We start from the raw sequence: 57,671 nt of genomic DNA, 5'->3' as shown, positions 1-57,671 counted from the left end.
TCGGTGCTGTCGGGCAACCGCAACTTCGAGGGCCGCGTGCACCCCGAAGTGAAGATGAACTACCTGGCGAGCCCGCCGCTGGTGGTGGCCTATGCCATCGCCGGCACCACCGACATCGACCTGACCACCCAGCCGCTCGGCACCGGCAGCGACGGCCAGCCCGTGTTCCTGCGCGACATCTGGCCGAGCAACAAGGAAATCGGCGACGTCATCGCCGCCACCATTGGCCCGGAGATGTTCAAGCAGAACTACGCCGATGTGTTCAAGGGCGATACCCGCTGGAACACCATCGCCTCGCCGGATGGCAACCTGTACGCGTGGAGCGACGCCTCCACCTACATCAAGAACCCGCCCTACTTCGATGGCATGACCATGCAGACCGGCAGCATCGACGACGTGCACGGAGCACGCGTGATGGGCCTGTTCGGCGACTCGATCACCACCGACCACATTTCCCCGGCCGGCAACATCAAGAAGGACTCACCGGCGGGCCGCTTCCTGCAGGAGCGCGGCGTGCAGCCGGCCGACTTCAACAGCTACGGCAGCCGTCGCGGCAACGATGACGTGATGGTCCGCGGCACCTTCGCCAACATCCGCATCAAGAACCTGATGTTCGGTGGCGAGGAAGGCGGCAACACCCTGTACTACCCGGCCGGTGGTGGCCAGCCGGAGAAGCTGGCGATCTACGACGCGGCCATGAAGTACAAGGCCGACAAGGTGCCGCTGGTGGTGCTGGCCGGCAAGGAATACGGCACCGGCTCGTCGCGTGACTGGGCGGCCAAGGGCACCCTGCTGCTGGGGGTGAAGGCGGTCATCGCCGAGAGCTTCGAGCGCATCCACCGTTCCAACCTGGTCGGCATGGGCGTGCTGCCGCTGCAGTTCCGCAACGGCGAGAACGCGCAGTCTCTGGGCCTGGACGGCTCCGAGGTGATCGACATCACCGGCCTGCAGGACGGTGCCAGCAAGCGCGCCACGGTCACCGCCACCAGGGCTGATGGCACGAAGAAGACCTTCGAGGTGTCGGTGATGCTGCTGACCCCGAAGGAAGTCGAGTACTTCCGCCACGGTGGCCTGCTGCAGTACGTGCTGCGCCAGCTGGCCAGCAAGTAACGACAAAGGGCCGGATCCGCACGGATCCGGCCCTTTGCGTTTGCGATGCCCTTGTAGAGCCGAGCATGGGCTCGGCTCTACAGAAGCGCTCAGCGGCGCGGCGCATCCGGGTCGGTGCGCAGGGCCTTCAACAGGCCCCACATGTAGAACGCCAGGGTGAACGAGAACGGCAGGCCGCACAGCACCACCGCGGTCTGCATCGCGCTGAAATTGCCAGCCAGCAGCAGGCCGACGCTGGCCACAGTGATGCCGGCGGCCCAGAACACGCGCAGCCAGATCGGCGCGTCATGGCCATCTTCCACGCCATCGTCAACGCGACGCGTGCACAGGTTGGCGATCATCAGCGTGCCCGAGTCGACCGGGGTCAGGAACAGCACGAAGCCGATCACCACCGCAGCACCGGCCACGTACGGCGCCGCAGGCAGGTATTCCAGCAGCTTGAACAAGGTCATCGCTGCATCGTGCTGGGCCACGTCACCCAGGATCGCCTGGCCATGGTTGAGCACCAGGTCAATGGCGGTGTTGCCGAAGATCGACAGCCAGGCCAGGGTGAAGCCGAGCGGGATCAGCAGCACGCCCAAGATCACTTCGCGGATGGTGCGGCCACGCGAGATGCGCGCCACGAAAAGGCCGACGAACGGCGCCCAGGCGATCCACCACGCCCAGTAGAACAGCGTCCACGACCCCATCCACTCACGGCCCTTGGGGTCGTTGAGGTACATGTCGAAGCTCTTGCGCACGAACGCGCCGAGGTAGTCGCCGGTGTTCTGGATCAGGCCGTCGAACAGGTGCAGGGTCGGGCCGGTGACCAGCACGAACAGCAGCAGGCCGCACAGCAGGCGCACGTTGAGGTTGGACAGCCAGGCAATGCCTTTTTCCACGCCAGCGACCACGCCGATGGTGGCCACCACCATCATCACCAGCACGATCGCCACCAGCACCTGCGGCGTATCCGGGATGTGGAACAGGTAGACCAGGCCGGACTGTACCACCAGCGCGCCGATGCCGAGGTTGGTCACCATCGAGATCAGCGTGGCCAGGATGCCGAAGCCATCGACCATGTCGCCGATGCGGCCATGAATGCGCTCACCGAAGACCGGGTACAACGCAGAGCGCAGCGCCAGCGGCAGGTCCCGGCGATAGGCGAAATAGCCCAGTGCCACGCCGACCAGCGCATACAGCGCCCAGCCATGCAGGCCCCAGTGCAGGAAGGTCAGCACCATCGCCTCGCGGCCGGCGGCCACGGTGCCGCCGGGCTGTCCGGGCGGATTGAGGAAATGATCCAGCGGCTCGTAGGCGCCGTAGTACAGCAGCGCGATGCCGATGCCGGCCGAGAACAGCATCGAGACCCAGGCAACGTAGCCAAAGGCCGGTGACTCCTCGTTGTGGCCCAGGCGGATGCGGCCGTACGGCGAGAACGCCAGCCACAGCACGAAGCCCAGGCACAGCACGATCAGCAGCATGTACCACCAGCCGAACGCGGCCGAGACCTCGGCCTGCGCCCATTGCAGCCAGTGCTCGCTGCCTTCGGGATAGAGCACGGTGAGCAGCCCGAGGATGCCGATCGACACTGAGGAGCTGAGGAAGACAAAACGGTTCAAGCGCAGGGGCGAACGCTTGGGATGAGCCAGGGAAGACATGGGGTCGTCTCATCAAGTCCGAGGGAGCACATGGGCGGGGCCGGACCGGTAAACCGGGCCCATGGCGTGGGGCGCGAGCGCATCCTAGGGTTTATTGATTGAACGTTCAATCAATAAAAAGCATAATGGCGGGCAGCCCGATCCTTCGGGTCGCAAACCGTGGAGAGACAATGCCGAAGAAAGGCGTGGAACCGGTACGGCGCCAACAGCTGATCCGGGCCACTTTCCAGACCATCGACGAGATCGGCATGGCCGATGCGACCGTCGCCACCATCGCGAAGAAGGCGGGGTTGTCCAGTGGCATCGTCGCCCACTACTTCGGCGACAAGGACGGCCTGCTCAATGCTGCAATGCGGCAGATCCTCCGCGAACTGAAGGACGCCGTCGCCCGCTACCGCGCAGACGCCAGCGACAGCCCGCGCGAGCAGCTGCGCGCCATCGTCGATGGCAACTTCGACGACAGCCAGATCAACGGCACCGCGATGCGCGTCTGGCTCACCTTCTGGGCCGCCAGCATGCACCAGCCGGAACTGGCCCGGCTGCAGCGCGCCAACGACCAGCGCCTGTTCTCCAACCTGTGCCACCAGTTCAACCGCCTGCTGCCCCACCCGCAGGCCCGCCTGGCCGCCCGCGGCCTGGCCGCGATGATTGACGGCCTGTGGCTGCGCGGCAGCCTGGTCGGCGGCCAGTTCAATGCCGAGAAGTCCCGGCGCATCGCTTACGGCTATATCGACTTCCAGTTGCAGGCTGCCGCGCTATAAGCGCTTCAGCACCCGCCCCCTTCCAAGGAGTACGCCCCATGACCACCCTGCCCGTCCAACAGCTCTACATCCACGGCCAGCGCGTCGATGCCACCAGCGGCAAGACCTTCAAGACCATCAACCCGGCCACCGGCGAGGTGATCGCCGAGGTGCAGGTCGCCAGCCAGGCCGACGTCGAACGTGCCGTGCAGAGCGCAGCCGAAGGCCAGAAGGTGTGGGCCGCGATGACCGCCATGGAGCGTTCGCGCATCCTGCGCCGTGCCGTCGAGCTCCTGCGCGAGCGCAACGACGAACTGGCCCACCTGGAAACCCTGGACACCGGCAAGGCGCTGGCCGAAACCACCACCGTGGACATCGTCACCGGCGCCGACGTGGTCGAGTACTACGCCGGCCTGGCCACCGCCATCGAAGGTATCCAGCTGCCGCTGCGCGAATCGAGCTTCTTCTATACCCGACGCGAACCGCTGGGCGTGGTCGCCGGCATCGGTGCCTGGAACTACCCGATCCAGATCGCCATGTGGAAGTCGGCGCCGGCGCTGGCCGCGGGCAACGCGATGGTGTTCAAGCCGTCCGAAGTGACCCCGCTGACCGCGATCCGGCTGGCCGAAATCTACACCGAAGCCGGCGTTCCCGCCGGCGTGTTCAACGTGGTGCAGGGCCCGGGCCGCGAGATCGGCCAGTGGCTGACCGAGCACCCGGTGATCGAGAAGATCTCCTTCACCGGCGGCGTCGCCACCGGCAAGAAGGTCATGGCCAGCGCCGCGTCCTCGTCGCTGAAGGAAGTGACCATGGAACTGGGCGGCAAGTCGCCGCTGGTGATCTGCGATGACGCCGACCTCGACCGCGCCGCCGACATCGCGGTGATGGCCAACTTCTTCAGCTCCGGCCAGGTCTGCACCAACGGCACCCGCGTGTTCGTGCCGCGCAGCATGCTGGCCGCGTTCGAAGCCGCTGTTGTCGAGCGCGTCAAGCGCATCCGCATCGGCGACCCGATGGCCGCCGAGACCAACTTCGGCCCGCTGACCAGCTTCCCGCACATGGAAAATGTGCTGCGCTACATCGAGAGTGGCAAGGCCGAAGGTGCCCGCCTGCTGACTGGCGGCGGCCGTGCCACCGAAGGCGCGCTGGCCAACGGCGCCTACGTGCTGCCGACCGTGTTCTCCGACTGCCGCGATGACATGACCATCGTCAAGGAAGAGATCTTCGGGCCGGTGATGAGCATCCTCGCCTATGACGACGAAGACGAAGTGGTGCGTCGCGCCAACGACACCACCTTCGGCCTCGCCGCCGGCGTGGTCAGCAAGGACATCAGCCGCGCCCACCGCATCATCCATCGCCTGGAAGCCGGCATCTGCTGGATCAACACCTGGGGTGAATCGCCGGCCGAAATGCCGGTCGGTGGCTACAAGGAATCCGGCGTCGGCCGCGAGAACGGCATCTCCACCCTCGGCCACTACACCCGCATCAAGTCGGTGCAGGTCGAGCTGGGCGACTACGCCAGCGTGTTCTGACCGGCGCGCCCCGAGCACGCCCCATCGTCCGGCCACCGCGCCGATCCGACATTCCGCCGGGACGCCTGCATGCAGCGCGCCCCGGCCTGCAGGAGACACCCATGAGCACCCATAACGAGTACGACTACATCATCATCGGCGCCGGTTCGGCCGGCAACGTGCTGGCGACCCGCCTCACCGAAGATGCCGATGTCAGCGTGCTGCTGCTGGAAGCCGGTGGCCCGGACTACCGGCTCGACTTCCGTACCCAGATGCCGGCGGCGCTGGCCTTCCCGCTGCAGGGCAAGCGCTACAACTGGGCGTACAAGACCGATCCCGAGCCCTTCATGAACAACCGGCGCATGGACTGCGGCCGCGGCAAGGGCCTGGGCGGCTCGTCGCTGATCAACGGCATGTGCTACATCCGCGGCAACGCAATGGACTACGACAACTGGGCCAGCATGCCGGGCCTGGAAGACTGGACCTACCTGGACTGCCTGCCCTACTTCCGCAAGGCCGAAACCCGCGACATCGGCCCCAATGACTACCACGGCGGTGACGGCCCGCTGCGCGTGACCACGCCCAAGGCCGGCAACAACGAGCTGTTCGCTGCGATGGTCGAGGCCGGCGTGCAGGCCGGCTACCCGCGCACCGACGACCTCAACGGCTACCAGCAGGAAGGCTTCGGCCCGATGGACCGCACGGTGACCCCGAAGGGCCGTCGTTCCAGCACCGCCCGCGGCTACCTGGACCTGGCCAAGCCACGCCCGAACCTGACCATCGTCACCCACGCGCTGACCGACCGCATCCTGTTCTCGGGCAAGCGCGCGGTGGGCGTGCAGTGGCTGCACCACGACCAGCCGCAGCGTGCCACCGCCCGCCGCGAGGTGCTGCTGTGCGGCGGCGCCATCGCCTCGCCGCAGATCCTGCAGCGCTCCGGTGTCGGCCCGGCCGACCTGCTGCGCAGCCTCGACATCGACCTGGTGCACCACCTGCCGGGCGTCGGCGCCAACCTGCAGGATCACCTGGAGATGTACCTGCAATACGAATGCAAGAAGCCGGTGTCGCTGGCGCCGGCGCTGAAGCTGTACAACCAGCCGGCGATCGGTGCCGAGTGGCTGTTCCTGGGCACCGGCATCGGCGCCAGCAACCAGTTCGAGGCCGGCGGCTTCATCCGCAGCGACGCCGAGTTCGACTGGCCGAACCTGCAGTACCACTTCCTGCCGGTGGCGATCAACTACAACGGCTCCAACCCGATCAAGGCGCACAGCTTCCAGATGCACGTCGGCTCGATGCGCTCGCCCAGCCGTGGCCGCATCCATGTGCGCTCGAAGGACCCGCGCGAACATCCGAGCATCCTGTTCAACTACATGTCGCACGAGCAGGACTGGCGCGAATTCCGCGCGGCGATCCGCATCACCCGCGAGATCTTCGCACAGCCGGCGCTGGCCCCGTACAGCGGCCGCGAGATCTCGCCGGGCAGTGCACTGCAGACCGATGCACAGATCGATGCGTTCGTGCGCGAGCATGCCGAGACCGCCTACCACCCGTCGTGTTCGAACAAGATGGGCCATGCCGACGACCCGATGGCGGTGGTCGATGGTCAGGGTCGCGTGCACGGCCTGGAAGGCCTCCGCATCGTCGATGCGTCGATCATGCCGCAGGTGGTGACCGGCAACCTCAACGCGCCGACCATCATGATGGCCGAGAAGCTGGCCGACGTGATCCGCGGCCGCACCCCGCTGGCCCGCAGCACTGCGCCGTACTACAAGGCCAACGGCGCGCCGGTGCGCAAGCAGGGCTGACGCAAGCGGCCCGCCTGTGGGGCGCGGTCCGGCATCCGCCGGATCGCCTGTCCAGCGCAGATGCCGGCCAGCGGCCGGCACGACCCAGCAAAGAGGCCCTTCGGGGCCTCTTCGCGTTTTCCCTACGGCGGGGTATGCTGCAATGACCGGCCGTTGTCGATACGCTCAGGGCCGGAACCTAATACATCACGATTCCTGGAGGGGGAATATGAGTCTGGATCGTCCCTGGCTGCAGAGCTATCCGAAAGGTGTTCCCGCCGAGATCGACGTCAACGAGTTCCATTCGGTAGCTTCGGTCTTCGACGCTTCCGTCGCGAAATTCCGCGACCGTCCCGCCTACTCCAGCTTCGGCAAGGTCCTCACCTATGGCGAGACCGACGCGCTGGTCAATCAGTTCGCGGCCTACCTGCTGGGAGAGCTCAAGCTCAAGAAGGGTGACCGCGTCGCCCTGATGATGCCCAACTGCCTGCAGTACCCGGTGGCCACCTTCGGCGTGCTGCGCGCCGGCCTGACCGTGGTCAATGTCAATCCGTTGTACACCGCGCGCGAGCTCAAGCACCAGCTGATCGATGCCGGCGTGACCGCACTGGTGGTGGTCGACAACTTCGGCGACACCGTCGAGCAGGTCATCGCCGATACGCCGGTCAAGCACGTGATCACCACCGGCCTGGGCGACCTGCTTGGCGCCAAGGGCGTGATCGTCAACTTCGTGCTGAAGTACATCAAGAAGATGGTGCCCAACTACCATCTCAAGGGCGCGGTGCGGTTCCGCCAGGCGCTGAAGATCGGCAGCCGCCACAGCCTGCCCAAGGTCGAGATCGACCACGACGACATTGCATTCCTGCAATACACCGGCGGCACCACCGGCGTGGCCAAGGGCGCGATGCTGACCAACCGCAACCTGATCGCCAACATGCAGCAGGCCTCGGCCTGGATCAGTGCGTCGGGCATCGAGATGGGCAAGGAGTGGATCATCACCGCCCTGCCGCTGTACCACATCTTCGCACTGACCGCGAACGGGCTGGTCTTCATGAAGTTCGGTGGCTGCAACCACCTGATCACCAATCCGCGTGACATGAAGGGCTTCGTCAAGGAGCTCAAGTCGGTGCGCTTCACCGCCATCACCGGCGTCAACACGCTGTTCAATGGCCTGCTCAACACCCCCGGCTTCGACACCGTCGACTTTTCCTCGCTGAAGGTCACCCTGGGCGGCGGCATGGCGGTGCAACGCGCCGTGGCCGAGCGTTGGAAGAAGGTCACCGGGGTGACCCTGGTGGAGGCGTATGGCCTGACCGAGACCTCGCCGGCGGCCTGCATCAACCCGCTCACCCTGACCGAATACAACGGCTCGATCGGCTTGCCGATCCCGTCCACCGATGCCTGCATCAAGGACGACAACAGCGCCATCCTGCCGCTGGGCGAGGTCGGCGAGCTCTGCATCAAGGGCCCGCAGGTGATGAAGGGCTACTGGCAGCGCCCGGAGGAAACCGCCAAGGCGATCGATGCCGACGGCTGGCTGCATACCGGCGACATGGCGAAGATGGACGAACACGGCTTCTTCTACATCGTCGACCGCAAGAAGGACATGATCCTGGTGTCCGGCTTCAACGTGTACCCGAATGAAGTCGAGGACGTGATCGCGATGATGCCGGGCGTGCTGGAAGTGGCCGCGGTCGGCGTCCCGGACGACAAGTCCGGCGAGGTGGTGAAGGTGGTCATCGTGAAGAAGGATCCGAACCTGACCGCCGAAATGGTCAAGGAGCATGCCCGGGCCAACCTGACCGGCTACAAGCACCCCAAAATCGTTGAATTCCGAAAGGAGCTGCCGAAGACCAATGTCGGCAAGATCCTCCGTCGCGAACTCCGCGATACGCCCGCCCAGTAAGGGTTTGCGGCAATTTGAACGATGCAGGGCCCGGGGCGGAAACGTCCCGGGCCCTTTCGCATGCGAGGCCCCTGGGGCGGTGTAGCATCGCCGCGTGTGTGGACCGTTCGGCCCGCCGGCCACCCACCTGACACTGCGGGCCGCATGCCGAGGACCCTTCCATGAGTACCATCGAAAAGCTGCCTTCAAGCGGCTCACCGTTCGCCACCATCCGTACCGAAGACAGCGCCGACGGCGCTGCCCACTGGCTGTTCATGCACGCCGACGCCGCCACCGGGATCCGCCCCTGCTGCCGCAAGGACATGCTCGACGAAATGTGGAGCTACATGGCGGCCATCACCCGCAGCCCTGCCGAACGCCACAGCGGAACATTGCGGCATTTCGTGCTGGCCTCCGATGCCGTCGCCTACAACCTGGGCGGCGACCTGGACCTGTTCACCCGCCTGATCCGTGAAGGCAACCGGGACCTCCTGCTGAACTACGCCCAGCGCTGCGTGGAGGGCGTGCACCACCTGCACACCGGGTTCGGCGGCGACGTCCGTTCGATCGCGCTCATCCAGGGTGACGCCCTCGGCGGCGGCCTGGAAATGGCCCTGGCCTGCCACACCATCGTCGCCGAGGAAGGCAGCGGACTGGGCCTGCCGGAGGTGCTGTTCGGCCTGTTCCCGGGCATGGGTGCGTACTCCTTCCTGTGCCGGCGCGTGTCCCCCCACCTGGCCGAGAAGATCATCCTCGACGGCCGGGTCTACAGCGCCGAGGAGATGCACGCGATGGGCGTGGTCGACGTGCTGGTGAAGAAGGGCGAAGGCCGGGCGGCGGTGGAAGAACTGATCCGCCAGCAGCAGCGCACGCCGCAGTCCTATCTGGCGATGAACGCCGCACGCGCCATCGCCCAGCCGGTCAGCTACGACGAACTGCTGGAGATCACCAAGGTATGGGTCGATTCCGCCCTCGCACTCGGCGACCGTTCGCTGCGTACCATGGACCGCCTGATCAAGGCCCAGACCCGTCGCGCCAGCCTCGACGCGGCCTGATTCATCCCTCCCCCAGGATGGGTTCAAGCCCGGTTGGCCACCGGGCTTTTTTTATGCACCCTGCCGTGGTTCAACGCGCCTCGCCATCGTCGGCAGCGCCGCGCAGCCGGCGTTCGGCCCGTGCCTCCAGCGCGCGCCGGCCTTCCTTGATCGCCTCCTGCAGGATGCCCAGGCGCTGGCGCCATTCGGTCTTCAGCTGCCAGTCGGCCATCCGCATCAGCTCGCCGGCACGGTTGGACGCGCGCATCAGGCCGAGGTTGCTGGCCACGCCCTTGATCGCGTGGGATTGTTCGCGGAACACATCCCACTGCGTGGCCTCACCGGCCTGCTCGGCCTTGCCCATGCAGCCCGCCACGTCCTCCAGGCATTGGCGGATGAACTCACGTTCGAAGCCCTCGCCCATGCCCAGCGAGGCCAGCTCGTCCAGCACGCTGCTGTCGAGCACCCCATCCTGCAGCGCCATCGGTCGCACCACCGGTGCGGCCATGGTCTTCAGCTGGGCGTTGCTGGCGATCTCGGCCAGGGTATCGAGCAGGCGCACCGCCACCACGGGCTTGGCCAGGAACGCATGCGCCCCAGCCTGGGTACAGCGCTGGATCGCCTCGGGCGTGACATCGGCGCTGAGCACCAGCACCGGCGTGCGCGGACCGCCGCCGGCCTGCATCACCCGCAACTCCTTCAGCATGTCCAGCCCGCTCATGCCCGGCATGTGCAGGTCGACAATGACCGCGTCGAATTCACTGTCGGCCAGCGCATCCAGCACCGCCTCACCGCCATCCACGCACAGCACGCGATGCCCGGCCTTCTGCAGCAGGCGCTGCAGGACCATGCGGTTGGCCTCGTGGTCGTCGGCCACCAGGATCTGCATGCTGCGCACGCGGGCGCGATGGCGCAGGAACGGGTCGGCAAATGCGATCACGTTGCCGCCCGGCCCCACGTCGTCGTCGCCGGTCAGGCTCGGCACCGCACCCGGCACCTGCGGCTGCGGCGGCGCGAACGGCAGCTCGACCCAGAAGTGGCTGCCGCGCGGCGGGTTTTCCAGATAGCCGATGTCACCGTCCATCGCCTCGACCAGGCCCTTGGCGATGGTTGTGCCCAGCCCGGTGCCCTCATGGCGACGCGCCATGCTGACGTCAGCCTGCTCGAAGGCATCGAACAGCCGCGCACGCATGGCCGGGGCCACGCCGATGCCGGTGTCGAGGATGTCGAAGCGCAGCCGCACCGCGCCACTGGTATCGGCCTGCACCACGCTGACACGGATTTCGACCCGGCCGTGATCGGTGAACTTGACCGCGTTGCCGGCCAGGTTCAGCAGGATCTGCCGCAGGTGCCCGACGTCTCCGCGCACGCGTGGCGGCACACCATCGGCGACCTTCACCCGGTAATCCAGGCGCTTGGCCTTGGCCTGCGGCAACAGGATCAGCCCGATTGCCTGGATCACGTCGGCCACGGCGAAGTCTTCGGCCACCACGCGCAGCTTGCCGGCCTCGATGGCCGAGATGTCCAGCACTTCCTCCACCAGCGCCAGCAGGCTGCGCGACGACGCCTGGATGGTGTTGAGGCACTCGCGCTGCTCATCGTCCAGGCGCGTGGTCGCCAGCACTTCGGTCATGCCGTTGAGGCCGTTCAACGGCGTGCGGAACTCGTGGCTCATGTTGGCCAGGAAACGGCTCTTGGCCTCGCTGGCACGGCGCGCCTCGGCCATCGCTTCGGTCAGCTGCCGCAGCAGCGTCGAGAAGTACAGCGGCACCGCCGCCAGGCCGAGCCAGAGGCCGATGGCCAGACGGAAATTCTGTTGCCAGTAAGGCGTCAGCAGCACCGTGCAACCGAAGCTCACCATCGCCATCGCCACCGCCACGTACAGGTAGTGGTTGCCGAAGCGCATGCCGTTGCCGACCGTCACCCACATCACCACGATGTAGACCCAGGCCAGGGGCTCGCCCATCTGCACCATGCCGGCAGCGATCAGGCCATAGTCGGCGAGCATGCCCAGCACGCGGCGGGGATCGGAACGCGCCGGCCGCCACAGCAGCCAGCCGAACAACAGCAGCGACAGGCTCAGGCCGGTCAATACGATCGCCAGCACGCCCACGTACTGCGTGTGCGGCAGGTCGTGGCGCGGCGCCGGCAACAGCACGTAGATCAGGATCAGGCTGATCAGGACAATACGGACGATCTGCTGGCCGTGTTCGCTGTCCTGGCGCTGGGACAGGCGCAGCCGCAGCTGCGACAACAGCCGTTTCACGCGCCAAGCCCCGGGCGCGCGGACGCCATCGAATGCTCGGCGCAGATCTGGTCCAGCTGTTCGCGGCCGCGCAGCAGCGCGTCCACGCATCGGGGATCGAACAGCCGGCCACGCTGGGCGTAGAGATAAGCCAGGGTGGCTTCCATGGTCCATGCTTCCTTGTACGGACGGGGCGAAATCAGGGCGTCGAAGACATCGGCGACAGCCACGATGCGCGCTTCCAGCGGAATCGCATCGCCGACCAGCCCATCGGGATAGCCGCTGCCGTCGTAGCGCTCATGATGACGCAGTGCGATCAACGCGCCAACCTGGATGAAACGATTCTGGCTGCCGCTCAGCAGTTCATGGCCAATCCGCGGGTGCCGGCGCATGATCGCCAGCTCCTCCTCGTTGAGCTTGCCCTGCTTGAGCAGCACCGCATCGGGAATGGCGATCTTGCCCATGTCATGCAGCGGCGCAGCCATTTCGATCAGGCGCACCTCCTCCTCGGGCAGCCCGAGCTGTTCGGCAATCAGGCCGGCCACACGTGCCATGCGCTCCAGGTAGGCGCTGGTGCCGGCATCACGGAACTCGATCGCGCGCGCCAGCCGCGACAGCGTTTCGCGCTCCCGCTCTTCGACCTCATGCATGCTGGCCAGTAGGCGCTGCTCCAGCGACAGCGCCCGTTGCTTCACGTTCTCGGTCTGCTGGCGCAGCTGCAGCAGGTTGTAGCAGCGAGCACGCAGTTCGCGCGGGCGGATCGGCTTGACCAGGAAGTCGATGACGCCGGCTTCCAGTGCCGCCTGGCGGATCGGCTCGTCACCGACCACGGTGATCAGGATCACCGGAATGTCGCGGTGCTTGGGCAGTCGACGGAAACGACGGGCGAATTCCAGCCCGTCCATCTCCGGCATGCGGTAATCGAGCAGCAACAGGTCGACCGGATGGGCTTCGCACCAGGCCAATGCGGTCAGCGGATCGCCGAAGTCATACACGCTCAGTTCCGGCGCGATGTCTTCGATGACGTGACGCAGCATCGTCCGGGCGGAAGTCTGGTCATCAACGATGACGATATTCAACGCGTACTCTGCCTGGTTTTTCGACCACGCTGGATCATCAGCAGGCGAGGATACTCTGCCGCTGCGAACGCTCGCACCCTGCATCGGCCTGACTCCCGTGTCATGCGTCCCGATTCATGATCGTCATCACAATGTGAAGCGGACTCCCCACACCGTGCCCTCCCCTGACGCCGATCAAGCCATAACAGGCGTCAAGGTAGTGCAATTACGATACGCCGAGTGCGGGACGCGTCAATCGCGCCGTCTCGTTTCGGGACGGCGCGCACAATCGGGAGTCAAAAACGCGACTTACTGCTCCGGACGCATGTACGGGAACAGCAGCACGTCACGGATCGAGCTGCTGCCGGTCAGCAGCATCACCAGACGATCGACGCCGATGCCGAGGCCGCCGGTCGGGGCCATGCCGTACTCCAGCGCACGGATGTAGTCGGCGTCGTAGTGCATGGCCTCATCGTCGCCACCTTCCTTCGCGGCCACTTGGGCCTGGAAGCGCTGGGCCTGGTCTTCCGGGTCGTTCAACTCGGAGAAGCCATTGGCCAGCTCCTTGCCGTTGACGAACAGCTCGAAGCGGTCGGTGTAGCCCGGATCATTGTCGTTGGCACGGGCCAGCGGCGAGACTTCCACCGGATGGTCGGTGATGAAGGTCGGCTGGATCAGGGTGTGCTCGACGGTGGCCTCGAAGATCTCAAGCAGCAGCTTGCCCCAGCCGTAGGACGGCTTGACGCGGATGTTCAAGCGCTCGCAATGGCGCAGCAGCGCGTCACGGTCGGTGCAGTCGGCAACCGAGATTTCCGGGTTGTGGTGGCGCACGGCTTCGTCCATGCGCCAGCGGCGGAACGCCGGGCCCAGGTCGATCTTCGCGCCGTCCCACTCGACCTCGGTGCTGCCGTTGACCGTCCTGGCCACGTCACGGATCACGCCTTCGGTCAGGTCCATGATCTCGTTGTACGTGGCATAGGCCTCGTACAGCTCCATCATGGTGAATTCCGGATTGTGGCGGGTGCTGACGCCTTCGTTGCGGAAGTTGCGGTTGATCTCGTACACGCGCTCCAGGCCGCCCACGGTCAGTCGCTTGAGGTACAGCTCCGGCGCCACGCGCAGGTACAGGTCCAGGTCCAGCGCGTTGTGGTGGGTGGTGAACGGCTTGGCCGCCGCGCCGCCGGGGATGTAATGCATCATCGGCGTCTCGACTTCCAGGAAGTCGCGGTTGTCCAGCCACGCACGCATGGCGCGGATGATCTTCGAGCGCTTGATGAAGACCGCGCGCGATTCCGGGGTCACGATCAGATCGACGTAACGCTGGCGGTAGCGCTGCTCAACGTCGGCCAGGCCGTGCCACTTGTCCGGCAACGGACGCAGCGACTTGGTCAGCAGGCGGATCGACTCGGCCTTGACCGACAGCTCGCCGGTCCTGGTGCGGGTCAGGCCGCCTTCGACGGCGATGATGTCGCCCACGTCCCAGCCCTTGAACGCGGTGTAGGCATCGCCCAGCACGGCCCCCTGCAGGAACAGCTGGATGCGGCCGGACTCGTCCTGGATCTGCGCGAAGCTCGCCTTGCCCATGATGCGCTTGGCCATCAGGCGGCCGGCCATCTTCACCTGGCGGCCGTTGCCTTCCAGCGCCTCGGCGGTCCACTGTTCGGCATCGGCGAATTCGTCCTGCAGGCGGCCGGCGAAGTCCTCACGACGGAAATCGTTCGGGTACGCGATGCCCTGCCCACGCAGCGCTTTGAGTTTCTCACGGCGCTCGGCGATCAACTTGTTCTCGTCGACGGGGGGGGTATCGGTAGCTTCGCTCATGGATCTGCGGGAATCGTGTAGTGAGGGGGATCTTGCGCCCGGCGCGGCCGGCTCCACAGCATACCAAAACCGCCCTGCCCCGGCCTGGAGAGGGGTCAGATCCCTTTGCGCAGCAAAGGGATCTGACCCCATCAGCGGATCGGCGCCTACGCGTTCCCGGGGAACGCCTGCCGCAGCTCGTCCACCAGCACCCGCTGGTTCTCCGCGTAATCGACCGGTACCGACACCAGGTGCACCCCGCCCTCGTTGAACGCCGCCTGCAGGGTCGGGATGAACTGCTCGATGGCGGTCACCTCATGCCCCTTGCAGCCATAGGCCTCGGCGTACTTCACGAAATCCGGGTTGCTGAAGGTCATGCCGTAGTCGGTGAAGCCATCCACCGCCTGCTTCCAGCGGATCATGCCGTAGGCGCCGTCGTTGAGGATCAGCACCACCAGGTTCAGCCCCAGCCGGCGCGCTGTCTCCAGCTCCTGGCTGTTCATCATGAAACCACCATCGCCACACACCGCCAGCACCCGCCGCTGTGGGTACAGGATCGAGGCCATGATCGCCGATGGCAGGCCCGCGCCCATGGTCGCCAGCGCGTTGTCCAGCAGCAATGTGTTGGCCACCTGGGTACGGTAGTTGCGAGCGAACCAGATCTTGTACATGCCGTTGTCCAGCGCCACGATGCCGTCCGGCGGCATCACCTGGCGCACGTCGTGCACCAGCCGCTGCGGGGTGAACCCGGCCTCTTCGGCGCGGTCGGCCAAGTGCTCGAGGATGGTCGCGCGCAGCGGCAGCAGCGCAGCGGCATTCGGCACCGCGCCTTCGATGCGGTCGGCCAGCTGGGTCAGCGAGCGGCCGATATCGCCGATCACCTCCACCTGCGGGAAGTACACCTGTTCCACCGCCGCCTGCGAGTAGCCGATATGGATCACGGTCGGCCCGCCCGGGCGCATCACGAACGGCGGCTTTTCGGTGACCTCGTGGCCGATGGTCACGATCACGTCGGCCTGGTCGATCGCCATGTGCACGTAATCGCGCTCGGTGAGCGCTGCGGTACCCATGTACAGGCCCGAGCCGCCGGCCACCGCGCCCTTGCCCATCTGCGTGGTGAAGAACGGAATGCCGGCGCGCAGCACGAACGCCGACAGCGCCTCGCTGGACTGCGGCCGCGACGCCGCCGAAGCGATCATCAGCAGCGGTCGCTTTGCACTGCGGATGGTCTCTGCCGCCCGATCCAACGCTTCCGGGCTGGCGATGGGACGATCCACCGCGTGCGGTGGCACCAGCGCCACGCCCTCCACCTCATCGGCGGCGATGTCTTCGGGCAGCTCCAGCAGCACTGGGCCCGGGCGCTCTTCCTGGGCGACACGGAACGCCTCGCGGACGATGGTCGGGATCGTGCGCGCAGAGACGATCTGCCGCGCCTGCTTGGTCAGCGGCTTCATCGTGCCGACGATGTCGACGATCTGGAAGCGCGCCTGCTTGCTGGCGACGATGCCCTTCTGGCCAGTGATCATGATCACCGGCCACGCACCGAGCAGCGCATAGGCGGCGCCGGTGGTGAAGTTGAGCGCGCCCGGACCGAGCGTGGCCAGGCACACGCCGGGCTTGCCGGTCAGGCGGCCATAGGTGGCGGCCATGAACACCGCTGCCTGCTCGTGACGGGTGATGACCAGCTCGATGCTGGAATGACGAAGCGACTCGACCACGTCGAGGTTTTCCTCGCCGGGGATACCGAAAATGCGCTCGACGCCTTCGTTCTCAAGCGCGGCGACAAGCAGATCTGAACCCTTGGACATTGGAATGCCGTCCTTTTGGCTGGACTGATGGTGGATCGTTGCAGGAAGGAGGGAAGCTGCGCGTCAACGCTTGTCGAACCACACCGTCTGCGCGTTGACGAATTCGCGGATGCCGAAGTGCGAGAGCTCACGACCGAAGCCACTCTTTTTCACGCCGCCGATCGGCACGCGCGGGTCTGAAGCGGAGAAGCCGTTGACGAACACGCCGCCGCTCTGCAGCCGGCGCGCCAGCTGCATGGCCCGCGCGCGGTCGCCGGTCCACAGGTTGCCGCTCAGGCCGAACTCGCTCTGGTTGGCCAGTTCCACTGCATGGTCGGCATCGCGGGCGCGGCTGATCGAGGCCACCGGCCCGAAGGTCTCGGTATCGAAGGCCTGCATGCCCGGTTCCACGTCCGCCAACACGGTGGGCGCATAGAACGCGCCCGGGCGATCGAGCTGATGGCCACCGACGAGCAGCATCGCGCCTGCCTCCACCGAGGCGCGCACCTGCGCGTCCAACTGTTCCAGCAGGTCCTGGCGTGCCATCGGGCCGATGCGGTTGGCCGGGTCGCGGCCATCGCCGATGCTCAGTGCCTGCACCTTCTGGCAGAACTGCGCCACGAAACGGTCGTAGACCGCGTCTTCGACGATGATGCGCTTTCCGGCGATGCAGACCTGCCCGGTGTTCTGGAAGCGCGAGGCTACCGCCGCATCAACGGCGGCGTCCAGATCGGCGTCGGCCAGTACGATGAACGGATCCGAGCCCCCCAGCTCCAGCACCACCTTCTTCAGCGCCTGCCCGGCCTGGGCGGCGATGCTGCGGCCTGCGGCCACGCTGCCGGTCAGGGTCACTGCGGCGATGCGATCATCGGCGATCGCGCGGCTGGTGCCCTCGCGGCTGATGTTGGCGGCGATAAAGGTGCCTTCCGGCAGGCCGGCATCGCGCCAGGCCGCGTCGAGCAGCTGCGCGGTACCGACGATGTTCTCGGCCGGCTTCAGCAGGAAGCCGTTGCCGCCCATCAGGATCGGCACCGCCGCACGCATCACCTGCCAGTACGGGAAGTTCCACGGCATGATGCCCAGCACCACGCCCAGCGGCAGGTAGGACACGTAGGCCTTGTCGTCGGGCACCTGGGTCGGTTCGTCGCGCAGGAACTGCGCGCCGTGCTCGGCGTACCAGTCGCACAGCACGGCACACTTCTCGATCTCGGCCAGCGATTCGGCCTGTACCTTGCCCATCTCGGCGGTAGCCAGCGCGGCCAGCTTTTCGCGGTCACGCCGCAGTACGGCGGCCATCGCACGCAGTACGTCTGCGCGCTGTTCGAGGCTCTTGACGCTCCAGGCCGCAAAGCCGACCTGGCCGCGATCGAGGATTGTTTCCAGCTCGGCATCGGTGGCGAAGGGATGGCTGGCGATCTGCTGGCCGGTGGCCGGATCGCGGGAAATGGCGGTGGTGGGGGCAGCGGACATGCAGGGCTCCTGTTGTCTCGGCAACGGGCAGCGGCCCGTCTTCTGCACAGGAATGTGGACCCGATTGGCGGAGGCAACAAGGCGTCTGCTTATCCTGTGACCTGCACTTACCTGTGTGAATGGGGTTATCGGCAGGGCTGCGCCCTGCACCCGCAGAGGCTTCAAGCCAAGCCAAGCCAAGGCAACGGCAACGGCAACGGCAGAAGCTGGCATTCCGTGGGTTGGCGGGGTGGGTCCGGTTGAGGGGGACGCTGCAAGTACCCCTCCGGGGCCCGGCCCAGCCGCTGGCGGCTGTGCGTTCGGGCGCTTGCGAAGCAGTGCTTCGCAAGCAAAGCGCCCTTACCCATGTAAGCTCGGTCGCCGCTTGCTCGTGTGCGCAGGAAAGCGCACACGAGCAAGCGGCTGCCAAGCCTACACGGACGTACTTGCGGCGTCCCCGCACTCCGACACCGCCCCGCCAAACCACGGAACCTAGCTCTGGCTCTGGCTCTGGCTTTGGCCGTTGCATTGAGCAGGTGCAGGGCTGCAAGCCCTGCCGATCAACCTACTTCCGCGGCAGGTAGGTCACCAGTGACAGGTCGTGCCGGCTCTCCGGCACCAGCGCCACATACTGCAGGTCCAGCAACCCCCGCGTGGGATGGTTGAGCTTCTTCGCACCTTCATCGAACCGACGCACGTCGTGCTCCGGCCACCATTGGCGAAACTCTTCGCTGTGCACGGCGATGTCTTCCACCAGCGCCAGGAACGGGGCCTTGTCCGGGGCCTGCGCCATCGCCGCGCGGAAGCCCGCCAGCAGCCCGCGGGTCATTTCTTCCCAGTTGAGGATCAGCGTGCGATACGGCGGGTACAGGAACATCAGCCGCAGCGTGTTGCGCTCATGCGGCGCCAGGTGGCTGTAGTCGACGAAAAGATCGGCGATGGCCGGGTTCCAGGCCAGGATGTCGAAGCGGGTATTGCGTACGTAGGCCGGGATCGGCTGCATCGCCTCCACCAGCTGGCGCAGGCCGTCGGTCACGCTCTCGTCCGGCGATTCCAGCGGCACGCCGTAGCCGGACAGCGCGAACGCGTAGGCGCGCTCGTCGTCGCTCATGCGCAGCACCTGTGCCAGGCGCTCCAGCACTTCGGGCGAGGCGCGCACTTCACGGCCCTGCTCGATCCAGGTGTACCAGCTGACGCTGACCCCGATCGCCAGCGCCACTTCCTCGCGCTTCAGGCCCGGGGTGCGCCGGCGCCCGGCCGGGAGGCCGAGCGTGGCGGGGTCGACACGGGCGCGGCAGGCCTTGAGGAAGCCACCGAGTTCCTTGCGTTCACTTTCGCTGCGCATCATCGGCCCGTCCTACCCCTTGTAGCGTCGAGCCATGCTCGACGCGTCTGCTACTGCGCCAACAGCAGCCGAGCATGGGCTCGGCTCTACCGGAAGCGTGATCGGCTACCCTCGGCGTTGCGCACAAGGGTGACGAAATCCACGCAGGCGCGTCGATCAGGCATCGGCGCGCTTGGAGCCCACGGCCAAACCGGCCTTCAGGCTGGCCTCGACGAACTCGTCCAGGTCGCCGTCCAGCACCTTCTGCGTGTCCGAACGCTCGATGCCGGTACGCAGGTCCTTGATACGGCTCTGGTCCAGCACGTAGTTGCGGATCTGGCTGCCCCAGCCGATGTCGGACTTGGTGGCTTCCACCGCGTCCTTCTCGGCGTTGCGCTTCTGGATCTCCAGTTCATACAGCTTGGCGGCCAGCATCTTCATCGCGTTGTCGCGGTTCTGGTGCTGGCTGCGGCCGGTCTGGCAGGCCACAACGATGTTGGTCGGGATGTGGGTGATACGCACTGCCGACTCGGTCTTGTTCACGTGCTGGCCACCGGCACCGGACGAACGGTACACGTCGGTACGCAGGTCGGCCGGGTTGATGGTGATGTCGATGTTGTCATCGATTTCCGGCGACACGAACACCGAGGTGAAGCTGGTGTGGCGGCGGTTGTCCGAGTCGAACGGCGACTTGCGCACCAGGCGGTGCACGCCGGTCTCGGTCTTCAGCCAGCCGTAGGCGTAATCGCCTTCCACGCGCAGCGTGGCCGACTTGATGCCGGCGACGTCGCCACCGGAGACTTCCATCAGTTCGGTCTTCCAGCCGCGCGACTCGCACCAGCGCAGGTACATGCGCAGCAGGATCTCGGCCCAGTCCTGGGCTTCGGTGCCACCGGCACCGGCCTGGATGTCGACGAACGCGGCCGCATTGTCCATCTCGCCGGAGAACATGCGCTGGAACTCCAGCTTCTCCACGTGCGCCTGGTGCTTGTCGAGGTCGGCGACCACCGCCAGCGCGGTCTCCTCGTCCTGCTCGGACTCGGCCAGCTCCAGCAGTTCAGTGGCGTCGTTCAGGCCATCGAGCACCGAGGCGATGCCGCCCACGGTCTTTTCCAGGCTGGAACGCTCGCGGCCCAGGTTCTGGGCGTACTCGGCGTTGTTCCAGACGTCGGGGCTTTCCAGCTCCCGCGTTACTTCTTCAAGACGCTCTTTCTTGGCGTCGTAGTCAAAGATACCCCCGAAGCGACAGCACGCGATCGGTCAGATCGGTGATGCGCTGGCGGACAGGATTCAGTTCGATCATGTCGGCGGTTATGCATTCAAAAGATGACTAGTAATGATAGCGCAGGCCGGGGGTGCCCGGAATGAGGGCCTGGGCCTGCGCCGGGGCTCCAGCATGATGCACTGGCGCTGCATTCAGGCGGGCGATGTCCGCCTTGGCGCGGGGAGCCGGCCGGGCTGCGGCCGACCCCACACAGGGCCTCCTTGCCCCAGAGCGGCGTCGACGAGGGTCTTCCTTGCCCCCCCTCGGACGGCCACTTGGGGCAGTTGACTATTTAACCTCGAACTCGCCCACCAGCACGGTCTCGGCACGGTCCTTCAGTCGCATCGTCACCGTCTGATCCTTCTGCTTCGGCGTGCCCCAGTGGGTGGTCAGCCGCAGCATCAGGGTTGTCGCACCGGTCACCAGCTGCTGGCGGCTGCCAAAGTAGTTCGCCTCCACCTTGTACTTGCCCGGCTTGGCGTTGCGCAGCGAGAACTGCTCGGGGCCATAGCCGCCGGTAAAGTCCTGCGACATCTGCCCGCCCTGGTAGGTCAGCCGGTTACCGTAGTAAGCGCGCTCGCCGTTCGGGTCGGTTACCCACAGGTCCATGTCGCTGTTGTCGGCGTCCCACGACAGCACCACGCGGAGGTCCAGCGGCATCGCCTGCAACAGGCGCGGGTCGATGCCGGTGGTATCCAGCCGGGGCGTGCTGCTGGCCACCAGGTTGGTCAGCTCATCCAGTGCGATCAGGGCGATGCCATCGAAGCGGCTGTCCCACGGCCGCACCACCACCTGGTACAGCGGCGCCAGCGCCTGCTGTGGCTTGCCGGCCGCTGCCAGCGCCAGGCCCAGGTCGCGGAAGCTTTGCGGTTCTTCCTGGCCCATCGCCAGCACCTGCTCGAACACCGGCACCGCCAGTGCGGGAGCATCGGCCTGCATCAGTCGGTAACCGAGCACGCGCAGCAGGTGGCGGTTGTCCAGATCCATTTCGGCCAGGTTCGACAGCACCCGCAGTGCCAGCTCGCGCTGGCCCTGCTCCAGCAGCAGGTCGGCCACATCGAGGAAGAACGCGCTGCTGTCGGCGTGGGCATCGCGCTCGGCCAGATAGCGGTCATAGAGCTGCGACGGCGGCCCCTGGCGCAGGCGCCGGGCGATGGCCGAGTCCGGCTGCCAGGCCGCCAGCTGGATGCCGAGCTCGCCCTCGTTGGCGGCAGCGGGCGTAGTGACACGGCCACCAGTGACCGTGATTGAATCCAGGGCCTTGTTCGATGCAGGCGCTGAGCGACGTGCACGCGCGCTGCTGGCTTCCATGCGTTGCTCGGTCGCCGCCATCGGCGTGGGGGCGGGCGGAGCGGCGGGGGCAGGCGCGGCGAGCATCGCCATCGGGGCCGATTCCATCGCGTAGTCCGCCGAGGCCACTTCCAGTGCCCCGCCCTTCGCCTGCGGCGGCGCATCCTTCGGCCAGCTGCGGTTCCACCACTGCTGGCGCTCCTTCCAGCGGGCGGCCACTTCATCCAGGCGCTGGCGATCAGCAGCGGCGCGATCCCTGACCTGCACTGCAAACTTGGCGTCGTACTCCGCGCGCAGCGTGCCCGAAGGGCGGATCGCATAGCGCAGGTAGTCCTCCAGCGTCTCCAGCACGATCAGCGAGGTATCCGGCCCCACCAGGCCAAACTGTTGTGACAGGCGTTGCATCGCCTCGCGGTTGCCATGACGGTCGGCGGCCAGCTGCTGCAGACGCGCCTGCGCCCACAAACCGGCCAGCAGTTCACCGTCCTTGCTCTTCTGCGTGGCGGGCAACGCCTGCCATTCGCCGCCACCCACGCGCACCCGCATCGGCACGCCTTCGGCCGCCAGTCGTGCATGCAGCCACAACCAGCCCTGGGCTTCACTGCGACGATCGATCACCACGTCCTGCACGCCGCGCCCTGCATCGACCTGCACATCCAGCGGCGACGACAGCAGCTCACGGGCGGCCAATTCGACATCCTTCCCCAGCGCGACGAAGCGACCACCATGCGCTTCGCTCCAGCCACGCAGTCGCACGGCATCGGTGCGCGCACCGGCGCTGCTGACCGCAAACAGGCGTTGGTCCGGCGCCATCGCCGGCAGCTGTTCCGGCCCGTAGGTCAGCAGGCCATCGCTGACCAACAGGTATTCCTTCACCCTCTGCTCTGGTTGCCACTGCGCCAGCGCGCTGGCACCGTCCGGGCGTACGGCCTGCAGTGCCGCACGCAGCTCACTCCAGTTACCGGCGCGGATGCGGAAGCGACGCACCGGCTCGGCGCGATCGCGCAGCACGGTCAAGGCCACGGTGCCGTCACCCAGCGCGGCGAAATAGCGATCCAGCAGGGCGAACTCGCGCGTGCGTTCGCGCTGTCCCGCCGAACCGGAGCCGTCCCACAGCAGGCCGATTTCGCTCGGCAGTCTGCGCGGCGTGCTGCTGGCCGCCACCGGCAGCTGCGCCAGCAGGTAATGGCCGTCCTGCCAGGGCGCCACCTGCACCTGTGCCTGGCGTGCTGCCGGCAGGCTCCAGTGCAGCTGCTTCGGCAACTGCGCGCCCTTGCCCTGCCACTGCAGCTGGCCCGCGCTGATGCGGAATGGCGCCGTACCTACGGTGGTCGTGCCAGGTGCCTGCAGTTTCAGTTCAACCGAGGCTGCACCGGCAGCAAACTGCAGCGGCAGCGTCCACTGCCAGCCTTGGCCGGCGAAGGCCAACGGCTCGCGAATCACCAGCTGCACGCGTCGGCTGCCGCCGGCCGGCAGCGGGTAGATGCGCAGCCGGAACTGGTTGCCGGCGGTCTGTTCCAGCAGCCCCGGGTCGACGCCACGACGGGCGATCTCCTCGAACACCTGGCGGCCGCGGTCCTTGGGCACCGGCACCGCGTCACGCATCTCGCCGTTGATATCCAGCGCGAAGCCGCTGATCTGCTGGCCATCGGCCAGCGGGAACTGCAGCTCGCCCTCCAGTACCCGCCGGTTGGGGTTGTGGAATTCCAGCGTGATCCGGGTCTGGGCGATGCCGGCCTGGATCTCGCCCTCGATGCGGGCTTGTCGTAATTGAACCGGCTGCTCAGCCGCCGGTGCGATCAGCAGCGGGGTGGCGGCCTGCGGCCGGGAGATCGGCGGCGACTGCGCGCCAGCGGGCCAGGCCGCAAGGGCCAGCAACAACACAATGCAGCAACGGGCGAAGACCATGACCGGACTCCAGTGGGATCGTGGATCGTTGAACGCACCAGCAGCCGTAACGGGGTTGGGAGACCAAAAAAGGGGACGGAGGGGATTAAGTCGCAACTGGCAAACAAGGCACAAGCGACTTAATCCCCTCCGTCCCCTTTTTCTCAGGCGGGCAGGCAGTGCTCGACGATCAGCTGGATGGCGCTGCCGCCGCGATAGTCGTCGCAGGCGAGCCGATAGGCGAGATGCACGTGGCGACTCGGCGCGTTGCCGTGCCAGCCGCCGAAATGGATGGCGTTGATGGTGCCGGGTACGCCGGGCAGGCGCAGTTCCAGCTTCAGGTGACGCTCCTTCAGCACGCGCCAGTTGGCCACTTCGAAGCGGCCATCGAACAGTGGCTCGGGGAAACCCTGGCCCCACGGCCCGGCCAGGCGCAACGCATCGGCGTGGCGATGGTCCAGCTCGTCCGCCGCCAGCTCGCCGTCACTGAGCACCTGCTGCTGCAGTGCCGCCGGATCGAGCATCTCCAGCACCACCGCGACGAAGGCTGTCTTGAAGTCATCGACGTGGTCACGCCGCAGGCTGAGCCCAGCCGCCATGGCGTGGCCGCCGAAGCGTTCGATCAGGCCTGGGTGGCGCGCATCGACCAGCGCCAGGGCGTCACGGATGTGCAGCCCGGGAATCGAGCGCGCAGAGCCACGCAGGGTATCGGCGCCGGGCTCGGCCGGGGCGAAGGCGATCACCGGACGATGCAGGCGATCCTTCATCTTCGACGCGACCAGGCCGACCACGCCCGGATGCCAGTCGGCATCGAACAGGCAGGCCGCCACCGGTCGCCGACCGGCCATGTCCAGCACTACCCGGGTCAATGCCTGCTCGGCGTCATCGGTCATCGACTGCTGCACGGCGCGCCGTTCCGAATTGATCTGCTCCAGCGTCTGCGCGATCTCGCGCGCCTGGCGCGGGTCTTCGGTCAGCAGCAGCGCGATGCCCAGCGCCATGTCTTCCAGCCGGCCCGCGGCATTCAGGCGCGGGCCGAGCGCGAAGCCGATGTCGGTGGCGGTCAGCCGCGCGGCATCACGGCCGCTGGCTTCGATCAGCGCACGCAGGCCGACACAGCCCTGCCCCGCGCGCAGACGGCGCAGGCCTGCGCTGACCAGCGCACGGTTGTTCGGGTCCAGCGCTACCAGGTCCGCAACGGTGCCCACCGCCACCAGGTCCAGCAGCGTGGTCAGGTCCGGCCCCTTGCCATCGGCAAAAACGCCGGCCTCGCGCATCTGCCGACGCAGGGCCATCAGCACGTAGAAGATCACGCCGACGCCGGCCAGCGATTTGCTGGGGAACGCATCACCGTCGAGATTGGGATCGACGATGACATCGGCCGGCGGCAACTGCGGCCCGGGAAGGTGATGGTCGGTGACCAGCACCTGCCAGCCGCGCGCCTTGGCCGCGGTCACGCCCGCATGGCAGGCAATGCCGTGGTCGACGGTCACCAGCAGATCCGGCTGCAGCGCGGCCAGCTCTTCCACCAGCGACGGTGACAGGCCATAGCCGTGCACCATGCGGTTCGGCACCGCGTGGAAGACGTGTTGCGCGCCGAGCATGCGCAGGCCACGCACGCCGACCGCACAGGCGGTGGCGCCATCGCAATCGAAATCGCCGACCACCAGAATGCGCTTGTCGTTGGCGATGGCTTCGATCAGCAGGCCCACTGCATCATCGATACCGGTCAGCAGCTCGGGCGCGTGGAGGCTGCCCAGTTTCGGCAGCGCCAGCTCTGGCGTTCCCGCACCGCGGCTGGCATAGAGTCGCGCCAGCAATGGCAGCGTGCCCTCTGGCCAGCTGCCGGGCACGACCGCATCGCGGCGGCGGATCAGCGGTGTATCAGAGGGCGGCTGCGCAGCATCGGCGGCAAGGGACATCGGCATCGCCGGTTACAAAAGACCCGCACATCATAACGTGCACCGCTCCCCCGGTCGGCTGCCGCTGCTGACGAGGCCCCTTGGCTCTTCGGCCAGCAGCATTTGGATTTCACGACCGCATCTTCCATGCTTGCCTGCCCTGGAACGGACTTCCATCCATGACCCGCACCCTGCTGACCGCGCTGATGGCACTCACCGTGGCCTCGGCCGCCCACTCCGCGACGCCTGAGCCCAGGCCCGGGGTCGAATTCGAACACAACGACTGGTCGCTGGCCTGTGACAACACCCGCACCTGCCGCGCGGCTGGCTACAGCCCGCAAGCTGCGGGCAACCTGCTCAGCCTGATGCTGGAGCGCGCCGGCGGCCCGGGTACGAAGGTGCTCGCGCGGCTGCGCAATGGCGAGGATGGCGAAAGCCCGACGCCGACCGGGGCGCTGCGCCTGCACCTGAACGGCAAGGACCTGGGCCCGGTGCGCGACACCGGCGACGGGGACAAAGTGTTGTTGCAGCAGGCACAGACCGATGCACTGGTCGCCGTACTGCCGCGCGAGGCACGCATCGAGATCATCGACGGCGAGGGCAAGGCGTGGCCGATCTCCGACCGCGGTGCGGCGGCCGTACTACTGAAGATGGACGAGGCCCAGGGCCGGCTGGACACGCCGGGGGCGCTGGTGCGGCGTGGCGACAAGCCCGAAACGAGCGTACCTGCGGCGTTGCCGGTGCCAGTGATCATGCGCGGCACGCTGGTAGCACCGCGCGCCTCGGACGCGGCACTGGCGAACGCACCGGGCCTGCGCAAGGCACTGATCGCCAGCCTGCCGAAGCCGGATGAGTGCGCCCGCCTGAGCGAGGGCGGGACAGACGAGATCGAGATCCAGCGACTGGACGCCCAGCATGTGCTGGCAAGCACCAGCTGCTTCATGGGTGCCTACAACTTCAGCAGCGGCTACTGGGTAGTGCAGGACAGGGCGCCGTACCAGGCGAAGTTCGTGACCTCCAACGCGGAGGACTTTGATCGCGATGACGCGACGCTGCGCGGGCGCTTCCGTGGACGCGGCATCGGTGACTGCTTCTCCGGCCACGACTGGGCCTGGGATAGCGCGCGATTCGTGAAGAGCGGCGAGTTCACCACCGGGCAGTGCCGCGGCGTGGCGGGTGGTCATTGGCAGCTGCCGACGGTGGTCAGCGAGGTCCGTTGAGGCGCCGCTATCTGCGATAGTGCCGCCCGCTGGCCGGCAACCCCGGCAAACATCGGGGTCAACGCCGTTTTCCGATGGAAAACGGATCCGACCCCGGTCAGTCGTGCAGCTGGCGCGGCTTCTTCCAGAACTGCCAGCGCTGGCCACGGTCCAGCTGGAACTGCAGGCCGTCCTCGAAATCCAGCACCAGCCGCTGCAGTTCGCCACGCTTGAGCGCGGCCAGCAGCGGCCGGATCGCATCATTGCCGAGCTGCTGCAGAGAGCGCAGCTGGCGCAGGTCAACCAGTGCATCCACGGCCTGCTCGCCGTCCACGGCCACACCAGCCGCCAGGGCCAGGCCCTGCAGCAGCGCGTCGCGGCTGCGCACCTGCGCGTGCGGGGTGCTGACCGACACCGGCATCACGCCACCGCCCCAGAACCACAGCGAGTTGATCGGCTGCTGTCCCTGCGCGGCACGCTGCTGGTTCCAGGAATGGTTGTGCAGCAGCACCTGTGCCTCGGTCATCAGCGCCCGCCATCGACGGCCGCCCTGCCCTTCCGGCAGGTGCGAGAACAGGTCATCACCCAGCACCTCGTCGGGGCTGTCGAAGTCCGGCAGCTCGCTGTCGATCGGCAGCCGCAGGTACCAGCGCGAAGGATCGGGTGCGTCAAGCACAAAGCCGGCGTCGGCGAACAACGGCTGCAACACCGGCAGCAACGCCAGGCAATCGGCCAGCGTCGGCCGCAGCGTTTCGCCGTAGGCCATCATCCGCGCGCCGTGCATGTCCGGCACCATGCAGGCTGGATCGGCACGCAGCCAGCTGGCGCCGGCGGCATCGCCGACGTCGCGCTGGCGGGTCAACGCGGCCACCGGCCAGTGCGACGCGGCAACCGAGAAATGGCGTGTCAGCTGCGCGCGTTCGCCCGGCGCGACCTGCACCGTGGTGGCACGGCCGAGCGCACGTGCCACATCGTCCGGCAGCGCAGCCGCGGCAAAGCGGCTGCGTGCCGGCAACAGCAGGGTCGCCGTCGCCACGTGGTCAGTCCACGTAGCTGACGCTGACGATCTCGTACTCGCGTTGGCCGGCCGGGGCGTCGATCACGATCGAATCACCTTCCAGCTTGCCGATCATCGCACGCGCCACCGGCGAGGAAATCGCGATCAGGCCCTGCTTGATGTCCGCCTCCAGGTCACCGACGATCTGGTACTTCTTCTCTTCGTCGGTTTCCACGTCGGCCAGGGTCACGCTGGCGCCGAACACCACCTTGGAGCCGGCATTGAGCTTGCTCACGTCGATGATCTCGGCGTGCGACAGCTCGCCCTCCAGCTGCTTGATGCGGCCTTCGATGAAGCCCTGTTCTTCGCGCGCGGCGTGGTACTCGGCGTTCTCCTTCAGGTCGCCATGCTCACGTGCTTCGGCGATGGCGGCGATCACCTTCGGGCGCTTGACCGACTTCAGGTGATCCAGTTCGTCGCGCAGCTTCTGCGCGCCCTTCATCGTGATCGGGGCTCTCATGCATTCAACTCCTTGTGCAGCTCCTGCAGCGACCAGACGGGGCCGGTGCCGCGGAATTCCAGTGAATCCACCAGCGCCTTGGCGCCGGCAATGGTGGTCGAGTAGGTGACGCGATGCTGCAGCGCCTCGCGACGGATCGAGAACGAGTCGTTGATCGCCGAACGACCTTCGGTCGTGTTGACGATGTAGACGATCTCGCCGTTCTTGATCGAGTCGACGATGTGCGGACGGCCTTCCACCACCTTGTTGATGATCTCGCAGTCCATGCCGTGCTGCTGCAGCCACGCAGCGGTGCCACGGGTGGCAACCAGGCTGTAGCCACGCGCCAGCAGTGCCTTGGCCACCGGCAGCACGCGCTTCTTGTCCGGATCACGCACCGAAACGAAGGCCTTGCCGACCGGCGGCGCCTTGATGCCGCCGGCTTCCTGCGCACGCGCGAAGGCGGCGTTGAAGGTGCGGCCGACGCCCATCACCTCGCCGGTGGAGCGCATCTCCGGCCCCAGGATCGGATCGACGCCCTGGAACTTGGCGAACGGGAAGATCGCTTCCTTCACCGAGTAATAGTCCGGCACGATTTCCTTGGTTGCGCCCTGCTCGGCCAGGCTCTTGCCCGCCATGCAACGGGCAGCGATCTTCGCCAGCGGCATGCCGGTGGCCTTGGACACGAACGGCACGGTGCGCGAGGCACGCGGGTTCACTTCCAGCAGGTAGATGGTGTCGGCACCTTCGTCACTGGTCTGGATCGCGAACTGGGTATTCATCAGGCCGACCACGTTCAGGGCCTTGGCCAGCTCCACCACCTGGCGGCGCAGCTCGGCCTGGGTTTCAGCCGACAGCGAGTACGGCGGCAGCGAGCACGAGGAATCGCCCGAGTGCACGCCGGCTTCTTCGATGTGCTCCATCACGCCACCGATCAGGACGTTGCCATCCTTGTCGGCGATGATGTCGACATCGCACTCCACCGCGTTGTCGAGGAAGCGGTCCAGCAGCACCGGCGAATCGTTGGACACCTTCACCGCGTCGCGCACGTAGCGGGCCAGGTCGGCTTCGCCGTAGACGATTTCCATGGCACGGCCGCCCAGCACGTAGCTCGGGCGCACCACCAGCGGGTAGCCGATCTCGCGGGCCAGCAGCAGGGCCTCCTGATCATTGCGGGCGATGCGGTTCGGCGGCTGCTTCAGCCCCAGCCTGTCGACCAGCTGCTGGAAGCGCTCGCGGTCTTCGGCCAGGTCGATCGAGTCCGGGCTGGTGCCGATCACCGGCACGCCGTTGGCTTCCAGCGCGCGCGCCAGCTTCAGCGGGGTCTGGCCGCCGTACTGCACGATCACGCCCTTCGGCTGTTCCAGTTCGACGATCTCCAGCACGTCTTCCAGGGTCAGCGGCTCGAAGTACAGGCGGTCGGAGGTGTCGTAGTCGGTCGACACGGTTTCCGGGTTGCAGTTGACCATGATGGTTTCATAGCCATCCTCGCGCAGCGCCAGCGCCGCGTGCACGCAGCAGTAGTCGAACTCGATGCCCTGGCCGATGCGGTTCGGGCCACCGCCCAGGATCATGATCTTGTCGCGGTTGCTCGGCGCGGCCTCGCACTCGTCCTCGTAGGTCGAGTACAGGTAGGCGGTGCCGGTGGAGAACTCACCGGCACAGGAGTCCACGCGCTTGTAGACCGGGCGCACCTTGTGCGCACGACGCAGCGCGCGGATGGCGGCTACGTTGGTGCCGGTCAGCTGCGCCAGGCGCGCGTCGGAGAAGCCAGCGCGCTTCAGCTTGCGCAGGCGTGCGGCATCCAGCGCATCGATGCCACCGGCGGCGACTTCGCCTTCCGCCGCGATGATTTCCTCGATCTGGTCCAGGAACCAGTGATCGATGAATGACAGTGCGTAGATCTCTTCCACACTCATGCCGGCGCGGAACGCATCGGCCACATAGAACAGGCGCTCCGGGCCCGGCGCCTTCAGCTCGCGACGCAGGGTCTGCAGGTCGTCTTCGTTGCCCAGGTCCAGACCGGTCGGGTCGAAGCCGACCTTGCCGGTTTCCAGGCCACGCAGGGCCTTCTGCACCGACTCCTGGAAGGTGCGGCCCATCGCCATCACCTCGCCCACCGACTTCATCTGGGTGGTCAGGCGGGCATCGGCGGCCGGGAACTTCTCGAAGGCGAAGCGCGGGATCTTGGTGACGACGTAGTCGATGGACGGCTCGAACGAGGCCGGGGTCAGGCCGCCGGTGATTTCGTTCTTCAGTTCGTCCAGGGTGTAGCCCACGGCCAGCTTGGCGGCGACCTTGGCGATCGGGAAGCCGGTGGCCTTGGAAGCCAGCGCCGACGAACGCGACACGCGCGGGTTCATCTCGATGACGACCACGCGGCCGGTCTTCGGGTTGATGCCGAACTGCACGTTCGAGCCACCGGTATCGACGCCGATCTTGCGCAGCACGGCGATGGAGGCATCGCGCAGGCGCTGGTACTCCTTGTCGGTCAGGGTCTGCGCCGGCGCCACGGTGATCGAGTCACCGGTGTGCACGCCCATCGGGTCCAGGTTCTCGATCGAGCAGACGATGATGCAGTTGTCCGCGGTATCGCGGACCACTTCCATCTCGAATTCCTTCCAGCCCAGCACCGACTCTTCCACCAGCACTTCGGTGGTCGGCGACAGCTCCAGGCCGCGGCTGACGATCTCGACCAGCTCTTCGCGGTTGTAGGCGATGCCGCCACCGCTGCCGCCCAGGGTGAAGCTGGGGCGGATGATGGTCGGATAGCCGACGCGGGTCTGGATTTCCAGCGCTTCGTCCAGGGTGTGGGCGACGGCGGCGGTCGGGCACTCCAGGCCGATCTCACCCATGGCCACGCGGAACAGCTCGCGGTCTTCGGCCATGCGGATCGCTTCGCGCTTGGCACCGATCAGCTCGACGTTGTACTTCTCCAGCACGCCGTGGTCGGCCAGGTCCAGCGCGCAGTTCAGCGCGGTCTGGCCACCCATGGTCGGCAGCAGCGCATCGGGCTTTTCCTTGGCGATGATCTTCTCGACCGTCTGCCAGTTGATCGGCTCGATGTAGACGGCGTCGGCCATCTCCGGGTCGGTCATGATCGTGGCCGGGTTGCTGTTGACCAGCACCACGCGGTAACCCTCGTCACGCAGGGCCTTGCAGGCCTGGGCACCGGAGTAGTCGAACTCGCAGGCCTGGCCGATGACGATCGGGCCAGCACCGATGATGAGGATGGTCTTGAGGTCAGTGCGCTTGGGCATTTTCTTCTCTAAGTCAGTACAGCGTGACAAGGGGGAGTGATCGCACGCTGTCGATCAGGAATCTTGATCCGCAGCGCCGCGCCAGTGGCAGCAGCGATGCGGGGTTTACGGTCCATCGCGACGCCACCGGGGGGCCGGCGGCGTACTGATCACGCCTTGGCCTGCTCCATCAGCGCCACGAAACGGTCGAACAGCGGACCGACGTCGTGCGGGCCCGGCGATGCTTCCGGGTGGCCCTGGAACGAGAACGCCGGCACGTCGGTGCGGGCGACGCCCTGGTTGGTGCCGTCGAACAGCGAACGGTGGGTCACGCGCAGGGTCGGCGGCAGGGTTGCTTCGTCGATCGCGAAACCGTGGTTCTGCGAGGTGATCATCACCCGGCCGCTGTCCAGGTCCTGCACCGGGTGGTTGGCACCGTGGTGGCCGTGGCCCATCTTCATGGTCTGCGCGCCCGAGGCCAGGCCGAGCAGCTGGTGGCCCAGGCAGATGCCGAAGGTCGGGATCTTCACGTCGATGAAGGTCCTGATCGCTTCGATGGCGTAGTCGCACGGTTCCGGGTCACCCGGGCCGTTGGACAGGAACACGCCGTCCGGCTTCAGCGCCAGCACTTCGGCGGCCGGGGTCTGCGCCGGCACCACGGTCACTTCGCAACCGCGCTCGGCCAGCATGCGCAGGATGTTGGTCTTCACGCCGAAGTCGTAGGCCACGACCTTGAACCGGGCCGGCACGCTGACGAAGGCGTTGGCATCCAGGTCCAGCTGGCCCTCGGTCCAGGTGTAGGTCTTCTCGGTAGTGACGACCTTGGCCAGATCCATGCCCTTCAGCCCCGGGAACTTGCGGGCGGCTTCCAGTGCCTTTTCCACGTCGATGTCGCCGGCCATCAGCGCACCGTTCTGCGCGCCCTTCTCGCGCAGGATGCGGGTCAGCTTGCGGGTGTCGATGCCGGCGATGGCGACCACGCCACGCTGGATCAGCCAGTCCTGCAGCGACACCTGGCTGCGCCAGTTGCTGGGACGGCGCGGAACGTCGCGCACGATCAGGCCGGCCGACCACACCTTGGACGCTTCATCGTCCTGGTCGGTCATGCCGGTGTTGCCGATATGCGGATAGGTCAGCGTGACCATCTGCCGGGCGTAGGACGGGTCGGTCAACACTTCCTGATAGCCGGTCATGGCGGTGTTGAACACCACTTCACCGACGGACAGGCCGGGCGCGCCTACGGATTCGCCCTCGAATACGGTGCCGTCTTCGAGGACGAGGATTGCGGCTTGGGTCACGGGAATCTCACTTTGGCTACCGAGGGGGCTGCCGAAGTCACGCCTGCGCTTCACGGAAATCCGGTTGCAAAAAAGCGCGGACGTACGGTCTGGGACCGGTCCGGCTTTCGTGATTCGGCGAGTGCGAATTGTAGCGCTGCCGGGGCGCTCGCGCCAGCGGTTATCGCGCTTCATGAACAGGCGATTGCGCATTCATTTCGATCCGGCGGCGTATGCGGCGCCCGCTGGTAGCGCCGGGCCATGCCCGGCGGAACCGACACCGACGCCGGGCACGGCCCGGCGCTACCGGTTAACGCGGCCCGTCCAGCAGATCGCGCACCCGGTAGCTGCCCGGGGCTCGGCCCTGCAGCTGGCGGGCGGCGAACAGGGCGCCGCGGGCGAAGATGTCGCGGTTGGTGGCCCGGTGTACCAGCTCGATGCGCTCGCCCAGCCCGGTGAACTGCACCAGGTGCTCGCCGACGATGTCGCCGGCGCGCAGGCTGGCGTAATGCGGCTCCGCCCCGCCCCGCTTGGCGGCCGCGCCCAGGGTCAGTGCAGTGCCCGATGGCGCGTCCTTCTTCTGGGTGTGGTGCGATTCGACGATGTCGCAGTCCCAGCCAGCCAGCGCCTGTGCCGCGCGCTCGACCAGCTCGTCCAGTACCGCCACGCCCAGGCTGAAGTTCGAGGCCCAGACCAGCGGGATCTTCGCCGCTGCCGCATCCAACGCCTGGCGCTGCGTGCTGGAAATACCGGTGGTACCCGACACCAGCCCTGCCCCGCGATCCACGCACAGCGCCAGCAGCGGGTCGAAGCCCTCCGGCAGGCTGAAGTCAATGGCCACGTCGAACACCGGCGCACCGGGCAGTTCGCTGGCCGCGAAGAACGGCACACCGTCGATTACGCGCTGGGCCGGCGCGCGACCGGTCACGGCGGCCACGATCTGCAGGGTTTCGGAATGTTCGGCGGCCAGCCGCAGCAGGGCTTGGCCCATGCGCCCGGAGGCACCGTGAATGAGCAATCGCAGGGGAGTCTGGTTCATGCCTGCAGGCTAGCGGCAGCACGCCCGCTCCGGCAAGCGCCATCGCTGCGATGCTGCTTGCCTCTGCGGTGACGGGTTTGCCACTGGACGCGGCAACGCTCCCCTTCAAGTCTGTTGCCCTTCCCTCAGCCCGGGCAAAACCCATGAAATCCTCGACCGTCTTCAGCAAATGCGCCAGGAAGACCGGTTATGCCGGGACATCGACCACGCGCTACCGCTTGCTGGATGCCGCCCTGCTTGTCGTTAATCACCAGCGCGCCAGCGAAAGCCGGGGCTTCTATGTGAATGCTGGACTCTACTTTCCAGAGCTGCTCGCGTATCCCCTCGCGCCTGACGATCTTGAAACGGCTTTCCGGTACCGCTCCAGCATTCCCACGCCCCATGTCGACTGGCGGATCGAAGAAACGCCAGGCCTGCGCCGGACCTTCATCCAGCAGGACCTTGAAGATCTGCTGGAGGCCGGCAACCGCGACGCGTTGAAGGCCCTGCTGCTCGATGCCCTGGCCGACGTGGCGGGTTTCGCAGCAGCCCATGGAAACCGCGAATCGGTGCGGCGATTGAATCAGGACGGGAACTTCCGCGCGATCATCCGCAGAGAGGTCTGAACCCTGGAAAGCGTGCGGGTCGAAAGTTCGCACCCTCCGGACAGCCGCGGTCCAGCATGGCTGGACGCTACTTCTTGGTCGGCCCGCAGCTGTCGCACCCCCCACAGGCACCGCCACCACCGCTGGCCGGCGGCGCGATCTTCCGCCCCAGCGCCTGCAGCCAGGCCGCGCGACCCGGCTTCAGCAGGGCCAGCGCCAAGGCCCCGCGCAGCGTGCGCACGGTACCCGGGAACTGCTTCTTCAGTACCACCCAGGCACTGACCAGCACGGCCACCGCGATGATCAGGTACTGGATCAGCAGCCCGGTATCCATCAGCCGCCTCCCAGCGCCTTGGTCACCTGATAGGTGATCAGCGCGGCCACGTAAGCCGCGGCAAACAGGTAGAACGCGGCAAAGCCCATCTGCTTCCAGGAGTTGGTCTCGCGCTTGATGGTCGCCAGCGTCGAGATGCACATCGGGGCGTAGATGTACCAGACCAGCAGCGACAGGGCCGTGGCCAGCGACCAGCCATCGCTGATCAGCGGGGTCAGCGCCTGGCTGGCGGCATCGTCATCGGCGGCCGACAGCGCATACACGGTGGCCAGCGACGACACCGCCACCTCACGCGCGGCCAGGCCCGGAATCAGCGCGATGCAGATCTGCCAGTTGAAGCCCAGCGGTGCGAAGAACACCGCCATCGCATGGCCGATCCGGCCGGCGTAGCTGTAGTCGATGGCCGGCATCGTGGCATCCACTGGTGCCGCCGGGAACGACAGCAGCACCCACAGCAGGATGGTCAGCGCCAGGATGATGCCACCGACACGCTTGAGGAAGATCATGCCGCGCTCATACAGGCCCACCGCCAGGTCACGCACATGTGGCAGGCGGTACGACGGCAGTTCCAGCATCAGCGGATGCTCGCTCTTGTCGCGGCGCCACTTCTTCATGATCCACGACATCGCCAGCGCACTGAGGATGCCGGCGGCGTACAGGCCGAACAGGACCAGGCCCTGCTGGTTGAATACCCCCCACACCGTCTTCTGCGGAATGAACGCACCGATCAGCAGGGCGTACACCGGCAGGCGCGCCGAGCAGGTCATCAGCGGTGCGACCAGGATGGTGGCCAGGCGGTCACGCGGGTCCTGGATGCTGCGCGTGGACATGATGCCCGGCACCGCGCAGGCGAAGCTGGACAGCAGCGGGATGAACGAGCGGCCGGACAGGCCGGCGGCGGCCATCATGCGGTCGAGCAGGAACGCCGCACGCGGCAGGTAGCCGGATTCCTCCAGCACGAGGATGAAGAAGAACAGGATCAGGATCTGCGGCAGGAACACCACCACGCCACCGACGCCGGCGATGATGCCGTCGGTCAGCAGGCTGGCCAACGGCCCCTCCGGCAACACGCTGCCAACGAGAGCACCGAGCCAGGCGAAGCCAGCCTCGATGCCATCCATCAACGGCGTCGCCCAGGCATACACCGCCTGGAAGATCAGGAACATCACCACCGCAAGGCTGATCAGCCCGAACACCGGGTGCAGCAGCCAGCGGTCCAGCGCGTCGTCGATCTTCGCGGTCCGCGCCGGCATCCGCACGGCGACCGACAGGATCTCGCGCACCTTGGCGTGGTAGTCGATGCCACCTTCCGGGCCCGGCACCGGCGCATCCAGGTGCGGCACCATCGCATCGAGGCGCTCGACCAGGGCCTTGGCACCCTGCTTGCGCACCGCCACGGTCTCCACCACCGGTACGCCCAGCTCGCGCTCCAGCGCTGCCACGTCCACCTGGATGCCACGGCGCTGGGCCGCATCGACCATGTTCAGGGCGACCACCATCGGCTTGCCCAGCTCACGCAGCTCCAGCGCGAAGCGCAGGTGCAGGCGCAGGTTGGTGGCGTCGATCACGCACAGCAGCACGTCCGGCGCAGCTTCGCCCGGGTAGAAGCCCCGGCACAGGTCACGGGTGATCGCCTCGTCCAGGCTGGCCGGATGCAGGCTGTAGGCACCCGGCAGGTCGAGCACGGCGAATTCGCGGCCGGACGGCGCACGCAGGCGGCCTTCCTTGCGCTCTACCGTGACGCCGGTGTAGTTGGCGACCTTCTGCCGGCTGCCGGTCAGCTGGTTGAACAGCGCGGTCTTGCCGCTGTTGGGGTTGCCGACCAGCGCGATGCGCAGCGGTGAGGCGGAGACGGTGGCGGTCATGCGCGTCGTTCCTGACTGACGGCGTCGACTACGACGCGCTTGGCTTCACTGATCCGCAGCGCGAACCGGGTGAACCCGACCTGCACCAGCAGCGGCTCGCCCCCCACCGGGCCCTTGGCCACCAGGCGTACTTCCTCGCCATTCACGAAACCCAGCTCGCGCAGGCGACGGGCAATGGCATCGTTGGCATGCAGGTCCTGCACGGACTCGACCACGGCCGAGGTGTGCAGCGGCAGTTCGGACAGCGTCATCTAGCGTGTTCTCTGCTGGATGTAAATGGTTCTCGATTCTAACATTCCCGCGTCGCGTCATGGCCCATGACCAATGGCCCGCTATGATCCATACAGGTATGGAGTGACCCTGGAATCCCATGAACGATGCTTTGCAGATCGAGCGCCGTGGCGCTGTCCTCACCCTCTGGCTGAACCGGCCGGAGCTGCACAACGCCTTTGACGCCAGCCTGATCGCCCGGCTGACTGCCGCACTGGAAGCCGCCGGCGGCGATGATTCGGTCCGGGCCGTGGTGGTCGCCGGTCACGGCGCTTCCTTCTCGGCCGGTGCCGACATGCAGTGGATGCGCGGCATGGCCGCCGCCAGCGAGGCCGACAACCGCGAGGACTCGCTTGCCCTGGCGCGGCTGATGCGCACCCTGGACGAGCTGCCCAAGCCGACCCTGGCCCGGGTCCACGGCGCGGCCTTCGGTGGCGGCGTCGGCCTGGTTGCCTGCTGCGACATTGCCATCGCCAGCACTGCGGCCCGCTTCGGCCTGACCGAAAGCCGCCTGGGCCTGCTGCCCGCCGTCATCTCGCCCTACGTGATCGAGGCCATCGGCCCGCGCCAGGCCCGTCGCTGGTTCGCCACCGGCGAGCACTTCGATGCCGACACCGCGCTGCGCATCGGCCTGGTCCATCAACTGGTCGAACCCGAGCGCCTGGACGAGGCGCTGGAACGCCAGCTGGCCCTGCTCGACAAGGCCGGCCCGATCGCCTCGTCCACCGCCAAGCAGCTGGTGCGGCAGGTCCGCGACAGCCATGACCGCGACGCACTGGATCGCGATAATGCGGCCCTGATCGCGCGCCTGCGGGTCTCGGCCGAAGGCCAGGAAGGCCTGGGCGCCTTCCTCGACAAGCGCGCCCCCCACTGGGTCACGGAAGCCTGAACATGCTCGATCATCTTGGTTTGACCAGCGCCGACCTGGCGCGCAGCAGGACCTTCTTCCTGCAGGCACTGGCTCCGCTGCAGATCGGCGTGGTGATGGAAGTGAGCGCCGAACAGACCGGCGACCACGACCACGTCGGCTTCGGCAGCGACGGCAAGCCGTTCTTCTGGCTCGGCAATGGCGGCACCGCCAGTCACGGCGTACACGTGGCCTTCGCCTGCGCCAGCCGTGCGCAGGTGGATGCCTTCCATGCCGCCGCGCTCGCCGCCGGCGGCCGCGACAACGGCGCGCCGGGCCTGCGCCCGTGGTATCACCCGGATTACTACGCGGCCTTCGTGCTCGACCCGGACGGCAACAACATCGAAGCGGTCTGCCACCGCCCCGCCGATGGGGCAGCCGCATGAGCGATTACGTCCGCATCGTCGAGGTCGGTCCGCGTGACGGCCTGCAGAACGAAAAGCAGTCGGTGTCCACCGCCGACAAGATCGAACTGATCAACCGCCTGTCGGCCACCGGCCTGCGCAGCATCGAGGCGACCAGCTTCGTCAGCCCGAAGTGGATCCCGCAACTGGCCGACGCCGCCGAGGTCTATGCCGGCATCCAGCGCAGGCCGGGTGTCCACTACCCGGTGCTGGTACCGAACGAACAGGGCTACGACCGCGCCCGTGCGGTCGGCGTCGAGGAGGTGGCGGTGTTCACTGCCGCGTCCGAGGCGTTCAACCGCACCAATACCAATGCCGGCATCGACGAGTCGCTCGCCCGGTTCGAGCCCATCCTGCGCCGCGCCGCCGCCGATGGCGTGCGCGTGCGCGGCTACGTCTCCACCGTGCTCGGCTGCCCCTACCAGGGCGAGGTGCCGCTGGCCGACGTGGTGCGGGTAGCGCGCGCGCTGCACCAGATGGGCTGTTACGAAATCTCGCTGGGCGACACCATCGGCGTCGGCACCCCGCGCAAGGCACGGGCGATGCTGCAGGCGGTGGCGGCCGAGATTCCGATGGACGCATTGGCCGTGCACTTCCACGACACCTACGGCCAGGCCATCGCCAACATCGCCACCTGCCTGGAAGAAGGCGTGCGCGTGGTCGACAGTGCTGTCTCCGGCGCCGGTGGCTGCCCGTATGCGAAGGGCGCCAGCGGCAATGTGGCCAGCGAAGACGTGGTCTACCTGCTGCAGGGCCTGGGCCTGGACAGCGGCGTGGACCTGCCGGCACTGGCCGAAACCGGTCGCTGGCTGGCAGGCCTGCTCGGTCGCGCCACCGCCAGCCGCACCGGGCAGGCGCTGGCCGCCGCAGGTTGACCGCCGCACTGCGCCGCCCTGCTGCGGCGGCGCAGTGCACAACAGCGACGGTCGCAGCTTCCGTTAGAATCGGCGGTTCTCGAACCTGCAGGACCGTTCAATGCAGTTGTCTTCCGTACGTGCCGTGATCACTGGTGGCGTCTCCGGCCTCGGCCTGGCCGTGGCCCAGCACCTCGTCGCCCAGGGCGGCAAGGTGGCCCTGTTTGACCTCAACGACGCCAAGGGCGCCGCCGCCGTTGCCGGGCTGGGTGCCGACAACGCCCGCTATTTCAACGTCAACGTCAGCGATGAGGCCGCCGTGGCTGCAGCCATCGACCAGGCCCACGATTTCCTCGGCGGCCTGAACGTAGCGATGAACTGTGCCGGCATCCTCGGCGCCGGCCGCGTGCTGGGCAAGGACGGCCCGATGCCGCTGGCCGGCTTCCAGGGCACGGTGATGGTCAATCTGGTCGGCAGCTTCAATGTCGCCAAGGCCGCGGCCAACCGCATGCAGCACAACGAGGCCGGCATCGATGGCGAGCGCGGGGTGATCATCAACACCGCCAGCATCGCTGCCTATGAAGGCCAGATCGGCCAGGCCGCCTATGCCGCCAGCAAGGGCGGCGTGGTGTCGATGACGCTGCCGATGGCACGCGAACTGTCGCGCTTCGGCATCCGCGTCAATACGATTGCTCCCGGCGTGTTCTGGACGCCGATGGTGGACGGCATGCCCGAAGCCGTGCAGCAGTCGCTGGCCGCCTCGATTCCGTTCCCGTCGCGCCTGGGCAAGCCGGAAGACTTCGCCAGCCTGGTCGGCTTCATCCTCGGAAACACCTACCTCAACGGCGAGACCATCCGCCTGGACGGCGCTACCCGCCTCGCTCCGAAGTGATTCCCCACGGGCGCCGGGACGGCGCCCTCCCCCAACGACCTAGATCACCATGAAAGCCAACGACATCAAGAAGGGCAACGTCGTCGAGTACAACAACGGCGTGTACCAGATCCGCGACATCGAGCGCAGCTCGCCGCAGGGTCGCGGCGGCAACGTCCGCTTCCGCTTCATCATGTACAGCGTGCCGGGCGGCAACAAGCTCGACGCCAGCTTCGATGCCGACGACAACCTGGTCGAGGTCGAACTGCTGCGCCGCCAGTCCACCTATTCGTACAAGGACGGCGATGCCTTCGTGTTCCTGGATGACGAGGACTACACCCCGTACACCCTGGATGCGGACGTGATCGGCGATGACGCCGGTTACATCACCGACGGCCTGACCGGCATCTACGTGCAGGTGATCGACGAGCAGCCGGTGGCGATCCAGCTGCCGGCCTCCGTGGTGCTGGAAGTGATCGAGACGCCGCCGGAACTGAAGGGTGGCACCGCCACCAAGCGCCCGAAGCCGGCCAAGCTCAACACCGGCATCGAGATCATGGTGCCGGAGTACATCGTCAACGGCGAGCGCGTGCTGGTGAACACCGCCACCGGCGAATTCGCCGGCCGTGCCGACTAAGCATCCTGCGCCGATCGCCTGCCGATCACTGCCTGCGGCAAGTTCGCCGCAGGCAGCAAGCAGCGCATCGCTGACAGCAGTTGTGTAGAGCCGAGCCCGCGCTCGGCTGCAGTGCCTGTGCAGAGCACAACGCAGCCGAGCGTGGGCTCGGCTCTACAGAGGGCCTACGGCTGCTTCGCGCCGAAATTGCCGCAGCCGTGGTACTGGCGGGTACCGACGGTCAACATCACCTTCGCCTCGAATGCCTCGCCGCTCATGTCATCCTGGCAGGTAGTGCGCTGGAAGCTGAGCTTGACGTCGGTGCCGTCGGACGCCTTCCCGCTCCATCCATCAGCGCCCTGGGTTGGCTTGGCCACGTCAAAGCGGCGCTCGCCATAGTCAACTTCCACCTGCAGGCCCGGCATATCGCCATCGACGACTGCAAGCCATCCGGGTTCATTGCCGGTGGCACGGAACGCGGCATTGCCGGCGCTGCCATCGCCTTCGGTGGCTTCCACCGCATGGCACTCGCGATCCGGCTCGCCCTTCAGGCTAAGCAGGCCATCATCGCTGCCCTTGGTCCAGAAGCTGTTGCCAAGGCCATCGCTGTACTTGGCGCCGGATGCCGCGCGCTCGGAGGTCATGGCGAAGCGACGCTCGCCGATCACCAGCGTGGCAGCATCCTCGCCATTGAAGGTCGCGCCCACACTCAGATCACCACACTGGTAGGCGGTCTCGCTGCCGCCTTCCGTGTTGGCGCTCGGCTGCGGCGTGGCGGGCGAGGCGTCATTGCTGCCCGCCGCGGGTGCCTGGGCCGGCTGGCACGCGGCCAGGACCAACCCCAGGGAGGCTGCCAACAGACTGGGTACTACACGCATGGCTCGACTCCTTGTCGACACTACAGGAATGCTCGACCCTACCACCTCGGGGTGAGCGGGGCCTGAAAACGGCCTGACCGCACTCATGCGGCCAGCACCGCCATCGACAGCAGCTGCGCGCCACTGCCGCCGGAACTGCAGGTCCAGACCCGCAACAGGCGCAGCTTCAGTTCGCGCTCCCGGCCCTGCCGCCACACCGACATCCGCACGTCGCTGGACAGCAACGCCAGACGGCCACACAGCAGCGTTTCCACCGCGTGCAGCTGCAGACTTCGTACCTGCAGGTCTCCGGCCAGCCAATCGCCCAGCCACGGCAGATCGAGCATGCGGCCACCGTGGCCGTCCATCAGGAACAGGGCCGGCGATACCAGCGCGTTCAACGCATCGTGATTGTTCTCCAGCAGCGCTGCGCACAGGCGCTGTTCCAGCGCCAGCAACTGCTGCTCATGCAGATCTTCAACGATGTTCCGTTCCATCCACGGTTCCTCCCGGCATCGGCCGGCGCCTGCGCAGGCGCTGCGCGATCCACTGCCGCGCGCCCTGCACCACTACATAGAAGACCGGCACGAAGAACACCGCCAGCACGGTCGCACTGACCATGCCGCCGAACACACCGGTTCCAATCGCCTGCTGGGTTTCCTTCGACGCGCCCTGCGCCAGCATCAGCGGCACCACGCCCAGCGCGAACGCCAGCGAGGTCATCACGATCGGGCGCAGGCGCAGCCGCGCCGCCTCCAGCGCTGCTTCAACCAAACCGCGCCCCTGCTGCTGCAGCTGGCGCGCGAATTCGACGATGAGGATCGCGTTCTTCGCCGACAGCCCGATCACGGTGATCATGCCGACCTTGAAGAACACGTCGTTGGGCATGCCGCGCAACAGCACCGCGGCGACCGCGCCGAGCAGGCCCAGTGGCACCACCAGCAGTACCGCCAACGGAATCGACCAGCTCTCGTACAGCGCGGCAAGCACCAGGAACACCACCAGCATCGACAACAACAGCAGCCACGGCGCCTGCGCCCCCGACTCACGCTCCTGCAGCGACTGGCTGGTCCACTGCAGGGCGAAGCCGGGCGGGAGTTTTTCGGCCAGCCGCTCCATCTCCGCCATGGCCTGACCGGTCGACACGCCGGAGGCCGGGGCGCCGGACAGGTTCAGCGCCGGGAAGCCAAGATAGCGTTGCAGCTGCAACGGCGCTTCGGTCCAGTGCGGGGTGACCAGCTCGGACAACGCCACCATGCCGCCCTCGCTGTTGCGCACGTACAGCTTCAGCACGTCTTCCAGCTCCATCCGGTGCGGCGCATCGGCCTGCAGGATCACCTGCTGCAGCCGTCCCTTGTTGGGGAAGTCGTTGACGTACTGCGAGCCCATGGCTGCCGACAGCGTGCTGCTGATCTGCTCGAAGCCCACGCCCATTGCCTCGGCCTTGGCCCGGTCGATGTCCAGCCGCACGCTGGTGCCGGCCGGCAGGCCATCGGCATGCACCTCCGACAGCAGCGGGCTGGCTTCGGCCAGCTTCAGCAGCTGCTGCAGGGCCGCGCGCAGTTCGGCCTGGCCCTGCCCGGTACGCGCCTGCAGGGCCAGCGAGAAGCCGGAGGAACGACCCAGGCTGTCGATGGCCGGCGGCATCACGCTCATCACCTCACCCTCGGCAATCGTGGCCATCGCCTGCTGCGCGGCCTCCACCTCACCGGCCGCGGTTGCGCCTGCGCGCTCACCCCAGTCCTTCAGCATGGTGTAGGTCAGCGCCGCACTCGGGCCGGAACCGGAAAAGCTGTAGCCGAGGATCGACTGGTTGGAGCCGATGCCCGGACGCGAGGCCACGTGCCGTTCGTAGGCTTCGACCACGGCCAGCGTACGCTCGGCCGTCGCCTCGGCCGGCAGCTGGATCGAGGTCATGAAATAGCCCTGGTCTTCTTCCGGCAGGAAGGCGCCCGGCAGCCAGTGCAGGCCCAGCAGCAACGCCGCCACCAGTGCGGCGAACACGCCCATCACCCGCCCGCTCCGCTGCAGCACCGTCGCCACACCACGCTGGTAACGCCCGGTCATCCGCTCGAAGCCCCGGTTGAAGGCGCCGAACAGCCCGCCGCGACCGTGATGGCCGTGGTTGGCCTGGCGCAGCAGGGTCGCGCACAGCGCCGGCGTCAGGCTCAGGGCCAGCAGCGCCGAGAACAGGATCGACACCGCCATCGCCACGGTGAACTGGCGGTAGATCGCGCCCACCGAACCGCTGGCGAACGCCATCGGGATGAACACCGCGGTCAGCACCAGGGTAATGCCGATCACTGCGCCGGTCAGTTCACGCATCGCCTTGATGGTGGCCTCGCGCGGCGGCAGGCCCTCCTCGGCCATGATCCGTTCCACGCCCTCGACCACCACGATCGCGTCGTCGACGATGATGCCGATGGCCAGCACCATGCCGAACATGGTCAGCACGTTGATCGAGAAGCCCAGCGCCAGCATCACCGCGAACGTACCCAGCAGCGCGATCGGTGCGACCAGCGCCGGGATCAGCGTGTAACGCCAGTTCTGCAGGAACAGGTACATCACCGCGAACACCAGCAGCATCGCCTCCAGCAGGGTCTGCACTACCTTCTGGATCGAGATCTTCACGAACGGCGCGGTGTCGAACGGGATGCTCGCTTCCACCCCGCGTGGCAGCAGCGGCGCCAGCTCAGCCATGCGCTCACGCACCGCCGCGGCGGTACGCACCGCGTTCGCGCCCGGGCGCAGCTGCACGCCGGCGGCGGTGGCTGGATGGCCGTCCTCGCGGGTGCCCCAGGCATAGCTCTGCGCGCCCAGCTCAACGCGGGCGACATCACCCAGCACCACCCGTGAACCGTCGGCGCCGGCACGCAGTACGATCGCCGCGAACTGTTCCGGCGTGGACAACTGGCCGTCGGCACTGAGCGGCACGGTGATGCGCTGGCCTGGAACACCCGGCGAATCACCAATGCGTCCTGGCGAAATCTCCAGGTTCTGCTGCTCGATGGCGGCGGCCACATCGCCCATGGTCAAGCCGTAGCCGGTCAACCGGGTCGGGTCCAGCCACACGCGCATCGCCTGCTCGGCACCGAACAACTGCACGCGGCCGACGCCATCGATACGGCGCAGCTCTTCGATGATGTTGCGCGCCATGAAATCGCCCAGCGCGGCCTCGCTGACGCTGGCATCGGGCGAACGCAGGCCGACCAGCATCAGGAAGCCGGAATCAGCGGCCTCCACGGCCAGGCCGTTCTGGCGCACGCTGCGCGGCAGCCGCGGTTCGATCGCCTTGATCCGGTTCTGCACGTCCACCTGCGCCAGCTCCGGATTGGTGCCGGGCTTGAAGGTGGCAGTGATTGATGCTTCGCCGGACGTGTCCACCGACGACTCGAAGTACAGCAGGTGCTTGACGCTGGACAGCTCGCGCTCGATCAGGCCAACCACGGCGTCATTCAGCGTCTGCGGGCTGGCACCCGGGTAGCTGGCATAGATGCTGACGCTGGGCGGGGCGACTGCTGGATAGCGCTCCACCGCCAGCCGCGGGATCGCCAGCACGCCGGCCAGGATGATGAAGATCGCCAGCACCCAGGCGAACACCGGGCGATCGATGAAGAAACGTGCCATGTTGGATTTCCCTGGAGGGACCGGCCCCGGAAAGGCTCAGCCCTTGCTGCCGGCCTGCACTGCACCGGCGCTGGCGACCGGCAGCTGCCAGTCGCGCGCATCGACCACCACGCCTTCCTGCAGGCGCTCCTGGCCTTCGACCACCACCTTCTCGCCGGCCTTCAGGCCCGTGCGCACCAGCCACTGGTGATCGACACTGCCGTCCACTTCCAGCGTGCGGATCACCGCCTTGCCGTCGGCGCCGATCACCCAGGCATAGGCCTGGCCACCGGCGCTGCGCAGCACCGCCTGCTGTGGCACGGTCAATGCACTGGCGGGCGCGCCACGTGGCACCCTCGCGCGCACGTACATGCCGGGCAGCAGCTGCCGCTGCGGGTTGTCGACCAGGATGCGCAGGATGACATCACCGGTTCGCGCATCGACATTGATGCCGGAGAACAGCAGCTGGCCGCGTTCGGGCAGTGGCTTGCCGCTGGCACCGATGATCGTCACCGGCAGCTCGCCGCCACCGGCAGCACTGCGCTGCAGCGACTCCAGCTGCGCCGCCGGTTGGCGCACATCGACGTAGACCTGGTCGATCTGCTGCACCACCGCCATCGGCTCGGCATCGGCCGCGCCGACCAGCGCACCTTCGGTCACCAGCGCCTGGTCGATACGGCCAGCAATCGGCGCACTGACCGTCGCGTAACGCACATCGAGCTGGCGACGGGACAGGATCGCGCGCGCTTCGTTGACCGCGGCGCGGGCCTGTTCGTACTCGGCGCTGGCGTCGTCGCGATGCTGTTGGCTGACCACCTGCGCGGCGGCCAGCGCATGCAGGCGCTGCGACTGCACGCGGCTGCGGCCAAGCGCGGCCTCACTGCGCTGCAGGGCAGCCAGTGCCGAATCGACATCGGCCCGGAACGCGGCCGGGTCGATCTGGAACAGGGCCTGGCCGGCGCTCACTTCGGCCCCCTGGTCGAACAGCCGGCGCTGCACGATGCCGCCCACCTGCGCACGGATCTGCGCGGTGCGCACGGCGGCCACGCGGCCGGGCAGTTCGTCGTCACGCTGCACCACCTGCGGGCCGACGGTGACCACGCTGACACGCGGTGCGGCTTCGGGAGTGGCTTCGGGGGTGGAGCAGGCCGTCATGGCCAGGGCGAGGGCCGCGATCAACGCGACCGGTGTCCTGAAGGTTCTCATTGCTGTGCACAATGCCGCGCAGGCGGCGGATAGGTTCTGAAGCGCGCAGTGTGCGTGGCAATGATGGGGTTTCGATGGAGGAACTGTGGAGATACGATGGAGGCAAGCACCTTACGGCCCCGCCCCTGCATGCATGCCTCCCCCGCCCTCGCCGCCCTCGTCCTGATCGTCGAGGATGAGGCCGAGATCGCCGATATTCTCAGCGCCTACCTGGAACGCGAAGGACTGCGCACGCTGCGCGCGGCCGATGGCCATAGCGCACTGGACCTGCATCGCAGCGCCCGCCCCGACCTGGTCCTGCTCGATGTACAGCTGCCACGCCTGGATGGCTGGAGCGTGCTGACCCAGCTGCGCCAGCGTGGTGAGACGCCGGTGATCATGCTGACCGCGCTGGACCAGGACCTCGACAAGCTGACCGCGCTGCGCATGGGTGCCCACGACTACGTGGTCAAGCCGTTCAACCCGGCCGAGGTGGCGGCGCGCGTGCGCGCGGTGCTGCGGCGTACGCTGCGCGCCTCGCGCGTGGACGCGCCCACTGCGCTGCGCGTCGGCCCGCTGCTGATCGACTCGGCCACCCACGCCGTGCACGTGGAGGGCGAAGGCTATAGTCACGAAGTGCTGCTCACGCTCACCGAGTTCAAGCTGCTGCACTGCATGGCGCTGGCACCGACCCGCATCTTCAGCCGCAGCGAGCTGATGCACGAATGCCTGCCGGAAAGCGAAGCGCTGGAGCGCACTGTCGACAGCCATGTCAGCAAGCTGCGCCGCAAGCTGGACGAAGTGGGCATGGTCAATGTTCCGGCCAGTGTGCGCGGCGTCGGCTACCGGTTGATGGCTGACCGCTGATGGCCCGACTGCGCCGTTCCGGGCTCAGCCGCCACATCATCGTCTCGATGTCGCTGATGGTGATTGGCGTCATCGTGATGATGATCCTGTCGTCGTGGCTGCTGTACGCGGTGCTGGTCGAGTTCTTCCCCGGAAGTACCGAAGAGCCGGAAAGCTGGCTGCCGACCGGACCGGAGCTGGCATGGATGGTGGGCGTGATCCTGACCGGCCTGGCGCTGGCCATCGCCGCCTCGTTCCGCCTCGCCCACCGCATCCTGTCGCCGTTGAATTCGCTGGTGGACAGCGTGCGTGCGCTCGCCAGCGGTGACCTTGGGGCGCGCGCCAGCGTCGAGGAGAATTCGCCGGGCGAAGTGGCAACGCTGGTTGAGGACTTCAACGCGATGGCGCGCCGCCTGCAGCACATGGAGAGCGAGCGCGCGATGTGGCATGCGGCCATCGCACATGAGCTGCGTACTCCGGTGACGATCCTGCGCGGCCGCCTGCAGGGACTGGCTGAGGGCGTGTTCCAGCCGGACGAGTCGCAGTTCCGCAGCCTGCTCGCCCAGGTCGAAGGGCTGTCGCGACTGATCGAAGATCTGCGCGTGCTGAGCCTGTCCGACAATGCGCGGCTGGACGTGCGTCGCGCACGCACCGACGTGGTGGCCGAGGTGCATTCGGTGATGACGCTGGTCGACCCGCAGTTCCGCGCTGCGGGCTTCGTGCTGGAACTGGAAACCAGCCGCGAGGAACACAACGCGCACTGTGATCCCACGCGCCTGCGCCAGGCGCTGCTGGCGCTGCTGGAAAACGCGCGTCGCTATGCCAGCCCAGGCAAGGTGCGGATCGCCGTGCATGACACGCCGGGCCATGTGCAGGTGGCCATCGAGGATGAAGGCCCGGGCATCGATCCCGGACTGCATGCCGACATCTTCACTCCGTTCATGCGCGCCGACGGCTCACGTTCGCGCCAGGGCGGTGGCAGCGGGCTTGGCCTGGCGGTGGTCAAGGCCATCGCCGATGCACATGGTGGCCGTGCCTGCTGCACGCCCGGCAGCTGCGGCGGCAGCCGTTTCGTCATCGAACTGCCGCGCCAGTAGCCGGACCAGCGGCCTGCGTGCGCAGGTGTGCTCCCAGCGCGGCCAGATTGGCGTCGATCGCATCCATTTCCTCACGCTGCTGCGCCGGCAACTGCTGGCGAAGCTGCACACGCAATGCCTGCCATGCCGGTACCGCCTGCGCACTGGCAGTGGCCACGGCCGCAGACAGCAGTACCTGCTCGTCGCCCAGCGGCAACCCATAGCCGCCGTCCTGCAGCAGCGTCCCCGGGCGCAACCACTGCCCACTCTGCGCCAGCAGGCCGCGCAGGCTGCGGGTTTCCGCGCTGTTGGCAGCAGCCAGCAGCTGCCGCTTGAGCACATCGCGTGCCCGCAGCTCGGCACGCCGCTGCGCGGCCTGTTCCAGCAACAGCAGGCCGGCACTGGCGCGCAGGTCGCCCTTCAGCAGCCACGGTGCCCGTTGTTCTGCCGGCAGCTTCAACCAGCCGCGCACATCGCGCGCGGGCAAGCTCAGCTGGGTCGCCGCCACTGTGAACAACTGCTGGTAGTGGTCGCGCGCGGAAGCGAAGTAATAGCCCTGTGACTGCGCGGCGTTGCGGTCCGTGAGTACCCGCTCGTCGAGCATGCCCAGCCGCGCCAGCCGGCGCTTGAGGCCGCGCGGGCTCAGCTGGGCCAGCCCGGCCTCGCCCAGCCGCGGCACGCCGGCCTGCAGCAGCTTGGCGGTCTCCACCGCACAGTTGTTGCTGACGAAGTAATAGCGCCCGTCATAGCTCCAGTGCACCTGGGCGGTACGCTCGAGCAGGCTGGCGATCTCATCGCGCTGCAGCCGCAATGGCAGCGACTGCAGGCCGCGCAGTTCGACCTTGGTGTACTCGTCCACCACCTGCTGCAGCGGCAGCACGAACAGCCGCGACGGGTAGCCGCCGGTCAAGCCGCGCCAGTTGGATATCTGTACGTCGCCCACGAACGCGCGGAAGGACAGCACGCGATGGTATTCAAGATCCAGCCGGCAGTCCGGTCCCGGCGCGCGCCCGGGCCTGCAGATCACCAATCGCAGCATGCTGTGGCCCCAGCGGCTCATCGGCTGTGCGCTGCCTTCGGCGAACAGGTAATCCACGGCGTAGACACGCGCGGGGTCGAGCTGCAGCAGCGATGCCGCCCCCTCTTCCGATTCGGCCTGCAGCAAGGGCAACGCGGTCGCGCAGTGCGACTGCGGCAGCGATGGCGGCGTTCCGAAATGGGCCTGGTACCACTGCGCCAGTGCCGGGCGCCGGCAGGCGAACTCGCTGTCGAGCACGAAATGCTCGGCGTTCACTGCCAGGTACTCGGCCGGGTCCTTCAGTTCATACGCATCGGGACTGCGGTCACGGAAGTCGTTGTCGCCACGGCCCAGATGCCAGGGCTTGCGCTGCCATCCTGCCAGATCACGCCAGCGCACACTGCGTGACCAGTTCGCCCCCGTACGGTCACCAACATGGGTCAGTTCGTGTACCAGCGCGCTGCGGCGTGCGCGACGGGCGCCCGGCGCACTGTCGCCCAGCAGACTCCGGCGCAACGCGATATGGCCAGCGAAGGTGCGGCCATGCACATCGGCCGGCAGGTCATCCGTCCAGCGCACCCGTACCTGCGCCGGCAACGCAGCCAGCAGGCCGTCCGGCAATAGTGACTGCACGTCGGCCAGGGTCTGCGTCGCCACCTGCTGCTGTGCAGGGCTTAACCCTGCCGGGTCCAGCTGCAGGCGATCAGCTGCGTGCGCGACGTGGGCGATCAGCAGTAGAGCCACGCCATGCGTGGCTGCGCTCCACCGCCCAATTCTCTGTAGAGCCGAGCCATGCTCGGCTGCTGTTGCGATCCGCATGCGCCAGGCATTCAGCCGAGCATGGCTCGGCTCTACAGAACGCGATGTCGCCGGGGTCATGCAGCCCGGATCAACGGGCCAGCAGCGCGCGGGCCAGTTCCAGGTCGCTCTGCTGCTGTGCGGCGGCACTCTGCTCACGCAGGTGGACCAGCGCGGCCTGCAGGCGGGCGCCACGGATCTGGCCGTCGCTGGCGACGAACGCCGCAGCGTCGTCGCGCGCCGCCAGCACCACCTTGTCATCACCCGAGCTGCTGCCCGAGGAGCCGGAGGAAGCACCGGTGGCCGAACCGGCCGAGGTGCCGGCAAAGCTGGAAGCGAAGCCGGCCAGCGGCAGGGACAGCAGGGCGAGCAGCAGAAGCGGACGGGTCATCGTTCGAAGCCGGTTGTAAGGATGCGTGGAGCGTAACGGGTGCGTGAAGGATTTGCCCGGCTCAGGCGTCGAACAGCTTGCCGGGATTCAGCCGCGCTTGGGGATCGAACGCGCGTTTGACCGCCTTCATCAGCGCGATTTCGGCCGGGCCGCGGGTGCTGTCCAGGTAGCCCTTCTTGACCAGGCCGATACCATGCTCAGCCGAGATGCTGCCATCGAAACGCGCAAGCACCTGCGCCAGCAGCTTGGTGACGTGCTCGCACTGCGCCACGAAATCCGCGTCACTGGTGTCGTCGGGCTTGAGCACGTTGATGTGCAGGTTGCCGTCGCCGATGTGGCCGAACCAGACCACGTCGAAGTGCGGATAGGCTTGCCCGATCAGCGCCTGGGTCTCGGCCAGGAACGCCGGCATCGCCGAGATCCGTACCGAGACGTCGTTCTTGTAGGGTTTGTAGCGCGCCAGCGATTCGGTGATGCCTTCGCGCAGGCGCCACAGCTGTGCGGCCTGGGCGTCGCTGGCACTGATCACCCCGTCGCTGACCCAACCGTTGCCCATGCAGTCCTCGAAGGCCGCCATCGCCGCCGCTTCCTGCGCTTCGTCGTTGGCGGCGAACTCGGTGACCACGTAGTACGGGTGCACCTCGTCGAACGGCGCCTGCGCACCGTGCGCCAGCACATGTTCCAGCGCGCGGTCGGTGAAGAACTCGAAGGCCTGCAGTTGCAGGCGCGCGCGGAACGCGGCGAACACCTGCATCAGCACTTCGAAGCTGGGTACGGCCAGCAGCATCACGTTGCTGGCCGGCGGCGGATCGGTCAGCTTCACCGTCGCCTCGACGATCACCCCCAACGTACCTTCCGAACCAATCAGCAGCTGGCGGAAGTCATAGCCGCTGGAGTTCTTGATCAGGCCCTTGTTGAGCTCGAGCAGTTCGCCACTGGCGGTGACCACCTTCAGCCCGGCGATCCACTCGCGGGTGTTGCCGTAGCGGATCACACGGATGCCGCCGGCATTGGTGGCGATGTTGCCGCCGATCGTGCACGACCCGCGTGCAGCGAAATCCACCGGATAGATCAGGCCGTGGTCCAGCGCGGCGTTGTGCACGGCCTCCAGCGGCATGCCGGCCTGCACCACCAGGGTGCGATCGACCGCATCGTAGTCCAGCGCCTTGTTCATCCTCTCCAGGCTGAGCACCAGCTCGCCGTTGGCCGCCACCGCGCCACCCGAGAGGCCGGTGCGGCCGCCCGACGGCACCACCGCCACGCCCTCGGCGGCACTCCAGCGCATCACCGCCTGTACCTCCTCGACCGTGGCCGGCAGTGCGATCGCCAGCGGCGCCGGCGTCCAGCGCCGGGTCCAGTCGCGCCCGTAATGCTCCAGGTCGGCCGGGTCGGTCTTCAGCTTCAGGCCGGGACAGGCCTGCTGCAGCGAGGCAATGCGGGAATCGGTCATGACGGTCCAGCGCGAGGCGTGAAGAACGGGCAAGCGTGCCAGCGGCACGCGCCAGCGTCCAGCCCCGCAGCCGGGCCGATAGCTACGGATGCAACCAATTGCGCACTGCACCATGGGGGCTTCGATCTGGCATAGTGGTCAGCCCCTGTCCCACTGGCCGTGTTGCCTCATGTCGCCGAAGAAGACCTCGTTCCCGAAGCAGGATATCCGCGTGCTGTTGCTGGAGGGGGTCAGCCAGACCGCCGTGGAGGTATTCAGCGCCGCCGGTTACAGCCAGATCGAAGCGCACACCAAGGCGCTGCCCGAGGACGAATTGAAGGCGCGCATCGCCGAGGCACATATTGTCGGCATCCGTTCGCGCACCCAGCTCAGCGCCGAGGTGCTGGCCGAGGCCAAGCGTCTGATCGCGGTGGGCTGCTTCTGCATCGGCACCAACCAGGTCGACCTGGATGCGGCCGAACTGGCCGGCATCCCGGTGTTCAATGCGCCCTATTCCAACACACGCAGCGTGGCCGAGCTGGTGATCGCCGAGGCGATCATGCTGACCCGCGGCATCCCGCAGAAGAACGCCGAATGCCATCGCGGCGGCTGGTCGAAGTCAGCCAGCGGCAGCCATGAAGTGCGCGGCAAGACGCTGGGCATCATCGGTTATGGCCACATCGGCACCCAGGTCGGCGTGCTGGCCGAATCGCTGGGCATGCAGGTGATCTTCCACGACGTGGAAACCAAGCTGGCACTGGGTAATGCCCGTGCAGCGGCCAGCCTGGACGACCTGCTGGCACGCGCCGACATCGTCACCCTGCACGTGCCGGAGACGCCGGCCACGCAGTGGATGATCGGCAGCACCGAGCTGGCGAAGATGCGCAAGGGCGCGCACCTGATCAACGCCGCGCGCGGCACCGTGGTCGACATCGATGCGCTGGACGCGGCGCTGGCCAGCGGCCACGTCGGTGGTGCCGCGCTGGACGTGTTCCCGGTTGAACCGAAGGGCAACGGCGATATCTTCGAGTCGCCGCTGACCCGCCACGACAACGTGATCCTGACCCCGCACGTGGGCGGCAGCACGCTGGAAGCGCAGGATAACATCGGCGTGGAAGTGGCGGCCAAGCTGGTGCGCTACAGCGACAACGGCAGCACCCTGTCGGCGGTCAACTTCCCGGAAGTGACCCTGCCCGAACACGAAGACAGCCTGCGCCTGCTGCACATCCACCAGAACGTGCCGGGCGTGCTGTCCAAGGTCAACGAGATCTTCTCGCGCCACAACGTCAACATCGACGGCCAGTTCCTGCGCACCGACCCGAAGGTGGGTTACGTGGTGATCGACATCACCGCCAGCGAGGCACAGGCCGCCGCCGTCCGCGACGAACTGGCCGCCATTCCAGGGACGTTGCGTACGCGCCTCCTGTATTGACGCGCGTCCCGCCTTGCACGTGTAGAGCCGAGCCCTTGCTCGGCTGCGGTTCCGGCCTGCATCGAGCCGAGCATCGGCTCGGCTCTACAGGTTGCTAGCGCGCCAACCACCGGCGCGCCATGCGCTGCATGGATTCATCCGATTCGGGGTCGGCCGCGACTTCGGTCACCGGCCGCCAGGCCAGGTCCAGCGATTCCTCGCTGAGCACGAAGGCCTCTCCCCCCAGCGCCCGGATCACGAAACGCACGTCGTAGTGCCAGTGCCCCGGCACGTCCTTGCGCTCGGGAATCCAGTGCTTGTCCAGATCGAAGATGGCCGGGTCTTCCAGCACCAGGCCGCTCAGGCCGGACTCCTCCTCGGCTTCCTTCAGCGCCACCTGCGCCAGATCACGGTCGCCGTCGGCGTGACCGCCCAGCTGCAGCCAGCGCTGCAGCTTTCGGTGATGGGTGAGCAGCAGGCGCTGGCCGTCGGCACTGACCAGCCAGCAGCTGGCGGTGAAATGCCCGGCCAGCCGTTCGCGACGGAACGGATCTTCTGGATCGTCCAGCAATGTGCCGAATTCGGCAGCCAGTGCGTCGTGGGCGGGCTCGCGGCGGGCATAGTCACGCAACAGGCCACGCAGGCGATCGTCAAGCACGGCAAGGGTTTCGGCGGTCTGGCGCATGAATGGGGGCGGTTCGGAAAAATACTGCTCATTATCGCCGTTCATTGTTGCGATTGCGCTTGTGCGTTGGCTTCAGCTTTGGCTAAGGTACAGCGGGCCGTTCGCGCGGCCTTCACCATTCAAGGTTGCCGGCAACGTATCGGCGGCCCACCCCATCCGATCACTAGGAAGTACTGCATGCTGAAAGCTCTGTTGAGGGTCAAGCCGGTCCAGCCGGCCGGGCACGTCGATGCCGGCGAACCCATCGAAGGCAGCCTGGACGGCGAAGCCACGCTGAAACGGACCCTCACGGCTAAACACCTCATCCTGCTTGGCGTGGGTGCGGTGATCGGCGCTGGTATCTTCGTGCTGACCGGCCAGGCCGCGGCCAACCACGCCGGCCCGGCGGTGATGCTGTCGTTCGTGCTGGCCGGTTTCGCCTGTGCCCTGGCGGGCCTGTGCTACGCCGAGTTCGCGGCGATGATGCCGGTCTCCGGCAGTGCCTACTCCTATTCGTATGCCACCCTCGGCGAAGGCATGGCCTGGTTCATCGGCTGGTGCCTGGTGCTGGAGTACCTGTTCGCCTCGGCGTCGGTCGCGGTGGGCTGGTCGGCCTACCTGATCAGCTTCATCACCACCACGCTGCACATGCCCTTCCCGGACCTGCTCAGCGCCGCACCCATCGCCTGGACCGGCAGCGAGTTCGTCTCTTCCGGCAAACTGTTCAACCTGCCGGCGGTGCTGATCGTGGCGGCGGTGTCCGGCCTGCTGTACGTGGGCGTGACCCAGTCGGCGTTCGTCAACGCCATCATCGTGGCGATCAAGGTCACCGTCATCTGCCTGTTCATCGGCATCGGCGCGGCCCACATCGATCCGGCCAACTGGCAGCCCTTCATTCCGGAAAACACCGGCGTGCCGGGTGAGTTCGGCTGGAGCGGCATCTTCCGCGCGGCCACCATCGTGTTCTTCGCCTACATTGGTTTCGATGCGGTCTCCACCGCCGCCGGCGAAACCAAGGACCCGCAGCGCAACATGCCGATCGGCCTGCTCGGCTCGCTGGCCGTGTGCACCATCGTCTATATCATCGTCTGCGCGGTGCTGACCGGCATGATGCCGTACCACCTGCTGGGCACCGACAAGCCGGTGGCGACCGCGCTGGAGCCCTACCCGACCCTGTCCTGGCTGAAGACCCTGGTCGAGATCGGCGCCATCGCCGGCCTGTCCTCGGTGGTGCTGGTGATGATGATGGGCCAGACCCGCATCGCCTATACCATCTCCCGCGACGGCCTGCTGCCGAAGTTCTTCGGCAAGGTCCACGCTCGTTTCCGCACCCCCTATTGGGCCACGATCGTGGTCGGGGTGATCGCCGCCGCACTGGCCGGCCTGGTGCCGCTGAACGTGCTGGGCGAACTGGTGTCGATGGGCACCCTGCTGGCCTTCGCCACGGTCTGCATCGGCGTGCTGGTGCTGCGCTATACCAAGCCGGAGATCCACCGCCCGTTCCGCGTGCCAGCGGTGTGGATCATCTGCCCGCTTGGCGCTGCGGCCTGCCTGTTCCTGTTCTGGCAGGCGTTCGTGGTGCACTGGCACCTGTTCGTCGGCTGGACCGTGCTGGGCATGCTGATCTATCTCGGCTATGGCATGCGCAACAGCAAGCTGGCCAAGTCACCCTGATCCGCCTACGGGCCGGCCCTGTGCCGGCCCGTCCGTTTTCCCCGCGCGCCGCTCATGGCGCGCTTCGACAAGACCACCACACATGTTCAAGCAACTGTGGGCCACCAAGCACCCGCATGCCGCCCATGAAGACGCCAACGGCCTGAGCCTGCGCCGCCACCTCGGCCCCTGGGGCCTGACCGCCCTCGGCATCGGTGCCGTGATTGGCGGCGGCATCTTCGTCATCACCGGCCAGGCCGCCGCCAACCACGCCGGCCCCGCGATCATGCTGTCGTTCGTGCTGGCCGCCATCTGCTGCGCCTTCTGCGCGCTGGCCTACGCCGAGTTCGCCTCGATGGTGCCGGTCTCCGGCAGCGCCTATACCTATACCTACGCCACCTTCGGCGAACTGTCGGCCTGGTTCATCGGCTGGATGCTGGTGCTCGAGTACGGCGTCTCTGCGTCGGCGGTGGCGGTCAGCTGGACCGGCTATTTCCTCAGCCTGCTCAGCCAGTTCGACATTCATCTACCAGCGGCGCTGGTCAGTGCGCCACTCGATGCACAGCTGCGCCCCACCGGCGCGATCGCCAACCTGCCAGCCGCTGCGCTGGTACTGCTGCTGACCTGGCTGTGCTACGTCGGCATCAGCAAGTCATCGGCGATGAACATGGCGATGGTCGTGCTGAAGACCGGCCTGATCCTGCTGGTCATCGTGGTCGGCTGGAAGTATGTGGACACCAGCAACTGGACCCCGTTCATTCCCGCCAACGAAGGCCCCGGCAAGTACGGCATGGAAGGCGTGCTGCGTGGCGCGGCGATGGTGTTCTTCGCCTACATCGGCTTCGAGGCGGTGTCGGTGGCGGCGCAGGAATCGAAGAATCCGCAGCGCGACATGCCGATCGGCATGATGCTGTCGCTGGTGGTCTGCACCGTGCTCTACATCGCGATGGCGGCGGTGATGACCGGTCTGGTGCCATTCCAGCTGCTGGGCACCGATGAGCCGGTGGTGACCGCAGTCGCGGCGCATCCGCAGCTGGGCTGGCTGCGCTGGGTGGTCGAGGTCGGCGCGTTGGTCGGCCTGTCCTCGGTGGTACTGGTGATGATCATCGGCCAGCCGCGCATCTTCATGATCATGGGCCGCGACGGCCTGCTGCCACCGGTATTCACCAGGATCCACCCGAAGTACCGCACCCCGCACATCAACACGGTGATCACCGGCATCGGCATCGCGCTGCTGGCGGCGCTGTTCCCGCTGGACATCCTTGGCGAGCTGACCTCGATGGGCACGCTGATCGCGTTCGCGGCGGTGTGTGCCGGCGTGCTGATCCTGCGCCGCACCCAGCCGGACCTGCCGCGCCCGTTCCGCATGCCGATGGCGTGGCTGGTCTGCAGCCTGGGCGTGCTGAGCTGCCTGGCCCTGCTGTCGGCGATGACGATGCACAACTGGATGCTGATGGGCGTCTGGACCTTCGTCGGTTTCGTGATCTATTTCTGCTACGGCTTCAGGCACAGCCGTCTGCGGGGTAAGTGAGGTTTTCTGCATTGCAGGGCCTGCGGCCCTGCACCCGCCTTTGAAGCCGGAGCAACGGCAGCAGCAACAGCTGGGCTGAGGGCTTGGCGGGGAGGCATGGGTTCGCGGGGGACGCCGTGAATCCATCCCTGCAGGCTTGGCCGCGGCATCCATGCCGCGGACACCCCCGCGAACCCATGCCTCCCCGCCCCTGACAGTATCCCGGTGCGTCCGGTGGATCCACGCCATGCGTGGATGAAACGTTCTCATGAACGAATGTTCCGGAATGAATGATTCTGTAGAGCGGAGCCATGCTCCGCTCCGAGCAAGCGCAGCGAAGCGACCCGCTTTCGCTTTTCCTTCTTCACTCCGTGGCCGGCCGCACGCCGGAACCTGTCCGAGGCGGGGCGGGTGGGCCGTGCAGGGGCGTGTGATCTGGCCCCCCGTCAGCGGACGCCAAGAAGCGATACTTTGATCGCACTTGGAGGTCCCTTATGTCCCGTATCACCCGTCGTAGCTACACCGATGAGTTCAAGCACCAAGCCGTGGAGTTGGCCGAGTCG

The 57,671-nt window shown here is 67.0% G+C and carries 44 protein-coding genes (1 of these 44 running past the window's edge); 18 read left to right on the top strand and 26 right to left on the bottom strand.

Translation table 11 applies throughout. The annotated features are described in order from the left end of the window. A protein-coding gene (gene acnA / locus AC5P5V_RS15265) for an aconitate hydratase AcnA (RefSeq protein WP_061479286.1) crosses the window boundary here: on the top strand, window positions 1–1,110 show its 3' portion. The gene continues 1,644 nt to the left of window position 1, outside the view; only the last 1,110 of its 2,754 coding nucleotides appear in the window; the start codon falls outside the window, past its left edge; it ends in the stop codon at window positions 1,108–1,110. Between the two features lie 89 nt (window positions 1,111–1,199). Here the strand turns inward: acnA and AC5P5V_RS15260 are convergent, their stop codons facing one another. After that, the gene (locus AC5P5V_RS15260; protein WP_061479285.1) at window positions 1,200–2,750 is read right to left on the bottom strand and encodes a BCCT family transporter; all 1,551 of its coding nucleotides are present in this window, start codon (window positions 2,748–2,750) and stop codon (window positions 1,200–1,202) included. A gap of 170 nt (window positions 2,751–2,920) precedes the next feature. Here AC5P5V_RS15260 and betI point away from each other — a divergent pair, with 170 nt between their 5' ends. The 5 genes from betI to AC5P5V_RS15235 all read left to right on the top strand — a co-directional run bounded on the left by betI (window position 2,921) and on the right by AC5P5V_RS15235 (window position 9,725). Beyond that, window positions 2,921–3,511, top strand: coding sequence for a transcriptional regulator BetI (gene betI, locus AC5P5V_RS15255; protein WP_134968461.1), 591 nt, complete (start codon window positions 2,921–2,923; stop codon window positions 3,509–3,511). Between the two features lie 38 nt (window positions 3,512–3,549). Continuing rightward, window positions 3,550–5,022, top strand: a complete 1,473-nt coding sequence (betB, locus tag AC5P5V_RS15250; RefSeq protein ID WP_061479283.1) for a betaine-aldehyde dehydrogenase — start codon at window positions 3,550–3,552, stop codon at window positions 5,020–5,022. A gap of 101 nt (window positions 5,023–5,123) precedes the next feature. After that, window positions 5,124–6,806, top strand: a complete 1,683-nt coding sequence (gene betA, locus AC5P5V_RS15245) for a choline dehydrogenase (protein WP_061479282.1) — start codon at window positions 5,124–5,126, stop codon at window positions 6,804–6,806. A 208-nt stretch (window positions 6,807–7,014) separates the two neighbouring features. Further along, on the top strand, window positions 7,015–8,691 hold the full coding sequence (locus AC5P5V_RS15240) for a long-chain fatty acid--CoA ligase (RefSeq protein WP_134968460.1): 1,677 nt from the start codon (window positions 7,015–7,017) through the stop codon (window positions 8,689–8,691). Window positions 8,692–8,852: 161 nt separating this feature from the next. Beyond that, window positions 8,853–9,725 (top strand): crotonase/enoyl-CoA hydratase family protein, encoded by an 873-nt coding sequence (locus tag AC5P5V_RS15235; RefSeq protein ID WP_061479280.1) that lies wholly within the window; start codon window positions 8,853–8,855, stop codon window positions 9,723–9,725. 70 nt (window positions 9,726–9,795) lie between these two features. On the opposite strand, the gene AC5P5V_RS15230 is transcribed toward AC5P5V_RS15235, so the two are convergent. From AC5P5V_RS15230 to recJ, 9 genes are all read right to left on the bottom strand, one after another. Next, complete coding sequence (locus AC5P5V_RS15230; protein WP_231352703.1) at window positions 9,796–11,970, bottom strand: response regulator; 2,175 nt, start codon at window positions 11,968–11,970, stop codon at window positions 9,796–9,798. Then, entirely contained in the window at window positions 11,967–13,112 is a 1,146-nt protein-coding gene (gene rpfG / locus AC5P5V_RS15225; protein ID WP_049435901.1) for a cyclic di-GMP phosphodiesterase response regulator RpfG, read from the bottom strand. Before rpfG ends, AC5P5V_RS15230 begins: the two co-directional genes overlap by 4 nt. A gap of 204 nt (window positions 13,113–13,316) precedes the next feature. Then, window positions 13,317–14,828 (bottom strand): lysine--tRNA ligase, encoded by a 1,512-nt coding sequence (gene lysS / locus AC5P5V_RS15220; RefSeq protein WP_061479278.1) that lies wholly within the window; start codon window positions 14,826–14,828, stop codon window positions 13,317–13,319. 146 nt (window positions 14,829–14,974) lie between these two features. Next, window positions 14,975–16,615 (bottom strand): acetolactate synthase large subunit, encoded by a 1,641-nt coding sequence (locus AC5P5V_RS15215; protein ID WP_134968512.1) that lies wholly within the window; start codon window positions 16,613–16,615, stop codon window positions 14,975–14,977. Between the two features lie 63 nt (window positions 16,616–16,678). Beyond that, window positions 16,679–18,064: an NAD-dependent succinate-semialdehyde dehydrogenase gene (locus AC5P5V_RS15210; protein ID WP_134968513.1), complete on the bottom strand. Its 1,386-nt coding sequence runs from the start codon at window positions 18,062–18,064 to the stop codon at window positions 16,679–16,681. Between the two features lie 544 nt (window positions 18,065–18,608). After that, a complete protein-coding gene (locus tag AC5P5V_RS15205) occupies window positions 18,609–19,391 on the bottom strand; it encodes a helix-turn-helix transcriptional regulator (RefSeq protein ID WP_134969457.1) in 783 nt (260 codons plus the stop codon). A gap of 153 nt (window positions 19,392–19,544) precedes the next feature. Next, a protein-coding gene (prfB, locus tag AC5P5V_RS15200; protein ID WP_111008336.1) for a peptide chain release factor 2 occupies window positions 19,545–20,670 on the bottom strand; the annotation gives its coding sequence in 2 pieces (ribosomal slippage) (window positions 19,545–20,594 and window positions 20,596–20,670; 1,125 coding nt in all). Between the two features lie 249 nt (window positions 20,671–20,919). Further along, a complete protein-coding gene (locus tag AC5P5V_RS15195; RefSeq protein ID WP_231352702.1) occupies window positions 20,920–23,829 on the bottom strand; it encodes a DUF2135 domain-containing protein in 2,910 nt (969 codons plus the stop codon). Window positions 23,830–23,972: 143 nt separating this feature from the next. Beyond that, window positions 23,973–25,730, bottom strand: a complete 1,758-nt coding sequence (gene recJ, locus AC5P5V_RS15190) for a single-stranded-DNA-specific exonuclease RecJ (protein WP_231352701.1) — start codon at window positions 25,728–25,730, stop codon at window positions 23,973–23,975. Window positions 25,731–25,888: 158 nt separating this feature from the next. Here recJ and AC5P5V_RS15185 point away from each other — a divergent pair, with 158 nt between their 5' ends. After that, window positions 25,889–26,929 carry a DUF1176 domain-containing protein gene (locus AC5P5V_RS15185; RefSeq protein WP_134968884.1) on the top strand — a complete coding sequence of 347 codons (1,041 nt, stop codon included), beginning with the start codon at window positions 25,889–25,891 and terminating at the stop codon, window positions 26,927–26,929. 97 nt (window positions 26,930–27,026) lie between these two features. Here AC5P5V_RS15185 and AC5P5V_RS15180 read toward each other — a convergent pair whose 3' ends face one another. The 5 genes from AC5P5V_RS15180 to dapB form a co-directional block, all read right to left on the bottom strand. Next, window positions 27,027–27,944, bottom strand: a complete 918-nt coding sequence (locus tag AC5P5V_RS15180; protein ID WP_134968885.1) for a phosphoglycerate mutase — start codon at window positions 27,942–27,944, stop codon at window positions 27,027–27,029. A 4-nt stretch (window positions 27,945–27,948) separates the two neighbouring features. Further along, complete coding sequence (greA, locus tag AC5P5V_RS15175) at window positions 27,949–28,413, bottom strand: transcription elongation factor GreA (protein ID WP_181453298.1); 465 nt, start codon at window positions 28,411–28,413, stop codon at window positions 27,949–27,951. An 8-nt stretch (window positions 28,414–28,421) separates the two neighbouring features. Next, window positions 28,422–31,664: a carbamoyl-phosphate synthase large subunit gene (carB, locus tag AC5P5V_RS15170; protein ID WP_134968886.1), complete on the bottom strand. Its 3,243-nt coding sequence runs from the start codon at window positions 31,662–31,664 to the stop codon at window positions 28,422–28,424. A gap of 149 nt (window positions 31,665–31,813) precedes the next feature. Continuing rightward, complete coding sequence (gene carA / locus AC5P5V_RS15165) at window positions 31,814–32,941, bottom strand: glutamine-hydrolyzing carbamoyl-phosphate synthase small subunit (protein WP_061479270.1); 1,128 nt, start codon at window positions 32,939–32,941, stop codon at window positions 31,814–31,816. 289 nt (window positions 32,942–33,230) lie between these two features. Next, window positions 33,231–33,959 (bottom strand): 4-hydroxy-tetrahydrodipicolinate reductase, encoded by a 729-nt coding sequence (gene dapB, locus AC5P5V_RS15160; RefSeq protein WP_134968887.1) that lies wholly within the window; start codon window positions 33,957–33,959, stop codon window positions 33,231–33,233. A 143-nt stretch (window positions 33,960–34,102) separates the two neighbouring features. On the opposite strand from dapB, the gene AC5P5V_RS15155 reads away from it, so the two are divergent. Beyond that, window positions 34,103–34,564 (top strand): DUF4304 domain-containing protein, encoded by a 462-nt coding sequence (locus tag AC5P5V_RS15155; RefSeq protein WP_072168998.1) that lies wholly within the window; start codon window positions 34,103–34,105, stop codon window positions 34,562–34,564. Between the two features lie 67 nt (window positions 34,565–34,631). Here the strand turns inward: AC5P5V_RS15155 and AC5P5V_RS15150 are convergent, their stop codons facing one another. From AC5P5V_RS15150 to AC5P5V_RS15140, 3 genes are read right to left on the bottom strand one after another with little or no spacing between them, the layout of a single operon-like run. After that, window positions 34,632–34,877 (bottom strand): DUF6587 family protein, encoded by a 246-nt coding sequence (locus tag AC5P5V_RS15150; protein ID WP_065177612.1) that lies wholly within the window; start codon window positions 34,875–34,877, stop codon window positions 34,632–34,634. Next, complete coding sequence (gene feoB, locus AC5P5V_RS15145) at window positions 34,877–36,742, bottom strand: ferrous iron transporter B (protein WP_134968888.1); 1,866 nt, start codon at window positions 36,740–36,742, stop codon at window positions 34,877–34,879. Before feoB ends, AC5P5V_RS15150 begins: the two co-directional genes overlap by 1 nt. After that, window positions 36,739–36,993 carry a FeoA family protein gene (locus tag AC5P5V_RS15140; RefSeq protein ID WP_049464336.1) on the bottom strand — a complete coding sequence of 85 codons (255 nt, stop codon included), beginning with the start codon at window positions 36,991–36,993 and terminating at the stop codon, window positions 36,739–36,741. The genes feoB and AC5P5V_RS15140 overlap by 4 nt, the downstream gene beginning before the upstream one ends. A 119-nt stretch (window positions 36,994–37,112) precedes the next feature. Here AC5P5V_RS15140 and AC5P5V_RS15135 point away from each other — a divergent pair, with 119 nt between their 5' ends. From AC5P5V_RS15135 to yeiP, 5 genes are all read left to right on the top strand, one after another. After that, the gene (locus AC5P5V_RS15135) at window positions 37,113–37,901 is read left to right on the top strand and encodes an enoyl-CoA hydratase/isomerase family protein (RefSeq protein ID WP_061479265.1); all 789 of its coding nucleotides are present in this window, start codon (window positions 37,113–37,115) and stop codon (window positions 37,899–37,901) included. A gap of 2 nt (window positions 37,902–37,903) precedes the next feature. Beyond that, window positions 37,904–38,305 carry a VOC family protein gene (locus AC5P5V_RS15130; protein WP_061479264.1) on the top strand — a complete coding sequence of 134 codons (402 nt, stop codon included), beginning with the start codon at window positions 37,904–37,906 and terminating at the stop codon, window positions 38,303–38,305. Next, complete coding sequence (locus tag AC5P5V_RS15125) at window positions 38,302–39,198, top strand: hydroxymethylglutaryl-CoA lyase (RefSeq protein ID WP_061479263.1); 897 nt, start codon at window positions 38,302–38,304, stop codon at window positions 39,196–39,198. Before AC5P5V_RS15130 ends, AC5P5V_RS15125 begins: the two co-directional genes overlap by 4 nt. Before the next feature lie 100 nt (window positions 39,199–39,298). Continuing rightward, window positions 39,299–40,069, top strand: coding sequence for an SDR family oxidoreductase (locus AC5P5V_RS15120; RefSeq protein WP_134969256.1), 771 nt, complete (start codon window positions 39,299–39,301; stop codon window positions 40,067–40,069). Window positions 40,070–40,118: 49 nt separating this feature from the next. After that, complete coding sequence (yeiP, locus tag AC5P5V_RS15115; protein ID WP_005409468.1) at window positions 40,119–40,685, top strand: elongation factor P-like protein YeiP; 567 nt, start codon at window positions 40,119–40,121, stop codon at window positions 40,683–40,685. A gap of 164 nt (window positions 40,686–40,849) precedes the next feature. Here the strand turns inward: yeiP and AC5P5V_RS15110 are convergent, their stop codons facing one another. The 4 genes from AC5P5V_RS15110 to AC5P5V_RS15095 all read right to left on the bottom strand — a co-directional run bounded on the left by AC5P5V_RS15110 (window position 40,850) and on the right by AC5P5V_RS15095 (window position 46,333). Further along, window positions 40,850–41,542, bottom strand: coding sequence for a COG3650 family protein (locus tag AC5P5V_RS15110; protein WP_134969255.1), 693 nt, complete (start codon window positions 41,540–41,542; stop codon window positions 40,850–40,852). 83 nt (window positions 41,543–41,625) lie between these two features. Beyond that, on the bottom strand, window positions 41,626–42,018 hold the full coding sequence (locus tag AC5P5V_RS15105; RefSeq protein WP_061479260.1) for a nuclear transport factor 2 family protein: 393 nt from the start codon (window positions 42,016–42,018) through the stop codon (window positions 41,626–41,628). Further along, window positions 41,999–45,148 carry a multidrug efflux RND transporter permease subunit gene (locus AC5P5V_RS15100; protein WP_231352699.1) on the bottom strand — a complete coding sequence of 1,050 codons (3,150 nt, stop codon included), beginning with the start codon at window positions 45,146–45,148 and terminating at the stop codon, window positions 41,999–42,001. Before AC5P5V_RS15100 ends, AC5P5V_RS15105 begins: the two co-directional genes overlap by 20 nt. Window positions 45,149–45,184: 36 nt before the next feature. Then, complete coding sequence (locus AC5P5V_RS15095) at window positions 45,185–46,333, bottom strand: efflux RND transporter periplasmic adaptor subunit (protein WP_231352698.1); 1,149 nt, start codon at window positions 46,331–46,333, stop codon at window positions 45,185–45,187. 129 nt (window positions 46,334–46,462) lie between these two features. Here AC5P5V_RS15095 and AC5P5V_RS15090 point away from each other — a divergent pair, with 129 nt between their 5' ends. Together AC5P5V_RS15090 and AC5P5V_RS15085 are read left to right on the top strand one after the other, a co-directional pair. Continuing rightward, window positions 46,463–47,179 (top strand): response regulator, encoded by a 717-nt coding sequence (locus AC5P5V_RS15090; RefSeq protein WP_231352697.1) that lies wholly within the window; start codon window positions 46,463–46,465, stop codon window positions 47,177–47,179. Next, window positions 47,179–48,255: an ATP-binding protein gene (locus AC5P5V_RS15085; protein ID WP_111200475.1), complete on the top strand. Its 1,077-nt coding sequence runs from the start codon at window positions 47,179–47,181 to the stop codon at window positions 48,253–48,255. Before AC5P5V_RS15090 ends, AC5P5V_RS15085 begins: the two co-directional genes overlap by 1 nt. Here AC5P5V_RS15085 and AC5P5V_RS15080 read toward each other — a convergent pair. The 3 genes from AC5P5V_RS15080 to AC5P5V_RS15070 form a co-directional block, all read right to left on the bottom strand. After that, on the bottom strand, window positions 48,233–50,071 hold the full coding sequence (locus tag AC5P5V_RS15080) for a DUF4105 domain-containing protein (RefSeq protein ID WP_265330100.1): 1,839 nt from the start codon (window positions 50,069–50,071) through the stop codon (window positions 48,233–48,235). The two genes, AC5P5V_RS15085 and AC5P5V_RS15080, sit on opposite strands and share 23 nt — an antisense overlap. 70 nt (window positions 50,072–50,141) lie before the next feature. Beyond that, complete coding sequence (locus AC5P5V_RS15075) at window positions 50,142–50,441, bottom strand: DUF2388 domain-containing protein (RefSeq protein WP_049447145.1); 300 nt, start codon at window positions 50,439–50,441, stop codon at window positions 50,142–50,144. 61 nt (window positions 50,442–50,502) lie between these two features. After that, window positions 50,503–51,891, bottom strand: a complete 1,389-nt coding sequence (locus tag AC5P5V_RS15070) for an FAD-binding oxidoreductase (RefSeq protein WP_061479255.1) — start codon at window positions 51,889–51,891, stop codon at window positions 50,503–50,505. Window positions 51,892–52,060: 169 nt separating this feature from the next. Between AC5P5V_RS15070 and serA the strand changes: the two genes are divergently transcribed. Then, on the top strand, window positions 52,061–53,302 hold the full coding sequence (gene serA, locus AC5P5V_RS15065) for a phosphoglycerate dehydrogenase (protein WP_231352696.1): 1,242 nt from the start codon (window positions 52,061–52,063) through the stop codon (window positions 53,300–53,302). 94 nt (window positions 53,303–53,396) lie between these two features. Here the strand turns inward: serA and AC5P5V_RS15060 are convergent, their stop codons facing one another. After that, the gene (locus AC5P5V_RS15060) at window positions 53,397–54,011 is read right to left on the bottom strand and encodes an NUDIX hydrolase (RefSeq protein ID WP_005416355.1); all 615 of its coding nucleotides are present in this window, start codon (window positions 54,009–54,011) and stop codon (window positions 53,397–53,399) included. A gap of 132 nt (window positions 54,012–54,143) precedes the next feature. Between AC5P5V_RS15060 and AC5P5V_RS15055 the strand changes: the two genes are divergently transcribed. Further along, the gene (locus tag AC5P5V_RS15055) at window positions 54,144–55,619 is read left to right on the top strand and encodes an amino acid permease (RefSeq protein WP_005416354.1); all 1,476 of its coding nucleotides are present in this window, start codon (window positions 54,144–54,146) and stop codon (window positions 55,617–55,619) included. A gap of 82 nt (window positions 55,620–55,701) precedes the next feature. Continuing rightward, a complete protein-coding gene (locus AC5P5V_RS15050) occupies window positions 55,702–57,129 on the top strand; it encodes an amino acid permease (RefSeq protein WP_134969064.1) in 1,428 nt (475 codons plus the stop codon). Window positions 57,130–57,671 lie beyond the last annotated feature (542 nt).

This window comes from Stenotrophomonas sp. YJH_SMC_130 (assembly GCF_059369035.1).
The sequence above is the reverse complement of the archived record's forward strand: the minus strand, read 5'-3'. Positions and strand labels throughout refer to the sequence as shown.

What these genes read in the sequence shown, in the direction of transcription:
- AC5P5V_RS15260 (WP_061479285.1), bottom strand. Translation starts at nt 2,750, where the DNA reads ATGTCTTCCCTGGCTCATCCCAAGCGTTCGCCCCTGCGCTTGAACCGT.
- betI (WP_134968461.1), top strand. Translation starts at nt 2,921, where the DNA reads ATGCCGAAGAAAGGCGTGGAACCGGTACGGCGCCAACAGCTGATCCGG.
- betB (WP_061479283.1), top strand. Translation starts at nt 3,550, where the DNA reads ATGACCACCCTGCCCGTCCAACAGCTCTACATCCACGGCCAGCGCGTC.
- betA (WP_061479282.1), top strand. Translation starts at nt 5,124, where the DNA reads ATGAGCACCCATAACGAGTACGACTACATCATCATCGGCGCCGGTTCG.
- AC5P5V_RS15240 (WP_134968460.1), top strand. Translation starts at nt 7,015, where the DNA reads ATGAGTCTGGATCGTCCCTGGCTGCAGAGCTATCCGAAAGGTGTTCCC.
- AC5P5V_RS15235 (WP_061479280.1), top strand. Translation starts at nt 8,853, where the DNA reads ATGAGTACCATCGAAAAGCTGCCTTCAAGCGGCTCACCGTTCGCCACC.
- rpfG (WP_049435901.1), bottom strand. Translation starts at nt 13,112, where the DNA reads ATGCAGGGTGCGAGCGTTCGCAGCGGCAGAGTATCCTCGCCTGCTGAT.
- lysS (WP_061479278.1), bottom strand. Translation starts at nt 14,828, where the DNA reads ATGAGCGAAGCTACCGATACCCCCCCCGTCGACGAGAACAAGTTGATC.
- AC5P5V_RS15215 (WP_134968512.1), bottom strand. Translation starts at nt 16,615, where the DNA reads ATGTCCAAGGGTTCAGATCTGCTTGTCGCCGCGCTTGAGAACGAAGGC.
- AC5P5V_RS15210 (WP_134968513.1), bottom strand. Translation starts at nt 18,064, where the DNA reads ATGTCCGCTGCCCCCACCACCGCCATTTCCCGCGATCCGGCCACCGGC.
- AC5P5V_RS15205 (WP_134969457.1), bottom strand. Translation starts at nt 19,391, where the DNA reads ATGATGCGCAGCGAAAGTGAACGCAAGGAACTCGGTGGCTTCCTCAAG.
- AC5P5V_RS15195 (WP_231352702.1), bottom strand. Translation starts at nt 23,829, where the DNA reads ATGGTCTTCGCCCGTTGCTGCATTGTGTTGTTGCTGGCCCTTGCGGCC.
- recJ (WP_231352701.1), bottom strand. Translation starts at nt 25,730, where the DNA reads ATGTCCCTTGCCGCCGATGCTGCGCAGCCGCCCTCTGATACACCGCTG.
- AC5P5V_RS15185 (WP_134968884.1), top strand. Translation starts at nt 25,889, where the DNA reads ATGACCCGCACCCTGCTGACCGCGCTGATGGCACTCACCGTGGCCTCG.
- carB (WP_134968886.1), bottom strand. Translation starts at nt 31,664, where the DNA reads ATGCCCAAGCGCACTGACCTCAAGACCATCCTCATCATCGGTGCTGGC.
- dapB (WP_134968887.1), bottom strand. Translation starts at nt 33,959, where the DNA reads ATGAACCAGACTCCCCTGCGATTGCTCATTCACGGTGCCTCCGGGCGC.
- AC5P5V_RS15155 (WP_072168998.1), top strand. Translation starts at nt 34,103, where the DNA reads ATGAAATCCTCGACCGTCTTCAGCAAATGCGCCAGGAAGACCGGTTAT.
- AC5P5V_RS15150 (WP_065177612.1), bottom strand. Translation starts at nt 34,877, where the DNA reads ATGGATACCGGGCTGCTGATCCAGTACCTGATCATCGCGGTGGCCGTG.
- feoB (WP_134968888.1), bottom strand. Translation starts at nt 36,742, where the DNA reads ATGACCGCCACCGTCTCCGCCTCACCGCTGCGCATCGCGCTGGTCGGC.
- AC5P5V_RS15140 (WP_049464336.1), bottom strand. Translation starts at nt 36,993, where the DNA reads ATGACGCTGTCCGAACTGCCGCTGCACACCTCGGCCGTGGTCGAGTCC.
- AC5P5V_RS15135 (WP_061479265.1), top strand. Translation starts at nt 37,113, where the DNA reads ATGAACGATGCTTTGCAGATCGAGCGCCGTGGCGCTGTCCTCACCCTC.
- AC5P5V_RS15130 (WP_061479264.1), top strand. Translation starts at nt 37,904, where the DNA reads ATGCTCGATCATCTTGGTTTGACCAGCGCCGACCTGGCGCGCAGCAGG.
- AC5P5V_RS15125 (WP_061479263.1), top strand. Translation starts at nt 38,302, where the DNA reads ATGAGCGATTACGTCCGCATCGTCGAGGTCGGTCCGCGTGACGGCCTG.
- AC5P5V_RS15120 (WP_134969256.1), top strand. Translation starts at nt 39,299, where the DNA reads ATGCAGTTGTCTTCCGTACGTGCCGTGATCACTGGTGGCGTCTCCGGC.
- yeiP (WP_005409468.1), top strand. Translation starts at nt 40,119, where the DNA reads ATGAAAGCCAACGACATCAAGAAGGGCAACGTCGTCGAGTACAACAAC.
- AC5P5V_RS15110 (WP_134969255.1), bottom strand. Translation starts at nt 41,542, where the DNA reads ATGCGTGTAGTACCCAGTCTGTTGGCAGCCTCCCTGGGGTTGGTCCTG.
- AC5P5V_RS15105 (WP_061479260.1), bottom strand. Translation starts at nt 42,018, where the DNA reads ATGGAACGGAACATCGTTGAAGATCTGCATGAGCAGCAGTTGCTGGCG.
- AC5P5V_RS15100 (WP_231352699.1), bottom strand. Translation starts at nt 45,148, where the DNA reads ATGGCACGTTTCTTCATCGATCGCCCGGTGTTCGCCTGGGTGCTGGCG.
- AC5P5V_RS15095 (WP_231352698.1), bottom strand. Translation starts at nt 46,333, where the DNA reads ATGAGAACCTTCAGGACACCGGTCGCGTTGATCGCGGCCCTCGCCCTG.
- AC5P5V_RS15090 (WP_231352697.1), top strand. Translation starts at nt 46,463, where the DNA reads ATGCATGCCTCCCCCGCCCTCGCCGCCCTCGTCCTGATCGTCGAGGAT.
- AC5P5V_RS15085 (WP_111200475.1), top strand. Translation starts at nt 47,179, where the DNA reads ATGGCCCGACTGCGCCGTTCCGGGCTCAGCCGCCACATCATCGTCTCG.
- AC5P5V_RS15080 (WP_265330100.1), bottom strand. Translation starts at nt 50,071, where the DNA reads ATGCGGATCGCAACAGCAGCCGAGCATGGCTCGGCTCTACAGAGAATT.
- AC5P5V_RS15075 (WP_049447145.1), bottom strand. Translation starts at nt 50,441, where the DNA reads ATGACCCGTCCGCTTCTGCTGCTCGCCCTGCTGTCCCTGCCGCTGGCC.
- AC5P5V_RS15070 (WP_061479255.1), bottom strand. Translation starts at nt 51,891, where the DNA reads ATGACCGATTCCCGCATTGCCTCGCTGCAGCAGGCCTGTCCCGGCCTG.
- serA (WP_231352696.1), top strand. Translation starts at nt 52,061, where the DNA reads ATGTCGCCGAAGAAGACCTCGTTCCCGAAGCAGGATATCCGCGTGCTG.
- AC5P5V_RS15060 (WP_005416355.1), bottom strand. Translation starts at nt 54,011, where the DNA reads ATGAACGGCGATAATGAGCAGTATTTTTCCGAACCGCCCCCATTCATG.
- AC5P5V_RS15055 (WP_005416354.1), top strand. Translation starts at nt 54,144, where the DNA reads ATGCTGAAAGCTCTGTTGAGGGTCAAGCCGGTCCAGCCGGCCGGGCAC.
- AC5P5V_RS15050 (WP_134969064.1), top strand. Translation starts at nt 55,702, where the DNA reads ATGTTCAAGCAACTGTGGGCCACCAAGCACCCGCATGCCGCCCATGAA.